Annotated in this window: 49 protein-coding genes and 3 pseudogenes (1 of these 52 running past the window's edge); 32 read left to right on the top strand and 20 right to left on the bottom strand. The window is 66.4% G+C overall.

Features of this window, described 5'->3' with window-relative positions; genetic code table 11:
• Window positions 1–312, top strand: the 3' portion of a protein-coding gene (locus tag IPM80_19560) for a RimK family protein (GenBank protein MBK8960548.1). 1,167 nt of this gene lie to the left of the window's left edge; the window shows 312 of its 1,479 coding nt (coding positions 1,168–1,479); the start codon falls outside the window, past its left edge; its stop codon occupies window positions 310–312.
• Window positions 309–1,538, top strand: a complete 1,230-nt coding sequence (locus IPM80_19555) for a glutamate--cysteine ligase (GenBank protein ID MBK8960547.1) — start codon at window positions 309–311, stop codon at window positions 1,536–1,538. Before IPM80_19560 ends, IPM80_19555 begins: the two co-directional genes overlap by 4 nt.
• A gap of 81 nt (window positions 1,539–1,619) precedes the next feature.
• Here the strand turns inward: IPM80_19555 and IPM80_19550 are convergent, their stop codons facing one another.
• From IPM80_19550 to IPM80_19540, 3 genes are all read right to left on the bottom strand, one after another.
• Window positions 1,620–2,075: a DUF3237 domain-containing protein gene (locus IPM80_19550; protein MBK8960546.1), complete on the bottom strand. Its 456-nt coding sequence runs from the start codon at window positions 2,073–2,075 to the stop codon at window positions 1,620–1,622.
• 116 nt (window positions 2,076–2,191) lie between these two features.
• Window positions 2,192–3,460: an acyl-CoA dehydrogenase family protein gene (locus tag IPM80_19545; GenBank protein MBK8960545.1), complete on the bottom strand. Its 1,269-nt coding sequence runs from the start codon at window positions 3,458–3,460 to the stop codon at window positions 2,192–2,194.
• Window positions 3,457–4,614: an acyl-CoA dehydrogenase family protein gene (locus IPM80_19540; protein MBK8960544.1), complete on the bottom strand. Its 1,158-nt coding sequence runs from the start codon at window positions 4,612–4,614 to the stop codon at window positions 3,457–3,459. The genes IPM80_19545 and IPM80_19540 overlap by 4 nt, the downstream gene beginning before the upstream one ends.
• Window positions 4,615–4,902: 288 nt before the next feature.
• On the opposite strand from IPM80_19540, the gene IPM80_19535 reads away from it, so the two are divergent.
• A complete protein-coding gene (locus tag IPM80_19535) occupies window positions 4,903–6,228 on the top strand; it encodes a hypothetical protein (protein MBK8960543.1) in 1,326 nt (441 codons plus the stop codon).
• Between the two features lie 93 nt (window positions 6,229–6,321).
• On the opposite strand, the gene IPM80_19530 is transcribed toward IPM80_19535, so the two are convergent.
• From IPM80_19530 to IPM80_19520, 3 genes are all read right to left on the bottom strand, one after another.
• Window positions 6,322–6,711: a nuclear transport factor 2 family protein gene (locus IPM80_19530; protein ID MBK8960542.1), complete on the bottom strand. Its 390-nt coding sequence runs from the start codon at window positions 6,709–6,711 to the stop codon at window positions 6,322–6,324.
• 74 nt (window positions 6,712–6,785) lie between these two features.
• Window positions 6,786–10,079: a PAS domain S-box protein gene (locus IPM80_19525; GenBank protein ID MBK8960541.1), complete on the bottom strand. Its 3,294-nt coding sequence runs from the start codon at window positions 10,077–10,079 to the stop codon at window positions 6,786–6,788.
• A 96-nt stretch (window positions 10,080–10,175) separates the two neighbouring features.
• Window positions 10,176–11,909 (bottom strand): amidohydrolase family protein, encoded by a 1,734-nt coding sequence (locus tag IPM80_19520; GenBank protein ID MBK8960540.1) that lies wholly within the window; start codon window positions 11,907–11,909, stop codon window positions 10,176–10,178.
• Between the two features lie 196 nt (window positions 11,910–12,105).
• Here IPM80_19520 and IPM80_19515 point away from each other — a divergent pair, with 196 nt between their 5' ends.
• Window positions 12,106–12,777 carry a CoA pyrophosphatase gene (locus IPM80_19515; protein MBK8960539.1) on the top strand — a complete coding sequence of 224 codons (672 nt, stop codon included), beginning with the start codon at window positions 12,106–12,108 and terminating at the stop codon, window positions 12,775–12,777.
• Window positions 12,778–12,854: 77 nt separating this feature from the next.
• The gene (locus IPM80_19510; GenBank protein ID MBK8960538.1) at window positions 12,855–13,793 is read left to right on the top strand and encodes an LLM class flavin-dependent oxidoreductase; all 939 of its coding nucleotides are present in this window, start codon (window positions 12,855–12,857) and stop codon (window positions 13,791–13,793) included.
• Between the two features lie 56 nt (window positions 13,794–13,849).
• Here IPM80_19510 and IPM80_19505 read toward each other — a convergent pair whose 3' ends face one another.
• Window positions 13,850–14,731, bottom strand: a complete 882-nt coding sequence (locus IPM80_19505; GenBank protein ID MBK8960537.1) for an NAD(P)-dependent oxidoreductase — start codon at window positions 14,729–14,731, stop codon at window positions 13,850–13,852.
• A gap of 114 nt (window positions 14,732–14,845) precedes the next feature.
• On the opposite strand from IPM80_19505, the gene IPM80_19500 reads away from it, so the two are divergent.
• Window positions 14,846–15,709: an SDR family oxidoreductase gene (locus IPM80_19500; protein MBK8960536.1), complete on the top strand. Its 864-nt coding sequence runs from the start codon at window positions 14,846–14,848 to the stop codon at window positions 15,707–15,709.
• 66 nt (window positions 15,710–15,775) lie between these two features.
• Here IPM80_19500 and IPM80_19495 read toward each other — a convergent pair whose 3' ends face one another.
• Window positions 15,776–16,570 (bottom strand): enoyl-CoA hydratase/isomerase family protein, encoded by a 795-nt coding sequence (locus IPM80_19495; protein ID MBK8960535.1) that lies wholly within the window; start codon window positions 16,568–16,570, stop codon window positions 15,776–15,778.
• A 183-nt stretch (window positions 16,571–16,753) separates the two neighbouring features.
• Here IPM80_19495 and IPM80_19490 point away from each other — a divergent pair, with 183 nt between their 5' ends.
• From IPM80_19490 to IPM80_19480, 3 genes are read left to right on the top strand one after another with little or no spacing between them, the layout of a single operon-like run.
• Window positions 16,754–17,359, top strand: coding sequence for a sigma-70 family RNA polymerase sigma factor (locus tag IPM80_19490; protein MBK8960534.1), 606 nt, complete (start codon window positions 16,754–16,756; stop codon window positions 17,357–17,359).
• A complete protein-coding gene (locus IPM80_19485) occupies window positions 17,340–17,954 on the top strand; it encodes a hypothetical protein (protein ID MBK8960533.1) in 615 nt (204 codons plus the stop codon). Before IPM80_19490 ends, IPM80_19485 begins: the two co-directional genes overlap by 20 nt.
• Before the next feature lie 27 nt (window positions 17,955–17,981).
• Window positions 17,982–18,947 (top strand): hypothetical protein, encoded by a 966-nt coding sequence (locus IPM80_19480; protein MBK8960532.1) that lies wholly within the window; start codon window positions 17,982–17,984, stop codon window positions 18,945–18,947.
• Between the two features lie 13 nt (window positions 18,948–18,960).
• Here IPM80_19480 and IPM80_19475 read toward each other — a convergent pair whose 3' ends face one another.
• The 3 genes from IPM80_19475 to IPM80_19465 all read right to left on the bottom strand — a co-directional run bounded on the left by IPM80_19475 (window position 18,961) and on the right by IPM80_19465 (window position 22,418).
• The gene (locus IPM80_19475) at window positions 18,961–20,643 is read right to left on the bottom strand and encodes a ShlB/FhaC/HecB family hemolysin secretion/activation protein (protein ID MBK8960531.1); all 1,683 of its coding nucleotides are present in this window, start codon (window positions 20,641–20,643) and stop codon (window positions 18,961–18,963) included.
• 85 nt (window positions 20,644–20,728) lie between these two features.
• Window positions 20,729–21,373, bottom strand: a complete 645-nt coding sequence (locus tag IPM80_19470; protein ID MBK8960530.1) for a hypothetical protein — start codon at window positions 21,371–21,373, stop codon at window positions 20,729–20,731.
• 124 nt (window positions 21,374–21,497) lie between these two features.
• On the bottom strand, window positions 21,498–22,418 hold the full coding sequence (locus IPM80_19465; GenBank protein MBK8960529.1) for an AraC family transcriptional regulator: 921 nt from the start codon (window positions 22,416–22,418) through the stop codon (window positions 21,498–21,500).
• 332 nt (window positions 22,419–22,750) lie between these two features.
• Here IPM80_19465 and IPM80_19460 point away from each other — a divergent pair, with 332 nt between their 5' ends.
• Window positions 22,751–23,386: a hypothetical protein gene (locus IPM80_19460; GenBank protein ID MBK8960528.1), complete on the top strand. Its 636-nt coding sequence runs from the start codon at window positions 22,751–22,753 to the stop codon at window positions 23,384–23,386.
• Between the two features lie 5 nt (window positions 23,387–23,391).
• On the opposite strand, the gene IPM80_19455 is transcribed toward IPM80_19460, so the two are convergent.
• Entirely contained in the window at window positions 23,392–25,191 is a 1,800-nt protein-coding gene (locus IPM80_19455) for a helix-turn-helix domain-containing protein (GenBank protein ID MBK8960527.1), read from the bottom strand.
• A gap of 170 nt (window positions 25,192–25,361) precedes the next feature.
• Here IPM80_19455 and IPM80_19450 point away from each other — a divergent pair, with 170 nt between their 5' ends.
• The 12 genes and pseudogenes from IPM80_19450 to IPM80_19395 all read left to right on the top strand — a co-directional run bounded on the left by IPM80_19450 (window position 25,362) and on the right by IPM80_19395 (window position 41,247).
• Entirely contained in the window at window positions 25,362–27,290 is a 1,929-nt protein-coding gene (locus IPM80_19450) for a hydantoinase/oxoprolinase family protein (protein MBK8960526.1), read from the top strand.
• Entirely contained in the window at window positions 27,287–27,673 is a 387-nt protein-coding gene (locus tag IPM80_19445; protein MBK8960525.1) for an acetophenone carboxylase, read from the top strand. Before IPM80_19450 ends, IPM80_19445 begins: the two co-directional genes overlap by 4 nt.
• A complete protein-coding gene (locus IPM80_19440) occupies window positions 27,670–29,808 on the top strand; it encodes a hydantoinase/oxoprolinase family protein (protein MBK8960524.1) in 2,139 nt (712 codons plus the stop codon). Before IPM80_19445 ends, IPM80_19440 begins: the two co-directional genes overlap by 4 nt.
• Complete coding sequence (locus tag IPM80_19435; protein MBK8960523.1) at window positions 29,805–31,856, top strand: hydantoinase B/oxoprolinase family protein; 2,052 nt, start codon at window positions 29,805–29,807, stop codon at window positions 31,854–31,856. Before IPM80_19440 ends, IPM80_19435 begins: the two co-directional genes overlap by 4 nt.
• Entirely contained in the window at window positions 31,853–32,578 is a 726-nt protein-coding gene (locus IPM80_19430; GenBank protein MBK8960522.1) for a hypothetical protein, read from the top strand. The genes IPM80_19435 and IPM80_19430 overlap by 4 nt, the downstream gene beginning before the upstream one ends.
• Window positions 32,575–33,894: a phenylacetate--CoA ligase family protein gene (locus tag IPM80_19425; protein MBK8960521.1), complete on the top strand. Its 1,320-nt coding sequence runs from the start codon at window positions 32,575–32,577 to the stop codon at window positions 33,892–33,894. The genes IPM80_19430 and IPM80_19425 overlap by 4 nt, the downstream gene beginning before the upstream one ends.
• Window positions 33,895–34,121: 227 nt before the next feature.
• Complete coding sequence (locus IPM80_19420) at window positions 34,122–36,902, top strand: DEAD/DEAH box helicase family protein (protein MBK8960520.1); 2,781 nt, start codon at window positions 34,122–34,124, stop codon at window positions 36,900–36,902.
• Entirely contained in the window at window positions 36,902–37,639 is a 738-nt protein-coding gene (locus IPM80_19415; protein MBK8960519.1) for a restriction endonuclease subunit S, read from the top strand. The genes IPM80_19420 and IPM80_19415 overlap by 1 nt, the downstream gene beginning before the upstream one ends.
• Window positions 37,636–37,977, top strand: a pseudogene (locus IPM80_19410) (endonuclease domain-containing protein). The gene IPM80_19415 and the pseudogene IPM80_19410 overlap by 4 nt, the downstream one beginning before the upstream one ends.
• A 1,017-nt stretch (window positions 37,978–38,994) precedes the next feature.
• Window positions 38,995–39,519, top strand: a complete 525-nt coding sequence (locus tag IPM80_19405; protein ID MBK8960518.1) for an AAA family ATPase — start codon at window positions 38,995–38,997, stop codon at window positions 39,517–39,519.
• Complete coding sequence (locus IPM80_19400; GenBank protein MBK8960517.1) at window positions 39,516–39,734, top strand: hypothetical protein; 219 nt, start codon at window positions 39,516–39,518, stop codon at window positions 39,732–39,734. The genes IPM80_19405 and IPM80_19400 overlap by 4 nt, the downstream gene beginning before the upstream one ends.
• A 52-nt stretch (window positions 39,735–39,786) precedes the next feature.
• Window positions 39,787–41,247, top strand: a complete 1,461-nt coding sequence (locus IPM80_19395) for an SAM-dependent DNA methyltransferase (protein MBK8960516.1) — start codon at window positions 39,787–39,789, stop codon at window positions 41,245–41,247.
• A gap of 21 nt (window positions 41,248–41,268) precedes the next feature.
• Here the strand turns inward: IPM80_19395 and IPM80_19390 are convergent, their stop codons facing one another.
• The 3 genes from IPM80_19390 to IPM80_19380 are packed head-to-tail and all read right to left on the bottom strand — an operon-like array spanning window position 41,269 to window position 43,623.
• Window positions 41,269–41,475, bottom strand: coding sequence for a hypothetical protein (locus tag IPM80_19390; GenBank protein MBK8960515.1), 207 nt, complete (start codon window positions 41,473–41,475; stop codon window positions 41,269–41,271).
• A complete protein-coding gene (locus IPM80_19385) occupies window positions 41,466–42,938 on the bottom strand; it encodes a radical SAM protein (protein ID MBK8960514.1) in 1,473 nt (490 codons plus the stop codon). Before IPM80_19385 ends, IPM80_19390 begins: the two co-directional genes overlap by 10 nt.
• The gene (locus tag IPM80_19380) at window positions 42,925–43,623 is read right to left on the bottom strand and encodes a prolipoprotein diacylglyceryl transferase (GenBank protein ID MBK8960513.1); all 699 of its coding nucleotides are present in this window, start codon (window positions 43,621–43,623) and stop codon (window positions 42,925–42,927) included. The genes IPM80_19385 and IPM80_19380 overlap by 14 nt, the downstream gene beginning before the upstream one ends.
• Window positions 43,624–43,801: 178 nt before the next feature.
• Between IPM80_19380 and IPM80_19375 the strand changes: the two genes are divergently transcribed.
• From IPM80_19375 to IPM80_19365, 3 genes are all read left to right on the top strand, one after another.
• Complete coding sequence (locus IPM80_19375; GenBank protein MBK8960512.1) at window positions 43,802–44,611, top strand: enoyl-CoA hydratase/isomerase family protein; 810 nt, start codon at window positions 43,802–43,804, stop codon at window positions 44,609–44,611.
• Window positions 44,612–44,747: 136 nt separating this feature from the next.
• Entirely contained in the window at window positions 44,748–46,460 is a 1,713-nt protein-coding gene (locus IPM80_19370; protein ID MBK8960511.1) for a PQQ-dependent dehydrogenase, methanol/ethanol family, read from the top strand.
• 2 nt (window positions 46,461–46,462) lie between these two features.
• On the top strand, window positions 46,463–47,338 hold the full coding sequence (locus tag IPM80_19365) for a transporter substrate-binding domain-containing protein (GenBank protein MBK8960510.1): 876 nt from the start codon (window positions 46,463–46,465) through the stop codon (window positions 47,336–47,338).
• A 390-nt stretch (window positions 47,339–47,728) separates the two neighbouring features.
• On the opposite strand, the pseudogene IPM80_19360 reads toward IPM80_19365, so the two are convergent.
• A pseudogene (locus tag IPM80_19360) lies at window positions 47,729–49,124 on the bottom strand (divalent metal cation transporter).
• A 10-nt stretch (window positions 49,125–49,134) separates the two neighbouring features.
• A complete protein-coding gene (gene rsgA, locus IPM80_19355; protein MBK8960509.1) occupies window positions 49,135–50,133 on the bottom strand; it encodes a ribosome small subunit-dependent GTPase A in 999 nt (332 codons plus the stop codon).
• Between rsgA and IPM80_19350 the strand changes: the two genes are divergently transcribed.
• On the top strand, window positions 50,132–50,386 hold the full coding sequence (locus tag IPM80_19350; GenBank protein MBK8960508.1) for a hypothetical protein: 255 nt from the start codon (window positions 50,132–50,134) through the stop codon (window positions 50,384–50,386). The two genes, rsgA and IPM80_19350, sit on opposite strands and share 2 nt — an antisense overlap.
• A gap of 24 nt (window positions 50,387–50,410) precedes the next feature.
• On the opposite strand, the gene IPM80_19345 is transcribed toward IPM80_19350, so the two are convergent.
• The 3 genes from IPM80_19345 to IPM80_19335 form a co-directional block, all read right to left on the bottom strand.
• Window positions 50,411–50,818, bottom strand: coding sequence for a GFA family protein (locus IPM80_19345; protein MBK8960507.1), 408 nt, complete (start codon window positions 50,816–50,818; stop codon window positions 50,411–50,413).
• Window positions 50,819–50,933: 115 nt separating this feature from the next.
• The gene (locus IPM80_19340; protein ID MBK8960506.1) at window positions 50,934–51,383 is read right to left on the bottom strand and encodes a hypothetical protein; all 450 of its coding nucleotides are present in this window, start codon (window positions 51,381–51,383) and stop codon (window positions 50,934–50,936) included.
• A complete protein-coding gene (locus tag IPM80_19335; protein ID MBK8960505.1) occupies window positions 51,384–52,340 on the bottom strand; it encodes an alpha/beta hydrolase in 957 nt (318 codons plus the stop codon).
• A gap of 170 nt (window positions 52,341–52,510) precedes the next feature.
• On the opposite strand from IPM80_19335, the gene IPM80_19330 reads away from it, so the two are divergent.
• The 6 genes and pseudogenes from IPM80_19330 to IPM80_19305 form a co-directional block, all read left to right on the top strand.
• Complete coding sequence (locus IPM80_19330) at window positions 52,511–53,308, top strand: enoyl-CoA hydratase/isomerase family protein (protein MBK8960504.1); 798 nt, start codon at window positions 52,511–52,513, stop codon at window positions 53,306–53,308.
• 3 nt (window positions 53,309–53,311) lie between these two features.
• Window positions 53,312–54,448 carry a nitronate monooxygenase gene (locus tag IPM80_19325; GenBank protein MBK8960503.1) on the top strand — a complete coding sequence of 379 codons (1,137 nt, stop codon included), beginning with the start codon at window positions 53,312–53,314 and terminating at the stop codon, window positions 54,446–54,448.
• Between the two features lie 91 nt (window positions 54,449–54,539).
• A pseudogene (locus IPM80_19320) lies at window positions 54,540–55,507 on the top strand (zinc-binding dehydrogenase).
• Window positions 55,508–55,625: 118 nt separating this feature from the next.
• Entirely contained in the window at window positions 55,626–56,051 is a 426-nt protein-coding gene (locus IPM80_19315) for a hypothetical protein (protein MBK8960502.1), read from the top strand.
• 89 nt (window positions 56,052–56,140) lie between these two features.
• Window positions 56,141–57,160: a PilZ domain-containing protein gene (locus IPM80_19310; GenBank protein MBK8960501.1), complete on the top strand. Its 1,020-nt coding sequence runs from the start codon at window positions 56,141–56,143 to the stop codon at window positions 57,158–57,160.
• A 95-nt stretch (window positions 57,161–57,255) separates the two neighbouring features.
• Window positions 57,256–57,443, top strand: a 188-nt coding sequence (locus IPM80_19305; protein ID MBK8960500.1) for a 5,10-methylene tetrahydromethanopterin reductase, incomplete at its 3' end; no start/stop codon positions are given.

The raw sequence follows: 57,443 nt of genomic DNA, 5'->3' as shown, positions 1-57,443 counted from the left end.
CAGGTGATCCAGCGCGACGCCAGTGGCAAGACCGCCGCCGAGGGCGCGGTCGATACCCTCTCCGTCGCCGAAGCGCCGGCCGACATCGTGCGTGCCGCGGTGCGCGCCGCCAATCTCATCGGCGACGGCTTCTATGGCGTCGACTTGAAACGCATCGGCCGTCGCGCGGTGGTGATCGAAGTCAACGACAATCCCAATGTCGATGCCGGCAACGAAGACAAGATCCTGAAAGATGCCCTGTACCGCGAAATCATGGGGCTCATGCTCCGCCGCATCATCGCGCGCAAGCGCCTGGAGTTCGACATCGCATGAGCAAGCGCGCCCCCCTGCATGCCTTCGCCGCTTACGGCATCGAGATTGAATACGCCATCGTCGACCGCGACACGCTGGACGTGCGCGCGATCGCCGACAGGCTGCTTGCCGACGTGGCGGGCGCCGAGGTCAACGAGTTCGCCGACGGGCCCATCGGCTGGTCGAATGAATTGTCGCTGCACGTCATCGAATTGAAGACCAACGGGCCGGCCGCCAGTCTCGATGGCCTCGACGATTTGTTCAGCGCGGAAGTGGCGCGCATCGAGCGCCTGCTGGCAAAGCACGACGCGCGCATCCTGCCGGGGCCCATGCATCCGTGGATGGACCCCTTGACCGAGCAACGCCTGTGGCCCCACGAGCAGAACGAGATCTACGCCGCCTACGACCGCATCTTCAATTGCCGCGGTCATGGCTGGGCGAACCTGCAGAGCATGCACATCAACCTGCCGTTCGCCGACGATGCCGAGTTCGTGCGCCTGCACGATGCCATCCGCATCGCCCTGCCGCTGTTGCCGGCGCTGGCGGCAGCCTCGCCCTACGTGGACGGCAAGGCCAGCGGCCTGCTCGACACGCGCCTCGAAACCTATCGGCTGAACCAGAAGCGCGTGCCGGAGATTACCGGCCGTGTGGTCCCGGAGTGCGTGGCCAGCATCGATGAATACCATGAGCGCATCCTGGCGCCGATGTTCCGCGCCATCGCGCCGCTCGACACCGACAAGGTGCTGGACGGCGAATGGCTCAATTCACGCGGCGCGATTGCGCGCTTCGAACGCGGCGCCATCGAGATCCGCATACTCGATGCGCAGGAAAGCCCACGTGCCGACCTCGCCGTGGCGCGCGCGGTGGTGGCGCTGGTCAAGGCCCTGTACGAGGAGCGCTTCAGTTCACGCGACGCGCAGGCGGTGGTGTCGACCGAGGCGCTGGCGAGCCTGTTCGAGCGCAGCCTCAGGGACGGTGAACAGGTCGTGATCGAGGATGCTTCGGTACTTGCCGCGCTTGGTCTCGGCGCGCAGGCCTGCACCATGGGTGAGGCGTGGCACACCCTGTGTACGCGCAACGGTGTGCTGGAAGGGCCGGGCGGTGAACACGTCGCTGCCCTGTTGCGCCGCGCGCCGCTGGCGCGGCGCCTGCTGGCGGTAGGCGGGCAGACGCCGACGCGGGAGCAGTTGCGCGGCTTATACCGCGACCTGAGCGGCGCACTGGAGGCGAACCGCTTGTTCGCGTAACGCCGCCACATGTGGGTCAGACTTCAGTCTGACACTGCCGTCGCGCCTCGAATATCCGACTGAAGTCGGACCCACAAACGATCAGTCGTTGACCACCTGGAACACCCGGTAATCGACGCGGCCGGCGCCGATCTTGCCCTGTGCCACGCAGATCATGTTGTTGACCCACGAATAGCGCGGATCGCCGGTCTGCATGCGCGGCGCGGTGACGAAATAGCTTTCGCCGAACTCGGTGCTGCCGTTGCCGGCCAGCGCGGCTTGCACCTTGGGTGTCAATTCCAGCTTGCCGATGTATTCGAGGTAGATGAAGGCGCCGTCGTGGGTTTCGAGCGTCGCGCGCACGTCGAGGTGGCCGAAGTCCTCGGTCATGGTCAGCCAGTCGGCGCAGCCGGCTTTGCGGATCACGCCTTTCAGCCGCGGCCCTTCGAATTCGCCGCCGTCCACTTCCACGATCAGGCGATTGCCGTACATGCCGGGTCCGACCGGCAAGGCATTCGTGAGCTTGGCGTAGTAGGTCATCAAGGGCACGAGTTTCATGGTTGCGCTCCGTGTTGCAGGTGGGAACGACAATGCGGGGTCGGCCCGCGCACTGTCAAGAACGCCGGGCACACCTCGCCGCGCGGGCGAGATGTGCTGTGCCAGCGCGGTGACCCTTACTCCACCACGCCCTTGGGCGCGCGCTGCTTCATGAAGCCGAACATGTAGCCCGCCACGCGGCGCATCTGGATCTCTTCCGCGCCTTCGGTGATGCGATAGCGGCGATGATGACGGTAGATGTGTTCGAACGGCTTGTGCCGTGAATAACCCATGCCGCCATGGACCTGCATGGCGCGGTCGGCCGCTTCGCAGCACAGGCGGTTAGACCAGAAATTGCACATCGATACCTTGTCCGACACCGAGAAGGCGCCGTACTTGTCCATCATCCACGCGGTCTTGTGGATGAGCGCGCGCACCATCTCGCACTGGGTCTGCAGTTCCACCAGCGGAAACTGGATGCCCTGGTTCGATGCCAGCGGCTTGCCGAAGGGTTTGCGTTCGAGCGCGTAGGCCACCGCTTCGTTGACGCAGAACTGCGCGGCGCCGAGGCTGGAGGCCGCCTGGCGGATGCGATTCTCGTTGAAGAAGTGCTGCACTATCTGCAGGCCACGGCCTTCCTTGCCGAGGATCGCCGAATCCGGCACTTCGACATCGGTCATGCTGATATGGCCATGGTCGGTCGGCATGTTGAAGGTCCACAGCATCTGTTCGACCTTGAAGCCCTTCGCATCGGTCGGCACCAGGAAGGCGGTGATGCCGTCACCGTCGCCGGCCTTGCCGGCGGTACGCGCGAAGATCATGTCGCAGGGCGCGGTGTGGATGCCGGTGTTCCAGGTCTTTTCGCCGTTGATGCGCCAGCCATTGGCGGTGCGCACGGCGGTGGTTTCCATGTGGGTGGCATCCGAGCCGTGCTTGGGCTCGGTGATGCCGAAGGCGATGAAGCCGGTGCCGTTGGCCAACGGTTCCACCCATTGGCGCTTCTGTTCTTCGCTGCCGTAGTGGAGCATCAGCAACAGGCCGATGTTGTTGGCGACGATGGCGTGCTCGTTCTGCAGATCGCAGTGCAGGCCAAGGCCCTTGGCCGCCAGGTGTTCGCGGATCACCGCCATGCCGAGATTGGTGCCGTCGCGGCCGCCGAATTCCTTGGGGAAGGCATAGCGGTAGTGACCGGCGGCGTCGGCGCGGCGTCGTGCTTCGGCCAGCAGCGCTTCCCAGTCGTGGCGCGGAATGCCGCCGTTGTCCCAATCGGTGCGGGAATGTTCGCGGCGATGATCGAAGAAGCGGATGTTGTCGTCTTCGGCCTCGAGCGGTTTGATCTCCTGCTCGATGAACTGGTCCAGTTCCGCGAGATACGCTTGCAGTTCTTCCGGTAGTTCGAAATTCACGCCACTTCCCTCAACAGTTCACGCGCGATGATGACGCGCTGGATTTCACTGGTGCCTTCGTAAATCGTGGTCACGCGTGCGTCGCGCGCCAGGCGCTCGAGCGGCATCGCCTCGGTGTAGCCGACGCCGCCCATCAATTGCAGCGCCGTGTAGCAGGCCTTGTTGGCGCACTCGGTCGCGAACAGCTTGGCCATCGACGCGGCCTTGGCATAGGGCAGGCCGCTCTCTTTCTGGAAGGCGGCGTTCATGAGCAGCAGGCGCGCCGCTTCGAGTTCGGTGTAGGTGTCGGCCAGCATCCACTGCACGCCCTGGAAATCGCCGATGCGCTTGCCGAACTGTTCATGCTCGGTGACGTACTTGCGCGCGATGTCGATGGCGGCGTTGCCGATGCCGAGCGCCAGCGAACCGATGCCGATGCGGCCGCCGGTCAGTTCGCCGACCGCGATGCGAAAGCCGTCATTCTCGCGACCCAGCATGGCGCTGGCCGGCACACGCACGTCTTCGAAGATGACCGGGTTGGTGCTCGAACCGCGCTGGCCCATCTTGTGTTCATGCGGACCGATGGAGAGGCCCGGCGTGCCGGCTTCGACCAGGAAGCAGGAAATGCCCTTGCCCGGTGCGGCGTCGGCATCGGTCACCGCCCACACCACGAACACGCCGGCGTACTCGGCGTTCGAGATCCACATCTTGGTGCCGTTCAACACGTAGTCGGCGCCGTCGCGACGCGCGCGGGTCTTCATGGCCGACGGATCGGAGCCGGCGCCGGCCTCGGACAGGCAGAAGCCGGCGGCCGGGTATTCACCATTGCAGATGCGTTCGATGTAGCGCTGCTTCTGCGCGTCGTTGCCGATGGCCTGGATGACTTCGGCCACCATGTTGTTGACCGACATCGCCACCGCCGTCGAGGCGCAGGCGCTGGCCACTTCGGTGACCGCGACGCTGAACGCCACCACGCCCACGCCGCTGCCGCCGTGGGCCGGGTCGACGTTGAGGCCCATGAAGCCGAGTTCGGCGAGCTTCTTCAGGTTGGCGAGATAGGCGCCGCGAAATTCCGGCCGTTCGACCTCGGCCGCGACCGGCGCCAGTTCGCTCGCGGCGAAGCGCCGCGCGGTGTCTTGGATGAGCGCTTGTTCTTCGGTGAGAGCGAGATGCATGCGGCTTCCGGGTCGGGTGGGGGAGCCGGAATAGTGCCGTAGCAGCCCGCAAAAGGCTACTTGGCAGCGTCCGCCACGCGCTATCAGTGGCACGCAAGTGCGGGCCGCGCGCGGCGGGTGGCAAAGGACTGCCGGGCGATGACGTCCCCGGTGCGCGTCTCCCAATTGAGAGTGGCGCAGGGTATGGCGCGTTTCCTACAGTTTCCTCCGAGTCTTGATTCGCGTCGCAGCGTCGCGCCGGGCGGGGCGATGCCGGTCGTGGTGTTCTGTCAGGCAAAGGAGAGTGACATGAGTGTTTCGAGTCGCAGCAGGCTGCTGGTCATCTTGTTGGCATCAGTGCAATTGGGCGGGTGCGCCAGTGTCATGAGTCCACGCGTGACTCCAGTCACTCCTGTCGCGTCCAGTGACGTGGATGCGGCCAAGGGGCGGTTGCAGCAAGTCATCACGGAACTCGACAAAGGTATCGAAGAACACATGAAGTTCGAGTTCTGGTCTGGCGCGGGACTGTTGGGCATCGGGCTGGGCGCAACCACGCTCGGCGCATTCAGTGGCTCTCGAGATGCCATCTTGGGGACCGCCGCGCTGGGTGCGGCGGTAACGGCCGGCCGTACCTATATTCCGATACAGGAGCGCAAGGCGATCTATGAGCAAGGCATCGCGGCGCTGCAGTGCGGCCGTATCGCCGTCGACAGGACGCCGCCAGCCGATGTCGATGGCGCTCCCGAGATTGTGACGTTTCTGAATTCAAGCGACACCGAACTCGAGAAAGCGTCCATGGCGCTGCAGGCCCAGTACTCCATCCCGGCCGCCACTGTTGTCGCCGCCAGCGCGCGCGACACGCTCGCCAGCCGGCAGGAGTTGCGGCAGGCGCTGTCTCGTGTCACGCGGCTGCTTGATTTCGATGACGCAGCGAAAGTGCGAATGCTGGACAGCGTGACGGTCGGCGTGGTCCAGACCGTGAACCTGCAGCTACTGGCGCACGGGCCCAAATTGGATGCGGCGATGGATACGGTCAAAACCACATTTGGCGCCCGCGAAAAAGAACTGGCTGAGGCTGGCAAGAAGCTTCGTGAAGCGGCCAATGCCGTGGCCAAGGATATCAATGCGGTCAAGGCAACGGCGGCTCCGGCCGTCGAGTCCGCCAACGCCCAAGTGGCGGCGGCCGAGACCAACCGTCAAGCGCTGAGCCAGCAAGTTGAATCCAGCGCTGCCCTGGCCCGCCACGGTGCCCCTTTCGGTGTCCGCGGCAGGATGTCGGCGCGTGTCGACAGCTTGGAAGCAAAACTCAAGGATAACGGAGACGCGGCGCTGGCCGCGAGCGAGCAAGCCGAACTTGTTTCGCTCAAGGACAATCTCGCCATGATGGATACCACCCACAAGCTTCTCGCGATGGAAGCCGACAGGGCCCAGGTGGCATTCACCAATGCCGCCGATCAAGAGGCGCAGATAAAGAAAGACGCGAAGGTTGTCGAGGAGGCTGCCAAGACGGTGCAAGGCGAGGCTGATGAAACTGAACCGGTCGCAAATGCCGCGCTCGATATCGCCGCGGCGCTTGAAATCCTGACGAAGTCAGCCGTGCCTGCGAAATGCTTCGAAGCGCTGATCGGTTCATGACACCGGATGAATTTCGCAAGCGTGCGCGGCCGGCTTCCCCAGCCGGCCGTGCTGGCCGCGTCAGGCATGCCCGAGCGGCGTGCCTGACGCCGGCTACTTGCTGATGGCGTCCAGCAAGGGCTTGAAGGTGGCCAGATCCCAGTAATCGCACCAGCGTACGATGAGGCCTTCGCGCAGCACGAACACGCCGGCCACCGGCAGCACCACGCGCAGGTTGCGCCGCTCCCACACTTCGGTGCGGGCGTTCATGACCGTGTCGCCTTCCGCCACCTGGTGGTGGATTTCCATGGAGGTCAGGGTGGAGTGGGTGCCATCGACGAAGGGCTGCAGGAATTCCTGCACGGTGCGTGCGCCGCGCATCGGTTCCCACGGCATGTTCTGGTAGAACACGTCGTTGCTGAGATGAAGCGCGGCGAGCGCCATGTCGCCGCCCTGCAGGCTGTGGCAGAAGCGGCGGACGGTTTCGGAATTGCTGGCGGTCATGTCGGTGGCTGCGTTGCGAGGGACACGCCCGCAGTCTTACCAAGTGCGCGTGCATCGTCAATCGCCGCCGGGCTTCATGGGGCGTGTTTGTCGAGTTCGTCGCGTACGCGCTTGGCAAGGGTTTCGGGGCGGAAAGGTTTGATCATCACCTCCGGCAGTGGCGTGCCGCCGCGTTCCGAATGGCCGGACATGAACAGCACGCGCACGCCGGGACGCGCGGCCGCCAGCTTGGCGGCCAGCTCCGGGCCTTTCATGCGCGGCATCACGACGTCGGTGAGCAGCAGATCGATGACGCCGGCGTGGCGCGCCGCGAGGTCCAGCGCTTCCACGCCGTCAGCGGCTTCGATCACGCGGTAGCCTTGATGTTCGAGCAGTTCGCGGGTCAGCTTGCGCACCGCCGCTTCGTCTTCGACCAGCAGCACGGTCTCGTCACCCTGGCGCGGCGCCGGCGCGGGCAGCGTGGTGCTCGGTATCTCCCATGACGGCGCCTGTGTTGCGCAGGGCAGCAGCAGGCTGAACACGCTGCCCTGGCCGGGGCTGCTGCTGACTTCCAGGTGGCCGGCCGACTGCGCGACGAAGCCATACACCATCGCCAGGCCGAGGCCGGTGCCCTTGTCGACGGCCTTGGTGGTGAAGAAGGGTTCGAAGATCCGCGCCTGGGTTTCGGCATCCATGCCGATGCCGGTATCGCTGACCCGCACCAGTGCGTAGGGGCCGGGCGTGGCGAGACCGAGGCGCGCGCAGGCATCGACGTCGAGATGCACCGCGCTGAGTTCGATGCCGAGGCGCCCACCGTCGGGCATCGCGTCACGTGCGTTGATGGCGAGATTGGTGAGCGCCTGCTCGAGGTAGACCGGGTCGACTTCGACCGCGCCGACCTCGGCATCGACGCTGATTTCGAGCTCGACGTCCTCGCTCAGCAGCGGACGGATCAATTGCCGCCATTCGCCGAGCAGTTCCTGCAGGCGCACGCGCGCCGGATGCAGGGTCTGCTTGCGGCTGAAGGCCAGCAGCTGGCGGATCAGGTTGGCCGCGCGCTCTCCGCACTTCAGCATTTCTTCCAGCGGACGCAGGTTGACGTCGTCGGCGGCGAGGCGGCCGTGCACCACCGTGCCGTAGCCGAGGATCACCGTCAGCAGGTTGTTGAAGTCGTGGGCCACGCCACCGGCCAGGCGTCCGATGGCATCCATTTTCTGCGCGTGGCGCAGCTGGTCTTCGAGCCGACGCAACTCGGTGATGTCGCGTGAGATGCTGACCACGCCCACGTCATGGTGGGCGGCGTCGCGAAAGCCATGGCTGGTCGACAGGTAATGCCGCGTGGCACTGCCCAGGGTCACGACTTCTTCGAACATCTCGCCGTTCAGCAGCTGCGGCGCGGGCAGGGCGCGACGGCTGGTGACCGTGGCCTGCTTGTCCGGCGCGAGTTCGGCATCGGTATGGCCGATGATCTCCTCCGCCGGATGGCCGAGCCGCCACGCGCCGGCGGCGTTGATCAACAGGTAGCGGCCGTCCTTGTCCTTGACACTGATGGCGTCGGCGCTGCCTTCGACGATGGCCTGGAGCAGAGCGTGGTTTTCCTGCAGTGCCCGCTCAGCCTTGACCTGTTCGCTGATGTCGCGCGTGACCGCCACGCCGCGGGTCTGGCCTTCGATTTTGAAGCGTCGGATGCGCACTTCGGTGGGGATCTCGCTGCCGTCCTTGCGTCGGTGACGGGTGCGGAAGGCCACCACCTCGCCGGCGTCCAGGCGTCGACCGATGGAGAACAGGTGCAGCGCAGTGATGCTCGGATCGTAGAAATACGGAAACTGGCCGAGAAAGTCCTCGCGGCTGTAGCCGAGCGAATCGCACAGTTGCTGGTTGACTTCGACCACGCGGCCCACCTCGTCGTGCACCGTGATCGAATCGGTGGTGTGGTTCATGTAGGCCTGGAAGCGCGCCTCGCTGCGGCGCAGTTCCTCCTCCATGCGCCGCAGCGGCGTGTTGTCCTGCAGCGTACCGAACCAGCGTCGCGCCTGGCCGGGGCCGCGTGGAATGTCGCGACCGATGCTGCGCAGGTGCAGGGTTTCGCCATCGAGATTGATCAGACGATATTCGACGTCGTAGGGCGTGCCCAGGTGAATGGTGTCGTTCATGGCCTGCGCCACCCGTTCACGATCGTCGGGATGTACATGCGACAGCCAGCGCGCGTTGCACTCATCGAGGTTCTGCGGCCCGTCGAAGGGTGGCACGCCGAGGATGTGGCAGGTCTGCTCCGATAGCGTGACGAGGCCGGCATCGAGATCGCGTTCCCAGTAGCCGATGCGCGCCAGTCGCTGCGCATCGGCGAGTCGGCTTTCGCTGAGCTTGAGGGCGTGATGGGCGACCAGGGCGCCGAGCGCATCGGCGATGCGTAACGCCAGTTGCTCGAACAGCCGCACTTCGGACGCCGACCATACGCGCGCAAAACGGCTCTGGTGCAGCTCGAGGATGCACGGACCACCGATGTTCGGGTCGATGCGTACCGCCAGCAGTGACTGCAACTGCTGGCTCGCGCGCACGCTGGGCGCGATGGCCAGTGCCGCTTGCGGGCCGAAGCGCAACGCGCCGGGCGCCGCCATCACCTTGCGCAGCATGTCTTCGACGAGTTCGTCGGCGATGCGCGGCTCGGCGATGGACGGCGTGCCGTCGCGTTGCCGTACCAGTCGCTGCATCCAGCGCGTTGGCTCGAGTTCGCGCCGTGCCAACAGACGCGCGCGGTCGCAATCGAAGATCTCGAGCAGCACGTCCAGCAGCTCGCTCATCACCTGCTGGAGGTCACCGGCGCCGCGCTGCACGACGGTGTTGACCCGTTCCATGCATTCGAGAAAGTGCAGGCGTTGCTGGCGCTCGATGTCGGCCGCGTGCGCGGCGGGACTGAGCGTGGCCGGCGCCGGCGTGGTCGGCGATTGCATATTGGCGCGTCCGAACAGGCGCGCCGGTACTTCGCTCATCACCCCGCACAGACGCCGTGCCTGGCCTTCCTCGACGACCACCGTCACGCTGTCGCCTATCCACACCTCGCGGCCATCGAGGGCAATCATGCGGTATTCGAAGTAATGACTGCGCCGCTCGCTGACCGCGCGCTGGCAAAACTCGACGGTCCGCGTGCGGTCGTCGGGGTGGATGTGGTCGGCCCAGAAATTGGGCGCCAGCCACGCGGTGCGGGGATAGCCGAGCAGGTGCTCGGCCTGCGGGCTCACGTAGATGAAGTTGCCGAGATCGAGGTCGGCTTCCCACACCACGTTTTGAATGCTGGCGAGCAGACGCTCGGCACGCGAGCTGCGATCGTCGTCGGTCCTCGTCGGGTGACCAGACGTGACCGCCGTGCTGGCCTCCTTTCCATTGCGCATCGCGCTAATCTATCGCCGCGACGGGGCACAGGGAAGGGGCGGGAGAAGCGCCACGGAACGCGCCTGCCGCGCGTCCCGCAACGCCTGGAAGTCACCTCAGCGGCTGCGCACCAGGCGCCCGGGACGCGCGCCGGTGTCGGCGCCGGCCCGCAGCACCGCCTGGCCTTTGACATAGGTCGCGACGTAGCCGGTGACGCTCTGATCGAGGCGCGCCTGCGCGGCCGGCAGGTCGTACACCATGCGCGGGCGACCGCTGCCGAGGCGCGCGAGATCGATGAGGTTGATATCGGCGCGCAGCCCGGGCGCCAGCCGTCCGCGATCCTTCATGCCGTACACGGCGGCGTTGTCGCTGGTCATCTTCTTGACCACGAACTCCAGCGCCATGTGCTTCGGATCGCTTGCGTCGTGATCACGCACCCAGTGGGAGAGCATGTAGGAATGCACGCCGTAGTCCGCGATGAAGCGCACGTGCGCGCCGGCATCCGACAGGCCGAGCACGCTGCGCGGATGGCGCACCATGGTCTGCACCGCGTCGGTGTTGCCGTCGGCGTAGCCGGTCAGCGCATACATGAGGAAGGACTGGCCGTTGTCGGCGAGCAAGAGGTCATAGGCCACTTCCCACGGCGAGCGACCTTCGCGCGCCGCGATCTTCGCCACGCTGTTGTTCGGATCCGGCGTGTAGTTGATGGGGCTGCCGGCGGGATAGGTGAAGTCCCACAGCACCGGGTTCTTGTACAACAGCGAAAAGCCCTGGTCATTCGGATCCTGTTCGGCCAGGAGCCGCGCCCGGAACGCCGGATCGCGCAGCTTCGCGTAGCGCGCATCGAAAGGCAGGTCGGCGATCTCCTGGTAGCTCGGCATGAACTTCCACGGATGCTCGCCTTCGAAACAGAACAGGATCGAGATCGGCCGGCCCGCCACCTGCGGGATGAGCGTGAGGCCGGCCTTGGCGGCATCGTCACAGGCGTCGAGCTGACGGCGCCACTGGGTCGAATCGCCGAGCTGTTGCACCAGCAGGAACATCACCGCCGCGCCCGAGCCTTCCGCCACCCGCCGCAGCATCGCCATCTCGCGATCGAGGCCATCGCTGTCTTCACCGGCGACGCCGGCCAGCACGATTTCGACCAGGCCGCGGCCGCTGCCCTTGACCGCGCGCGCCAGCGCGATGAGTTCGTCGTCGGCCGCGTAGGTGCCGGGCACGGGGCGGCCGTCGAGCGCGATGTGCACGGGCGTGCGCGAGCTCGAGAATCCGAAGGCGCCGGCGTCCATCGCTTCGCGCGTCAAGCGCGCCATGTGTTCGATGTCGGCGGCGGTGGCGTTCTCGTTGTCGGCGCCGCGCTTGTCCATCACGTAGGCGCGCAAGGCGCCGTGACTGAGCTGGGTGGCGATGTCGATGGTGCGCGGCGTCGCGTCCAGCACGTTCATGTATTCGGGGAACGATTCCCAGGCCCACGGCAGACCGGCGCGCAGCGATACGCCGGGAATGTCTTCCACGCCTTCCATCAGTTCGATGAGGAAGTCGTGCCTGTCCGGCTTGGCGGGCGCGAAGCCGACGCCGCAGTTGCCCATCATGAGTGTCGTCACGCCGTGACTGACCGATTGCGTGAGCACCGGGTCCCAGGTGGCCTGGCCGTCGTAATGGGTGTGGATGTCGACCCAGCCCGGCGTCACCAACAGGCCGTCGGCGTTGACGGTCTCGGCGGCGCTGCCGAGATTGCGACCAACGGCGGCGATCATGCCGTCCTTGATGGCAACGTCGGCGGTATGCGCGGCCGCGCCGCTGCCATCGACCACCGTGCCACCTTGAATGAGGGTATCGAAACTTGCCATGCCTGCGTCTCCCCGGACGGCAACATGCACCGCCCACAGCCTGCGATTGGTGTACTCGAACGTGAGGTTCGACCGGACCCGCGGCGCTGACCGGGTGCGTTGTGGCGACGACGGGCGAAGGGACTGTGGCCCAAGGCCGGGGCCTTTTCAATCCTGACTGATGGGGTAGGTACTGACCTTGGCGCGCGCGCTCAGTATGCTGTGCGCCATGCCCCAGTGTGACGACAGCCTGCGCATCCGCATCGCGCGCCATCTCGCCGCGTTCGACGTGGTGCCGGGCGTCGGCGCCGCCAAGGCCGCGGCCGTGGCGCTGGCGGTGGTCGACGAAGGTTGGGGCGCGGACCTGTCGGGCATGCCCAGCCACGCCGACTGGCAGTCGCGCGCGGCGCTGATCCTGACCCGCCGTTCGTCGAAGCTGCGCAACCACGCCGGCCAGTGGGCGCTGCCGGGCGGCCGCGTCGATGACGGCGAGAGTCCCGAGGACACCGCCTTGCGCGAAATGCGCGAGGAGGTGGGCCTGGCCCTCGATCACTCGGCGGTGATCGGTCGGCTCGATGATTTCGTCACGCGCTCGGGCTTCGCCATGACGCCGGTCGTGATCTGGGCCGGGCCGCAGCGCCACCTGTCGCCCAATCCCGATGAAGTCGATTCCATCCATCGCATCCCGGTCGCCGAATTCCTGCGTGACGACGCGCCCATGCTCGAACACCTGCCCGAAGCGGAGGCGCCGGTGTTGCGCATGCCGGTCGGCGATTCGTGGATAGCGGCGCCGACCGCCGCCATCCTCTACCAGTTTCGCGAAGTGTGCCTGTGTGGCCGCGCGACACGCGTGGCCCATTACGAACAGCCGACTTTCGCCTGGCGCTGAGCGCGCATGACCTCGCGCGTCATTGAGCACGCGACCGGTGTGCGCTTGACTGGCGGCGTCTTCATCGGGAAATCACCATGAAAACCGGCTTGCTGTTGCCGAGTTGGAGCTACGGCGTGGCCGGTGCCACGCTCACCTCGCGCGCCCTGCTGGATTTTGCCGCCGAAGCCGTGAGCGCGGGCTTCGACTCGCTGTGGGTGAGCGATCATTTCCTGAACGAGCCCTATGTCGATTTCGCGGCCGTCGACGTTACCTTTCCCGACCAGTATCGCGGTGTCAAAGTCGGGCAGTGGGAATGCTGGTCCTTGATGGCGGCGCTGGCCGCGCGCCTGCCCGGCGTGACGCTGGGCACGCTGGTCAGCAATACCGCGTTTCGTAATCCCGCGCTGCTGGCGCGCATCATCGACACGGTCGACGATTTGAGCGGCGGCCACGTGATCGCCGGCTTGGGCGCCGGTGATTTCGTCACCGAGCATCGCGCCTTCGGTTACGACTTCGAGCGGCCGGTTGCGCGTTTCGAAGAAGCGCTGGCCATCATTCGGCCGCTGCTGCGCGGCGAGACCCTGACCCATCAAGGCGAGTTCTATCGCACCGAGGCAGCGCAGCTCTTACCCAAGAGCGCGCGCGTCGGCGGGCCGCCCATAATGATCGGCCTGCTACGCGGCGGGCCGCGCATGCTGCGCCTGGTCGCGCAGTACGCCGACATCTGGAATTGCATGCTGCCGTTCAGCGACAGCCGCGTCGGCAGTTACCTCGAGGCCTGGGCGCGGGTCAGTGCGGCCTTGGAGAAGCATCAGCGAGATCCCGCGACGCTGGCGCGCAATGTCACGGTCGGCGTATGCCTGGCCGGAGAGTACCCATTGCCCGGGGCGCTGCCGCTGCGCGGCTCGACGCAGGCCTTGGTCGACGCCTGCGGTTTGTTCAAGGAACAGGGTGTCGAGACTCTGAGCATGGTGGTCGAGCCATGCACGAGTGCTTCCCTCGAATTGCTGGCGCCTGTGCTCGAAGCCCTGTAGCTGCGAATTCATTCGCACACGGGTGGCGCCTCACGCATGTCCGAATAAATTCGGACCTACAATGGCTCGCGCTTGTACAGCCACATCAAACCGCTCTGGCCCTTGTCGGCGTCGCCCTGCGCGATGAGTTGACGATACAACTGCTGCACCAGCGCGGTGACCGGCATCGGCGACAAGGTCTCGCGACCGAGGTCGCAGGCGATGTCGACGTCCTTGACCATGATGGTGGCGTTGACTTCGTTCACGTAGTCGGCGGCCGCCATGCGGCGCGCGTGATGCTGCAGCACCGCCGAATCGGCCCAGCCGCCGGCCAGCGCGTCGGGCAGGCGCGCGGCGGCCACGCCGAAATTGGCGGCGTAGTTCAAGGCTTCGGCCGCCACCGCGATGTTGCCGCCGATCATCATCTGGTTGGCAATCTTGGTTGCTTGTCCCGCGCCGTGGCCGCCCATCAAGGTCACGCGCTGGCTGTAGTGCGCAAGCAGCGGACGCACGCGCTCGAGCACTTCGTCGTCGCCGCCGGCCATCACCACCAGGCGTCCTTGTTCGGCGCCGCTCACGCCGCCGCTGACCGGCGCGTCCAGCCACTGCATGCCGCAGCGCGCGTGCAATTGCGCGGCGAAGCGCCGCGTGGCGAGCGGGTGGATGGTGGAATGATCGAGCAGCACGGTGTCGGCGCGCGCCGCGCCGGCGATGCCCTGCTCACCGAATACCACTTCCTCGACCGCGGCGGTGTCGGTCACGCACAGCACGACGCAGTCGCATGCGGCGGCGAGCGCGGCCGGCGATGGCATCACGCTCGCGCCCTTGTCACGCCACGGCGCGAGCTTGTCGACATGCCGACCCCAGATGCGCAAGTCGTGGCCCGCCGTCATGAGGCGGGTGGCGATGGCGCCGCCCAAGGCACCGAGTCCGATGAAGCCCAAGCGCATGCCTGCCATATCCCAACCTCGCGTTGTATGCTCGCCCATTCATTCGATTGTCCCGGGCGCCTCCCGTGCATGCAAGGCGAGCGGCGCGCATCGTTCATCCAATCATTGCAAGGGGAGCCCAGCATGAGACTCGAAGGCAAGACAGCCGTCATCACCGGCGGTGCAAGTGGCATGGGGCGCGCGACCGTATTGCGCTTCCTGGCCGAAGGCGCGAATGTCGTGATCGCCGACTACAACGCGCAGACCGGCGCCGAGACCATGGCGCTGGCCGAAGCCCAGGGCCACGGCCAGCGCGCGCGTTTCATCAAGACCGACGTCGCCAAGGAAGCCGACATCGAAGCCATGCTGAAATGCGCGCTCGATAATTTCGGACGACTCGACATCCTGTTCAACAACGCCGGCGTCGGCGGCGCCATTGGCCCCATCACCGAGATCACGGTGGAGGCTTTCGATTACACCTTCGACGTACTCGCCAAGAGCGTGTTTCTCGGCATGAAGCATGGCGCGCGCATTTTCCAGAAGCAGGGCGATGGCGGTTGCATCATCAACACGGCGTCGATCGCCGGCCTGTCGGGCGATGCCGGCCCCATCATCTACGCCGCCGCCAAGGCCGCCGTGATCAGCCTCACCAAGGGCGCGGCGGTGGAACTCGCGCAGGACAAGATCCGCGTCAACGCGATCCTGCCCGGCCTCATCTTCACGCCGCTCGCGCATGGCGGCAAGGCCGAGAAGTTCGAGCACATCTTCACCGGCGGCCAGCCGTGGCCGGAGATGGGTGTCGGCGATCACATCGCCGGCGCGGCGCTGTTCCTCGCCACCGACGACGCGCGTTTCGTGACCGGCGAATCGCTGGTGGTCGACGGCGGACTCACCGCCGCCGGCCCGGAGCTGTCCAAGCGCTTCAAACAGAACTCGGGACGCGGCGCCGGCGTGGTCGGCATCACCAAGGGCTCGACCGGCGAAGCGCCGGAGGTGCGCAAGCTGTAAGCGGCACGGACGCCAGAATGGCGTGGCCGCCGCCGGCCCCCGGCAACGGCCACCGTCACGGCAGGTTTACTGGCCGGTGAAGCGGGTCTTGCGCTTTTCGACGAAGGCGCGCACCCCTTCGCGGAAGTCGGCGCGCGTCGCGCAGTCGGCGAAGGTCTCGGCTTCCAACTGCAGCTGCGCTTCGAATTCGTTTTCGAGCGATCGGTAGAGCAGGCGCTTGGTGTTGCCGTAGACGTGGGTCGGGCCGTTGGCCAGGCGCTCGGCGAGCTTGGCGGTCTCGGCGGCGAGTTCGGCGGCCGGCACGACGAAGTTGATCATGCCCATGTCGGCGGCGGCCTGGGCGCCGAAGCGTTCGCCGAGCAGGGCGATTTCCATGGCCTTCTTGATGCCGACCGCGCGCGGCAGGTGAAAGCTCGCCGAGCCGTCCGGGCTGGTGCCGATGTGGCAGTAGGCCAGCGTGAAGAAGGCATTGTCGGCGGCGATCACCAGGTCGGCCGCCAGCGCCATGCTGACGCCGGCGCCGGCCGCGGCGCCCGCCACGCTGGCGATGATCGGTTTGTTCATGCGCCGCATGGTGTACATGATCGGGTGCAGGTCGTGGATGCGGTTCATGAACTCGGCGCGCAGCTTGTCGGTCGGCTGGTCTATCTTGGTTGCCATGTTCTTGACGTCGCCGCCGGCCATGAAGTTGTCGCCGGCGCCCTGCATCACCACGCAGCGGATGGCCGGGTCGTACTCGACCGCCTGCAGCGCGTCGCGCAGCAAGGCGCGCAGTTCGAGGCTCAGCGCATTGCGCGCCTCCGGGCGGTTGAAGGTCAGGGTGGCGATGGAGTCTTTGATGTCAACGAGCAAGTCCGGCACGGTGGTGTCCTCGATTCACGGAAGGGGGACATGTATGCGAAATCCGCCCGTGCGTCAAAGATTGTGTGCGCGCGACGCCGGCAGCGCGCCGCGGCGCGGTGCGTGGCAAGCTGCCGGCGGCGGGAACTTTGCCGCGCCGCCGATGCAATGACTGTCAACACCCCGCCACAAATCGCCGTGTCCATGTCCCTCACTGATGCCGAACTGCTACAGCGCATGCAACGCGGCGACGGCGAGGCCTTCAGCGCGCTCTACCAGCGTCACCAGCAGCGCGTGTACCGCTACGCCAGCATCTACAACGGCAGCGAAGGCGTGGCCGCCGACATCACCCAGGAGGTGTTCATGCACCTCATCGACAACCACAGTTTCGATCCCGCCCAGGGCGAACTGCGTGCCTACCTGCTCGGCATGGCGCGCAACCTGCTGCGCCGGCACTGGCGCGATGCGCAGCGCTTCGAGACCCTGCCCGACGAGGACGACGGGCCGCTGGGCGAGACGCTGGTCGAGCACCTGGAGCCGTCGCTGCTGGTCAGCCGCGCGCAGCAGCACGGCGGCTTGCGTGCCGCCATCGCGGCGCTGCCGTCCTATTACCGCGAAGTGATGATCCTGTGCGAGCTCGAAGAATTGGATTACCAGGAGGCCGCCCGCATTCTCGACGTGCCGATAGGCACGGTGCGCTCGCGGCTCAACCGGGCGCGCAAAGCCCTGTGCGTGGCCCTGGCTTCGAAGACGCCGACCAGCGTCGGCGTCCGTGATGGAGGTGAGAGTTATGAACTGCGCGCAGTTTGAATGGCGGGTGGTGGACATCGCGGCGGGCCGCATCGATGCCGGCGCCGAGGTGCGTGCCCACCTGGCGCGTTGCGAACGGTGTCGCGCGCGCCTGAATGCCGAGCGTCGCCTGACCGCCGGTCTGCGTGACCTCGGTGCGGCGCTGGACAAGGTGTCGGCGCCGGCCACGGTCGAGCAGGCCTTGTTGGCGCATCTGCGTGCGCGGCACGCGCCCGCGCCCGCGAGCCTGGCGCCGCGCCGCGCGCCGCGCCCGTGGCGACGCTGGCAGTTGCGCATCACGCGCAGCGCGGTGGCGGCATCGGTGCTGGTGTTGCTCGGCATGGTGCTGGTCAACGCTGTCCACGACGGTACGCAGCAGGCCGCCGCGCCGCTGGCCTACGCCCCGCACCCGGAGATCGCCACGCCGTTCTACCCGGTGTACATGAGCGGCGCGGCGGTGGCCGGCGCGCGCGGCGTGGTGCGCGTGCGGGTGCCACGCGCCACGCTGGCGGTGTTCGGCTTGCCCTACAACCCGCGACGTGCGACCGATCCGATCAGTGCCGACCTGGTGGTCGACAACGGCGGCATGGTCACCGCGCTGCGCTTCGTGCAGTAGCGCGGCCCAGTCCAGGAGCAGACAACGATGAACACTTCATTCCCCTCCACATTGCTGGCCTTGGCCATGGTCACCTCGGCCCACGCCCAGGACGTCATGACCATCGACGTCGACAGCATGGACGCGATGTCGGTCGGCGCCGAGAGGATCGCCGAGCCGGCCATGATGATGGCGGCGCCGCCGCCCCTGCCGCTGGCCGGCGGCGACACCATGAGCTTCATGCAGTTCGAAATGACCGGCCCGGCCGAAGTGGTGGCCGGCAAACCCTATGCGGCCAAGCTCACGGTCGAAGTGTTGCAGCCGCTGGTCGACGGCAACACCATCACCGTCGAACATCATTCACGCGTGTATCGCGATGCCGAAGGGCGCACGCGGCGTGACGACGAACTCGGCATCGGAGGGGTGGTGCAGCACAGCGTGCTGATTGCCGATCCGGTGGCGGGCACCAGTTTCACGCTCGATCCCGAGCGTCGCGTCGCGCAGCGTCTGCCGCAGGCCGCGCCGCGCGGTGCGCAGGTCGCGTTCGCGCAGGACGTGCGGGTGGCCGCCAACGGCGCGGACAGCAGCAGCTTCGACGTCAACCTGCCGTCGCCGCTTGCCCGTGACAAGTCCGTGCCGCTGGACGCCGCGCTGCATCCCGCCGCCGCCGCGAATTTCTCCGCCGACACGCCCATCAAGCTGCCGTTTCCCGGCGACCCCCACAGCGTGGGGCTCGGCGAGAAGACCATCGAGGGCCTGCGCGTCACCGGCACCCGCACCACCGTCACGATTCCCGCTGCCGCCATCGGCAATCGCGCGCCGATCGAAATCGTCACCGAGCAGTGGTTCAGTCCCGAGCTCAACGTGGTGATGTTGAGCGAGCATCGCGATCCGCGCCTCGGGCAGACACGCTACCGCCTGCACGACATCGCGCGCGGCGCGCCGGACGCGGCCTTGTTTCGCGTACCGGACGGCTACACCGTCAGCGATGCGCGCGCGCCGTCCCTGCGTTGAGGCACGGCGCGTCTCAGAAATGCTGGTGCGCGCTCACCAGGAAATGAAAGCCGGCGTCCTGCATATCGTCGCCGCTGTCGGCGACATGGCGGCGCAGTCCACCCCACATGATCTCGGCGCGCGTGTCGCTGGCGATGTCCCAGCGCAGACCCGGGCCCGCGGCCAGCAGCGTGGTCGGCTTGTCGAGCGCATCGAGACTGTCCTGGCCGTGATTCCAGGCGCGCCCGGCGTCGATGAACATCACCAGCGAGAGCTGGCCGTCGTTGCCGCGTCGCGCCAGGCCCGGCACCGCCAGGCGTAGCAGCGGCAGCCGGTATTCCAGGCTGCTCGACCAACCCTCGTCGCGCACGAAGCGCGAGCGACGGTAGCCGCGCACGGAGTTGAACCCTCCCAACGAGAATTTTTCCAGTGGCAACAGGCCGTCATTGCTGAGCTGGGCTTCGGCGCGCGCGTAGAGCGAGCCGGCGCGCGGGCCGAGGCTGTGCAGCCATTGCAGCGACAGGTAGGCGCTGTGGAACTGCGAATCGGGCGAGTCGTCGCCATGCACGGTGGCGCCCAGCGCGCCGATGCCGGCCGACCATACCGCGCGTGCGCTCAAGGAGTCGCGCGCGAAGCTTTGTCGCCAGGTCATACCCAGGCGCGCGACGCGCACATCGGCCTTGCCGTTCTCGACGCCCGGGCTGAACGAGAACGGCTGACCGAGCAGCGTCGATTCGCTGTGCTTGCCAACCAGGTTGAATCCGAGCTGCAGGCGGCGCCCGCTGGCGCGCCACAGCGTGTGGCTGAGGCCAAGATCCAGCGCGCTGCTGCGGGTCTCGGCGCCGAACACTTCGAACTGCTCTTCGACCAGTTGCGAAACCGCACGGAAATAGCGCAGCGACAGCTCCGGCCCGTGCGCCGACCACGGCAGGTTGACGCGGAAATCGACATCGTTGAGGCCACTGGCGAGGCCCAGCGTGAAGTCCACGTCGTCGCCGTGGCCGAAGATGTTGTGGGCATTGCCTTCGATCGCGCCGCGCGTGCCGCCGACCGCCGGCGCGCGATCGTTGGCCACGCGCAGCCCGGCGGCATAACGCGCGCCTTCCTTGACCTCGACCGTCAGCACCGCCGCGCCGGGGCGCGTGCCGGGCGAGAGTTCGGCGCCGATGTCGGCGATGCCCGGCTCCTGCATCAACAGGCGCAGGTTGGCATTGAGCAGGGCGACATTGAGCGGCGTGGTGAGCCCCACCTGCAGGCGTTGCGCGATGTAGGCCGGGTCGAGCCCGCGCGCACCGTTGACCACGATCTTTTCGAGAAAGCCTTCCACCACTTCGACGCGCAGCACGCCGTTGTCGAGATCCTGATCGGGCAGGCGCGCCCGCGAGGTGGAATAGCCGGCCTGCAGGTAGACATCGGTGAGACGCTGCAGCAATGCCTGCAGATCGGCGTCGGCCAGGCGTTGGCCGATGAACGGCGCGGCGATGCTGTGCAGCTGCGCATCGGAAAACACCGTGTTGCCGGCGAACTGCAATTCCCGCAGTGACAATCGCGCTTGCGCGGCGGCGGGCGGCGTCGCTGCCTGCGCCGCGTGCGCGGCCGGCGCACAGGCCCAGGCCAACAGCGCCGCGCACAGCCAGGCGCGCCACGCCGACGGGGCAGGGGTGCTTGCGGCGAAACTCATCGGGACATCGATGTTGCTGGTGTCGGGCGTGGTCAAAACAAAACGCCCCACCCCGTAGCGGGGTGGGGCGTTCAGTATGCCCGTTTTCTCAATGCCTGCGCGGGCGCGCCGGCAGCGGGCGTCAGCGCAGATGGCCGTCCCGGATGACGTTGACCGCGGCGGTGTTGGTGGTGGTGGTGACGACCGTCGGCGCGGTGGCTGTCGCCAGCGGCTCGACCGAGGCATCGTTGTCGAGCGCCACGTCGGCGGCGCCCAGCTGCTCGGAGACGCTGACCGCGCCGCTCACCTCGGCGCCGACATTCAGCGCCGGATCGGGCGCCGCACCGAATTCCATGATGCGCGGATCGATGTCTTCACCGCCTCTTTGCACGGCTTCGGGCGGAATGTCCGCCACGTTCCAGCACATCATGCCGCAATCATCGACCGGCACCGGATCTTCGACGGCGAGCGGCTCGTCCACCACCTCGGGGGCGGGCTCATCGATCGCCACCGGTTCCTCTGCCGGTGCACCTTCATCAACCACGCCCGCGTCGGGTTCCGGCAGCGGGTCGTCCAGCACCACCGGCATATCGACAGGCGTTTCGTCACCGCCGGTACCGGGCTCGACCGCCACCACCGGTTCATCGACCGGCGCCGGTTCGACATCGGCGCCGGGCTGCAGCACCGGCACATCGGCTACGGTGACGTCCGCCACGGTCTCGTCGGCAAACGCCGGTGTCACGCCCATGGCCACGGCCAAGGCCGCGACCAGTGTGGCATGACGCAATCTGAAAACATCCTTTTTCATTTCTCTAAACCCTCTTGCATGGTTTTGCGAATCATCACCAGCGGCCGGCCTCGACATGCGATGGGTTGGATGAGGGCGCCAGACGGTGCTCGCGTTGAAAAGACTACTGAGCGTGGGGGCGCCCTGCCATCCCGCTATTGCTGAGTGTCGTGCGCTGGACACCCTTGCCGACGGGGGCGACGGCACGCGGCCGCGTGCCGCAGCTTTCCACCGGGAAGAAGATCTCGGCGACCAGGTCGCCGTCGCCACCGACGTCGCCGAGGCGGTGAAAGGCCGGCACGTCACGCATGCGTGCGCCGGATTGGGGATACCAATGCCAGCGCACCGCGGCGTGCGCGTCGTCGAGCGCGGCCAGCGTGCCGCGAAACTGGAACACCGCGTAATCGCCTGCCGCCACGCGCTTGCGCACCAGTTCGCCGTGCGGTGGCAGCGTGACATCGACGCAGGCGTCGTAACGGCGCCGCGCGCTGGGCGTGAGCTCCGGGCTGTCGCAGGGAATGCCGATGAGGCTGGCGGGCCTGGCGCCAGCCGCGTCGTTCAACAACGCGCGCAGCGCCGCCCACGCCGCCGGCGCGGCCTGGCCTTGCTCGCCGTAGCGGCGCAAGGCCAGCAGTTCCTGGGTCGGCAGCCGACGATATTCGACATCGCCGGGCTGGCACGGCAGGCAGCTCGCGCGGCGCGCGTGCATGCGCTGCGCGAGGTCACGCGGACTGTGACCGAACTGGCGACGAAACGCCCGCGCGAAAGCCGATGAACTGGAATAGCCGGCCAGCACGCTCGACACCGTGACCGAGGCGCCGTCCAGTAGCATGCGCAGCGCGGCGCGTTCCAGCGTGCGTCGCCTTACGTAGGCCGACACCGATTCGCCGAGGTAGCTCGACATCACGCGATGGAAATGAAAAGGCGAAATGCTCGCCAGGTTCGACAGGAATTCCACGTCGCTGCTTTCGCCGGGATGGGCGTCGATGTATTCCAGCACGTATTCGAGACGCGCCGCGCGACGCTGTCTTGCGCTTGCGTTCAAGCCTACCCCCAGGTTGCGATTTATTTTTGTCGGTCATCGCCGCGGCGAAGTCCCGTCAGCTATTCGCCGCGCAAGGGGAGAGAGTTCCCGTCAATTGCAAAAAACTGCGTCGCCATCGCGCGCGGCCAGCCGCGTGCGGCGGTGAAATGCGGCGTGGCCCGCAAATCATTCAGCACGATCGTGAAGAAGGGTGTATCAGCGGCGCGCGCCCGGTGTGGCGGTGACCATCTACCGACAATGCGCACAACGGGCACGCAAGGCGCCGCCAACGATGGCGAGGCAGCACGCGTCTCACAACCACCACCGTCCTGCAATACGGGAACACTCGCATCATGGGCAATACGCATTCCGAATCCACGGGTCTGACCACCACCGTACCGCGCCTGCTGTTGTTGCTGGTGCTGGTGCTCGGCACCGGCATCGTGCGCGCCACGCCCTTGCATTACAGCTTCGACCTCGGCGCCGCCGGGTCCGGCGATTTCACCATCAGGGCCGACGCCTCGGCGCCGCTCGTTGATCAAACCGAACTGGCCTCGTTCAACTGGCTGGTGAATGGCGTGGGCGCCTTCGATCTCGCCGACCTGTCGACCTTCAGCTTCAGCAACTGGAGTCCGTTGCTGGGCGCGTCGATCAACAGCTCGGGCTGGGTGTCGCTGGGCTTCGCCTTGAAGACTTCGACCTTGAGCGACACCGGCGTCGCCTGCGTGCTGTGTTTCAGCACCGCGCAGGTGGCCGCCCCCGGCACCACCGTGCAAGGCGCACTGGCCCGCACGCGCATCCGCGCCAGCGCATCGCCGTGCGGCACCAACCTGTGCACGAGCCAGACGCCGAGTCTCGCCCTCGTCGCCGAAGCGCTGGCCATTGGTCCGGCCGCGGTGCCGGAACCGAGCGCCATGTCATTGTTGGCGCTGGCGCTGTTGATGCCGGCCGCCACGCGTCGCGCACGGGGCGCGCGCGCCGCCGGCTGACGCCGTCAGCGCATGAGGCGAATCTTCAAGGCCAGTTCGATTTCGAGGCGCAAGTCGCCGCGACTCGGATCGCGGCCAAACGCCTCGCGCAATTGCTGCATGCGGTACTTGACGGTGTTCTGATGCACGCCGAGTTCGCGCGCCACCGCCGCCAGGTTGAAGTTGTGCGCGAGCAGCGCGGCCAAGGTCTCCAGCAGCGCGCCGCGCGCATCGCTGCGTAGCACCGGCGCCAGCACTTCGTCGACGAAATTGTCGTGCTCACGTGGCTGGTTGCCGCCGAGCAGCAGGCGATACACCCCCAGCTCCTCGAATTTCATGGTCGCGTTTTTCTGCGGCAGGCGTTCCAGCGCGCGTAGCGCCTGCTCGGCGCTCTTCAACGAGCGGCCGAGCTGCGCGGCGTCGTGTTCGGCACGGCCGATGCCGATGCGCAGGCGCACGCGCGCCGGCAGACCCTCGATCCCATCCACCGCCTGTTGCAGGCGTCGCACCTGGCCTCGTTCGGTGATGCGTTCGGCACCGGCTTCGTCGGTGATGACGACCAGGTGGTCGCGCCAATGCAGCAGCCGCACCCGTGAGCGCAGGCTGCCCAGGCTGCGTTCCAGCGCTTCGCGCAACACGCTGCCGTGACTCAAGGCCGGCGCCAGGTCGCCGGCCGGCGTGGCACGCAGTTCCAGGAGCAGCACCCTCCAGGGCGCGCGGCTCGTGATATCCAGCCGTGCCAGCAGGCGCGCCGCGTGTGCGCTGCTGATGCCGTCGTCGAACAGTTCCAGCAACGCAGCGTTGGCGACCTGGTTGGCGGTCGCGGCCAACGCGCGTTGATGCAGGAACTCCAGGGCCAGCAGGCTTGCGCCCTGTTCGGCCGCGCGCGTTTCCACGTCGTCAAGCGGCGCACCGTCCACCGCCAGCAGCAGGATGCCGGCGCGTTCACCGGCCAGCGCGATGGCGATGGCCGTCACCCGCCGCGGCGGCGCGGCGGGCAGGGTCAGGCTCACCGCGCGCCCGTCGCGCAGCGCGTGCTCGCCCAAAGCGTGGGCGACCTGCGCCGGGTCGAGCGGCCAGCCAAGAGAGGCGAGTGGGCGCCGCAGGTTGTCGAGCAACAGCAGCGGCCGGTTGAGCATGCCATGCAATACCGCGCACAGCGCTTCGACGCCGGCCGCGCGCTGCTGCGCCGCCAGCAGGCGTTCGTGGATCTCCTGCCCGCGCGCGAGGTGAGCGCGTTTGCGTGCCACGCCGCGTTGCAAGTCGACCAGTTCGAGCGTGGTGGCCAGCAGCGGCGCGAGCATGGCCAGCACCGCGGCGTCGTCCGGCGTGAAGTCGCCGTCGCGCTTGTTGATCGCATGGAAAATCCCGAGCGTGCGATCGTTCAAAACCAGCGGCACGGTGATGGTGTTGTGGGTATCGAACAGGCGCACGAAGCGTTGAATGAAGCGTGGGTCGTGTTGCGCATCGTTGGTCAGGCTCGGTTCGCGCGAGGCGAACACGCGCGCCGCATTGCCGCCATCCGCCACGCGCACGCGGTAGCGCGACACCACTTCCTCGGCCTGCACGCCGAAGGCCGGCGCTTTCAGCACCAGCTCCTCGCTTTCGGCGTCGTAGCGCATGAAGCCGCCGCCGCTGGCCTCGATGGCCGCGCACGCGTGCTCGATCACCGCGCCCAGCAGTTGCGCGTGGTCGCGGTGGGCGGCGAGCGCCGTGCCGATGGCGGCGAGCGCCGCCGCGCCGCGCTGGGGCGCCGGCGCCGCGGAGGCGGCGGCCGGGCGCGCGGCACCGCGCTTGGGCGCGGGCGAAGGACGGGCTCGGGCCATGGATGGGGTGTTCCTGTGAGATGAGGCCAGGAATTTAAGCACGCTTTTGTCCTTATCGGACATGGCGCGGCGCCCGGCATGTTCCTACCTTTGCGTCCAACAGCCCGGCGACCACGGATCGCGGGGCACGAGTCCGGCGCCGCACGGCGCCCCAAAGGGGAGACAGGCCTGTGTTGTGTATCGATGTCGATACTGGCGGCACCATGACCGATACCTTGGTGAGTGGCGGCGCCGCGCCGCTGCTGATCAAGGTCGAGTCGACGCCGCATGATGTCACCGTATCTTTCATGCAGAGCCTGGAAGCGGCCGCCGCCGCCGCCGGCTTTCGCGATCTCGGCAGCTTTCTCGACGAGGTGCGGCTGATCCGCTGGACCTCGACCCTGACCTCCAACGTGCTCGCGCAGCGCAAGGGCCCCAAGCTCGGGCTCATCGTCTCGCCGGGCTACGAGGACAGCCTCTACGCCGACGACCCGCAGGCCACCGCCGCGGTCATGCCGTCGCTGATCAAGCGCGAATACGTCAGCAGCCTGCCCGACAGCGCCGGCCGCGCCGAAATCGTCGCGACCTTGAAGTCGCTCATCGACCAGGGCATACGCCGCGTCAACGTGTCCCTGAAGGGCGCGTTCCCCGACGGCGCGCGCGAACAGGAAGTGATCCGCATCATCGGCGAGCAGTTTCCCGACCATTTCCTCGGCTCGGTGCCGGCCCTGGCCGGCAGCGAAATGCTGATGCGGCCCGATGACATGTCGCGCACCTACTACGCGCTCATCAATGCCTACGTGCACAACGCGCTGGCCAATTCGCTGTTCAAGGCCGAGGACCAGGTCAAGGTCGAGCACCACTGGAAGGGCGACATCCTGGTCGGACATCTGAACGGCGGCGTGGCGCGCATCGGCAAGACCAAGGCGGTCGACACCATCGAGTCCGGCCCCTTGTTCGGCACCCATGCCTCGGCCTGGGTCGCGTCGCGCGCCAAGCTCAAGAAAGTGTTGGCGATGGATATCGGTGGCACCACCGGCAAGGCCAGCGCGCTCAGCAACGGGCGCGTCGAGATGCGCCCCGACGGCAACATCTTCGGCATCCCGGTGCGCACCGCCATGCCCATCCTGCGCTCCAATGCGCTGGGCGGCGGCAGCGTGGCCAAGGTCGACGGCGGCGTGGTCACGCTCGGCCCGGAAAGCATGGGCGCGGCGCCGGGGCCGGCCTGCTACGGTCTCGGCGGTAACCAGGCGACCTTGACCGACGCGCTGGTGGTGCTCGGCGTGCTGTCACCGACCGCCTTTCTCAACGGTCGCCGCGTGCTGGATGTCGACAAGGCACGCGCCGCCATCAGCCGTCATGTCGCCGAACCGCTGGCCATCGACGTCGAGGCGGCGGCGGCGCGTGTACGCGCCACCGCCGTCGAGATGATGGCGACGCTGGCGCGCGATACCGGTGTCGAAGCGGGCTGGAAGAATCTCAAGGGCGTGGAACTGTTCGCCTACGGTGGCAATGGCCCGCTGTTCGGCACCGCGGTGGCCGACGCACTTGGCGTCGAGCGTGTGCACCTGTTCGCGCTCGGCACGGTGTTCAGCGCATTTGGCTCGGCCATCTCCGATGTGCTGCACGTCTACGAGTGCGCGACCGATGGCCGCGCCGCCAAGGTGCGCGAGGCCGGGCTCGAGCTGCTTGCCCAGGCGCGTCGCGATCTTGCCGGTGAAGGTTTCGACGCGGCCGCCGCGCGCTACGAGTGGACGCTGGAAAACGCCGCGCGCAAGCAGGTAAAGGCGCGTGCCAGCAGCGCGGCCGGCCTTGAAAAGCTCGCCGCGCGCCTGCCCGACGCCACGCTGCTCAGGCTCGACGCGCGCTTCGCCCTTGGCGAAGTGGCGCTGCCCGAGCATGTCGCGACGGCCGCGCCGCGCGCCGAGGCGCATCGCGCTTCGCCGCTCGCGGCGGCGCCCGGGCTGCCGGTCTACCAACACGCGAGCCTGCCCGGCCACCGCGTCGACGGGCCGTGCGTGGTGGACGGCGGCACCTTCACCTGGCTCATCGAGGCGGGTTGGACATTGGCTATCGACACGCACGGCGACGCCGTGGCGACGCGGGGGACACGCGCATGACGACGCTATTGCACATAGGCGACAACCTGGACCTCGCCATCGAAACCGAGCGCTGGATGTGCGGCAAGTGCGGCCACGACATCGGCTCGGCGCGCGACAACGTCAAGCGCGGCCTTCTGGTCGGCGAACGCGACCCGTCGGAGATCCATCGGCCACTGATCAAGGGCAATTACACCTTTTCGCCCAACCCCGAGTGGATACGTATTCTCGAATTTTATTGCCCGGGCTGCGGCACGCAGCTCGAGACCGAGTACCTGCCGCCCGGCCATCCGATCACCCATACCACGCAAATCGACCTCGACGCGCTGAAGGCGCGCCTTGCCGCCGGTGAAGTGGTGGTGGCGGATGGACACCTGCTGCCGGCAGAGGAGGTCAAGGCATGAGAAGCGTGGATATCGACGTCGGCGGCACGTTCACGGATCTCGTGCTGACTTTCGACGACAAACGCGTGATCGCGAAATCGCCGACCACGCCCTACGATCTTTCAGTGTGCTTCCTGAACGTGCTGGAAGACGGCGCCGACCAGCTCGAGATGGACGTCGAGCAGCTGCTGCCGCAGATCGAAGTGGTGCGCTACTCGACCACGGTCGCCATGAACCGCCTCATCGAGCGGCGCGGTCCGCGCCTGGGGCTCATGACCACCGAGGGTCATGAAGACGCCATCCTCATCGGCCGCGGCGCGCAGTGGTGCGACGGCCTGCGCATCGGCGAGCGGCGCAATCTCGCCGTGCAGCACAAGCCGGTGCCGCTGGTGTCGCCCGACCTCATCGCCGGCATCAAGGAGCGCGTCGATTCGAGCGGCAAGATCATGCGCGCACTCGACGAGGACGACGTGCGGGTGAAGCTGCGCCGTCTCATCGACAACGGCGCGCGCGCCATCGCCGTGTCGCTGCTGTGGTCCTTCGCCAACCCGGCCCATGAAAAGCGCGTGCGCGAAATCATCCGCGAGGAATACAAGGGCTACCACGTCGGCTACCTGCCGGTGGTGCTGTCCCACGAGGTGGTGGGCAAGGTCGGTGAATACGAACGCACCATGACCGCCATCCTCGACGCCTACCTGCAACGCTCGATCAAGCTCGAGATGGAGGCAACCTGGGACCAGCTGCGCGAGAAAGGCTACAAGGGCACCTTCCTTTTGACCCACAACACCGGCGGCAGCGCCGAGATGTTCAAGACCACCGCGTCACGCACCTACAACGGCGGGCCGATCTCAGGCCTCATGGGTTCCTATCACCTCGGGCGTGCGCTGGGTTACAAGAACGTGATTGCCTCCGACGTCGGCGGCACCAGTTTCGACGTCGGCATGGTGGTCGACGCCGGTGTGCGCTCCTACGAGTTCCGCCCGGTCATCGACCGCTGGATGGTCGGCATCACCATGCTGCAGACCACCACCATGGGCGCCGGCGGCGGCTCCATCGCGTCCATCAACGCGCTGTTGAATCGACTCGAGGTCGGACCGCGCAGCGCCGGCGCCATGCCGGGGCCGGTGTGCTATGACCTGGGCGGCGTCGAGCCGACCGTGACCGACGCCGACGTGGTGCTGGGTTATATCTCGCCGGACAATTATTTTTCGGGCCGCATGCCGCTGAACGCGAAGAAAGCGCGCGCCGCCATCGAAGAGAAGATTGCCCAGCCGCTCGGCATTTCCGTCGACGAGGCGGCGGCCATGATCCGCAACATCGTCGAGGAGAACATGGCGTCCGCCATCAAGCGCGAAGTGCATCTGCGCGGCTACCACCCCGAGGATTTCGCGATCTTCGCTTTCGGCGGCGGCGGGCCGACCCACGTCGCCGGCTACCGCGCCGACGTGCCGGTGGCGGTGATCTTCCCGCAGGCGCCGGTGTTCTGCGCGCTGGGCTCGTCGGTGATGGACATCATGCATGTCTACGAGGTGTCGAAGCGCATGGTGTTCATGGCGCCCATCACCGAACAGCTTTCGAGTGACTATGCCGGCTTCAACGAGGCGGTGCGGGGCTTGATGGAGCAGGCGCGCATCGACATCGCGGCCGAAGGCTTTGCGCTCGACAGCATCCTCTTCCAGGTCGAACTCGACATGCTCTACGGCGGCCAGGTGCACGTGAAGCGCGTGTCCTCACCCCATGTCGAGGTCGAGAACGCCGCGCAGATGCAGGACATCTACGACGCCTTCGAAGCGGAGTTCTCGGCGGCCTTCAGCCCGCACGTGGTGAACAAGCCGGGCGGCGTGTATCTCGACAACATCGTGCTGAAGGCGACGGTGCCGACCGAGAAGATGGCGATGCCGGAATACCCGCTGCAGGGGCCGGATGCCGGCAGCGCGCGCACCGGCCAGCGCGAGGCCTATTGGCCGGAGCTGCGCCGGCGCGTGATGACCACCGTCTACAAGTTCGAAGCCATGCAGCCCGGCCATCGTATCGAGGGGCCGTCGCTGGTCGAGGCGGAATTCACCACGCTGGTGGTGCCGCCTGGCCAGGTGTTCCACATCGACAGTCGCGGTCTTGGCATTCTTGAATACACCAAGGGAGGAGCGCAGGCATGAGCATCCCCACACTCGCGGAAAAACTGAAGGCGCTGAAAGTCACCGAGGCCAGCGCCTACGAGCGCGCCTGCGCCGACCAGGTCACGCGCGGCGCCTATGAAATCGCCGTGCAGCGCACCGCCGACATCCTCGACGAGGGATACGAGATCTTCATGCGCTCGTCGCGCAGCTCCATGGGCGTGGCCGGCGATTCCATCGTCGCCATGTTCAATGCCGCGGGCGACCTGGTGAACGCCTCGGCCGGTACCTACCTGCACGCCATCATTCCGCCGATCATCATCAAGTACATCCTGTCGCGCTACCAGGACAACCCCGGCATCTTCGACGGCGACATCTTCTATACCAACGATGCGCTGTATGGCGGCATCCACAACCCCGACCAGGTCGCCATCACGCCGGTGTTCTTCGACGGCAAGCTGGTGGCGTGGACGGCGGCGCTCTCGCACACCACCGAAACCGGCGCCAAGGAACCGGGCGGCATGCCGGTATCCGCCACTTCGCGTTTCGAGGAAGGCATGAACCTGCCGCCGATGAAGATCGGCCAGAACTTCCGCATCAACAACGACATCATCGAGTTGTTCCGCGCCTTCGGCATCCGCGCCGAGGCCAACGTGACGGTCGATTTGAAAGCGCGCGTGACCACCGCCGACCGCGTGCGCACGCGCATCGTCGAGATGTGCGCGCGCGAAGGCATCGATTTCGTGACCGGCCTGTTCCGTCGCATGCTGGACGAGGCCGAGGCCGGCTCGCGCAAGCGCCTCATGGGCTGGCCCGACGGTGTGTATCGCTGCGTGACCTTCTCCGACGCCGCCGGCAACCTGCGCGGTCTGATGCGCAACTGCTGCATGACCATGACCAAGAAGGGCGATGGCCTCCTGATCGATTTCACCGGCACCAGCCCGGAGAATCTTTCAAGCTACAACGCCCATCCGCAGGCGGTGATCGGGCATCTCGCCAACTACATCTACGAATACGTGTTTCATGACCTGCCGATCTCGAGCGCGACCTTCGCGCCCATCGATTTCCTGTTCCCGGAGGCGAGCTGCCTGTCGCCGACCGATCGCGCCGCGACCAGCAACTCGGTGATGATCTGCACCGGCGCCATGAGCGCGGTGGCCAACTGCATCTCGCGCGCGCGTTACCCGACCTACGAGTGGAAGCAGTCGACGGCCTCGATGGGCAACGGCGGCAACGCCACCGTGATCGCGGGCCTGTCGCAATGGCAGCAGCCGTTCGCCGACATGATTGCCTACCCCATCAACACCGAAGGGCAGGGCGCGCGTTCATGCTGTGACGGCATGGACGCCTACGGCTTTCCGTGGTGCGCTTTCGGCCGCGCGCCGGACGTCGAATCGATCGAGAACGAATTCCCCATGATCATTCCGTTCTCGCAGCATTGGCCGGATTCCGGCGGCCACGGCAAGTACCGCGGCGGCTGCGGCACCGCGCAGTTCTGGGCCGCGCACCACGTGCCGGCGCTGTACTTCATGGCCATCGCCGACAACAGCACCATCCAGACCCCGCAGCCGATCTTCGGCGGTTATTCACCGCCGACGGTGCCGGGCCTGTCCCTGCAGGGCACCAAGGTCAGTGAACTGCTGGGGGCGTTGGCCGACAAGAAGCTCGACTTCGAAAGCCTGGTCAACGGCAAGTTCGGCAAGCTCAAGACCGAACCCTTCGGGCGCAGCACGCGCGTCATCAACGGCGACGAGACCGTCACCATCGGCCTGTCGACCGGCGGCGCGGGCTTCGGCGACCCGATGGAGCGCGAGCCGGAGGGCGTGGAGCGCGATCTGAAGGCGGGCCTGGTGTCGAACTGGAGCGCGCGCCACATCTACCGCGTGGAATGGGATGCCAAGAAGCAGCGCGTCGATCTCGAAGCGACCGCCGCCCTGCGCCACGAAGCGCGCAAGGAGCGCATCGCGCGCGGCGTGCCTTTCGACCAGTTCGAGAAGGAATGGCTGACGCGCAAACCGCCGGCGGACATTCTCTCGCTGTACGGCACGTGGCCCGACGCGCAGCCGCTCGGCCCGGCGTTCCGGCCGTGAAGCCGCCGCGCAAACGGGTGCAGGCGATGGCGCAAGGCCGCGGACGCGGCGAGCGCGTGGTCGTGCCGCTCGCCTTCGAGGTGGCGGCGCGCATCTCGGCGCGGCCGCTGGATGAATTCCGCAACGACGCCACGCAGCTCGCCAACGGCCTCGGCGAATTGCAGCAGGCGGTGGCGGCCGATGGCGTGGTATGCGCGCTGGCATCACGCATGGAATGGGACTCGGCGGCCGGCGCCGGGCTCGACGTCGAGCGCATCACGGCGCAAGGCGCGGTCGGCGCGAGTCTCGAAGCCTGCCGTCGCCTGCGCGAAGTGCATGGCGACCAGCTGGTGCTGCTCGCCGGGTTGAGCGGCCCGGCCACGCTCGCGGCGCAGTTCGAGGTCGACCTGACCGCCGCCTGCGCTGCCTTCGCGGCTCTCACCAAGGCCTTCTGCGCCGCCGGCGCCGACGTCATCCTGCTCATGGAAGACGCTGGGTGCGAGTGCGGCGGCGAAGACTGGCAGGATGGCGTCAAGACCGCCGCCAACATCGCACGTTTTCATCAAGCCCTGTTGCTGGCATGGGATGGCGTGGGCGGCGTGGCCGCGCCGGTGCAGGTGGCACTGAGCGCGCCGGCGGCGAGCGGCGTCGGCATCGTCACCACCGAAGCCGTGGTGCCGGCCGAGGCCGACATCGCGATGTTGCGTCACTGGGTGACGACGGTCAGGGGCGCAGAGGCATGAATCATTCGCCGTATTGGAACGCCGGGGCCGAATGCGCGAGCGCGGCGCACACCGCGCGCCTGCACGACGACAAGCTGCGCCGGCAATTGAGCTATGTCGCGGCGAACTCGGTGTTCTACCAGCGCAAGTTCGCCGCGGCCGGTATCGACGTCGGCAAGATCAAGCACTGCGAAGAACTGGCGGCCCTGCCTTTCACCGAGAAGAGCGAACTGCGCGAGAGCCAGTTGGCGCTCGCGCCCTATGGCCATCACGTCGCCTGCGCGCCGGACGCGGTGCGACGCGTGTACTCCACCAGCGGCACCACCGGCCGACCGACCTATATCGGGCTCACCCGTCACGACGTCGAGGTGTGGCGCGAAGCGGCCACGCGCGCGTTCTGGACCAATGGCCTGCGTCCCGGTCAGCGCATTCCGCTGGTGGTGTCGCCGTTCGTGGTGGCGGCGTCCTATGCCGACGCCTTCGAACAGATCGGCACTTCCATGCCCATCGGCGTCAACATGACGGACCGGCTCATCGACGCCTTCCGCTTCGGCGGCGCCAGCGCGCTGTTGTGCACGGCTTCCTACCCGCTGCACTTCGCGCGGGCCTTGCAGGAGCGCGACATCGACCCGGCCACGCTGGGCCTGAAACTGATCCTGGCCGGCGGCGAGCCGGGCGCGTCGATTCCCGAAGTGCGGCGCCAGATCGAAACCCTGTTCAACGCACGCCTGATGGAATGCTCGGGCAATGGCGACTACTGCGCGATGGCGTGGGCCGAATGCGAAGAACGCCAGGGCATGCATTTCTGCGCGCAGGGCATCATCCATCCCGAGATCATCGATCCCGACAGCGGCGCGGTGCTGCCCATCGAAAAAGGCGTGCGTGGTGAACTGGTGTGTACTTCGCTGGAGCGCGAATGCATGCCGCTGGTGCGCTTCCGCACCCGCGATCACGTGGAAGTGACCCACACCGAATGCGCCTGCGGCCGCAGCGGCTTCGGCATCCGCATCATCGGCCGCACCGACGATCTGCTGATCGTGCGCGGCGTGAACGTCTACCCGGCGGCGGTGCGCGACGTCATCGCGAGTTTTGCGCCGGCCACCAATGGCGTCATCGAGATCCAGCTCCACGACGCGCCGCCCAAGGGCTGGGAGCCGCCGGTGCACATCAAGGCCGAGGTGCGCGCCGAGGCCGGCGATCTGCACGCCCTGGCGGCGGCCATCGAAGCGCGCCTGCGCGACAAGCTGATCTTCCGCGCCAGGCTCGAGCTGGTGCCGGAACACACGCTGCCGCGCTACGAATACAAGGCCAAGCTGGTGCGGGAGCTGTATCGCTGATTGCCGTCCATCCTGGCCTGAAGCCTGGCCCCGAGACCGGCGTCAGCGGCAAATCGAATTACGCAACGCGCCACAGTGCCTTTACACTGACAGCCGACGCCAAGGAGCAAAGCTCCCTGGCGTCGCCATCAGCGTTGTGACGAGCGGCCCGATACGGGTAGAGCCTCAGCGGCCGAGCGCCTCGCGATACCGTCCACCCAGCCGCCCTGGCGGAGGGAGTAGCACGCTTGACGCCGGAAGCCCGTGCCCGCGAACTCATCGACCACAAGCTGCAACAGGCCGGCTGGATAGTGCAGGACGTGAAGCAGCTCAACCTGGGCGCGGCCGTGGGCGTGGCGGTGCGCGAGTACCCGACCGACAGCGGCCCGGCCGATTACGTGCTGTTTGTCGACCGCCAGGCGGTGGGCGTCATCGAGGCGAAGAAGGACGCCGCCGGCGAGAACCTGACCGCCACCGAGGCGCAGACCGAGCGCTACGCCGCCGCGCACTTGAAATGGCGCAAGGACCATACGCCGCTGCGCTTCCTGTTCGAGGCCACCGGCCAGATCATTCGCTTTACCGATGGCGCCGACCCGGCGCCCCGCTCGCGCGAAGTCTTCCACTTCTTCAGACCCGAGACCCTCGCGAACTGGCTTGGCCAATCCGACACTCTGCGTCGTCGCCTTGCGGAGCGCATGCCGGCGTTGCCACGGAAGAATCTTCGCGAGTGCCAGGTCAGCGCGGTGCAGGGGCTGGAGAAGTCGCTGGCGCAGAACAAACCACGCGCGCTGATCCACATGGCCACCGGCGCCGGCAAAACCTTCACCGCCATTACGTCGGTCTATCGGCTGCTCAAGTTCGCCGGCGCGCGCCGCATCCTGTTCCTGGTCGATACCCGCAATCTCGGCAAGCAGGCGCATCAGGAGTTCATGGCCTATACGCCGCCGGACGATGCGCGCAAATTCACCGAGCTGTATAACGTGCAGCGCCTCGCATCGCCCAACATCGACCCGCACTCGCAGGTGTGCATCAGCACCATCCAGAGGATGTATTCGATCCTGTCTGGCGAGCCGATGGACGAGTCGGCCGAAGATCTGTCGCTGAATGAAATCCAGCAAACCCCCAAACAGGAAAAACTGGTGCGCTACAACCCGGCTGTGCCAGTGGAAACCTTTGACTTCATCATCATCGACGAATGCCATCGCAGCATCTACAACCTCTGGAAGCAGGTGCTGGACTACTTTGACGCCTTCCTGATCGGCCTGACCGCCACGCCCGACAAACGCACCTTCGGCTTCTTCAACGAGAACATCGTTGCCGAATACACCTATGAGCAATCGGTGGCCGATGGCGTGAACGTCGGCTACGACGTCTACGAGATTGAAACCGAGATCACGCGCAAAGGCGCCGAGCTGAAAGCGCGCGAATGGGTGGACCACCGTGACCGCCAAACGCGCAAGAAGCGCTGGAGCGAGACCGAGGAAGACACCGTCTACACCGGCAAGGAGCTCGACCGCTCGGTGGTCAACGTGAGCCAGATTCGGCAGGTGCTGCTGGCCATGAAGCGCGCCGTTGAAACCGAGATTTTCCCGACCCGCAAGGAAACCCCCAAGACGCTCATCTTCGCCAAGACCGACAGCCACGCCGACGACATCATCAACATCCTGCGCGAGGTCTACGGGCAGGGCAACGCCTTCTGCAAGAAGGTCACCTATCGCGCCGAGGAAGACGCCGACAGCATCCTCGCCAGCTTCCGCAACGACTACAACCCGCGCATCGCCGTGACCGTCGACATGATCGCCACCGGCACCGATGTGAAACCCCTGGAAGTGCTGCTGTTCATGCGCGATGTGCGCTCGCGCGGCTATTACGAGCAGATGAAGGGGCGCGGCGTGCGCAGCCTCGACGGCGACAGCCTGAAGCGCGTCAGCAACAGCGCCGACGGCGCCAAGACCCGCTTCGTACTGATCGATGCGGTGGGCGTGGAAAAATCCCTGAAGACCGAGAGCCGCCCGCTGGAGAAGAAGCCCGGGGTGGCTTTGAAGGACCTCTTGCAGGGCGTGGCCATGGGCAGTCGCGACGACGACACCGTGCTGTCGCTCGCCAACCGCCTGGTGCGGCTCAACAAGCAATTGGATGACAAGGCGCTGGCGCGCATCGAGAAAGCGAGCGGCGGCCTGCCGCTGGCGGCCCTTGGCAAGGCCTTGATCTCGGCGCTGAACCCCGACGCCATCGTGCAAACGGCGCTCGCCACGGCCAAGGCCCAGGGCATTACCCGCGACGAAGACAGCCTGCTGCCCGAGGAAATCGCAGCCGCCCGTGCCGAGCGCGTGGCCGCCGCCTGCCTTCCCTTCGACCAGCCGGCGCTGCGCGCGGAGATTGAAGACGCCCGCCGCGAGCGCGAACAACTCATCGACCACATCAACCTCGACCAGGTGACGTTCGCGGGCTACAGCGAACAGGCCGAGAGCCAGGCACGGGACGTGATTGAAAACTTTGCCAATTACCTCAAGACCCACAAAGACGAAATCGCCGCGCTCGCGTTCTTCTATCAGCAACCCTACCAGCGCCGGCACCTCACTTTCGACATGATTGAAGAACTGCATGAACACCTGGCCAAGCCGCCGCTGCTGCTGACCACCGAGCGGCTGTGGAGCGCCTATGCGCGCGTGCAGGCCAGCCAGGTGAAAGGCTCGACCAGCCGCCGCCAACTCACCGACCTCATCAGCCTGGTGCGCTTCGCCCTCGGCCTGGACGCCGATCTCAAACCCTTCGGCGAACATGTGGACAAGCGCTTCCAGGAATGGATCTTCCGCCACAACGCCCAACGCGCCACCGCCTTCACCCCTGAGCAGACCGAGTGGCTGCGCTTGATGAAAGATCACATCGCCAGTTCCTGCAGTATCAGCCGTGACGATTTCGACTATGCGGAGCTGGCGAACAAGGGTGGGTTGCAGAGGGTGTGGGGGGTGTTTGGGGAGGAATTGGATGGGTTGATGGGGGAGATGAATGAGGAGTTGGTGGCGTAATGGCCTTCACGATGACCGTCGATGAGCTAATTCAAGCAGATACCTCGGGACTGCTTGGAAAACACTCGTCATGGGAGCGCGTACCCCTTACAGCTATTGCGTCGATACTAAATGGCGCGCCATTCGATTCCTCGTTATTCAACGCATCAGAGGGGTTTCCACTTGTGCGGATTCGAGACGTTCTCGCTGGGGAGACGGGCACCTATTACGCGGGCGCTTATGAGGATGCATACGTCGTCAAGTGTGGAGAGTTCTTGGTGGGAATGGATGGCGATTTCAATTCTGGATTCTGGGGCGCAAGAACGGCGCTTTTGAATCAACGAGTCTGCAAGATTTCACCTGACGAGGAGTTCTACGACAGACGCCTTCTCGCGTTTGTACTACCTGGGTACTTGGCGGCTATTAACGCCAATACACCCTCCGTGACAGTGAAGCACCTATCTTCGAGGACGATTGGAGAGATTGGCCTGCCCTTGCCACCCCGTGCCGAACAAACCCGAATCGTCGCCAAACTCGAAGAACTACTCTCCGACCTCGATGCCGGCGTGGCCGAACTCAAGGCCGCCCAGAAGAAACTCACCCAATACCGCCAGTCCCTGCTGAAGTCCGCCGTGGAAGGCGCCCTCACCGCCGAATGGCGAGCCGCGAACCGTCTGAATACCCCTCTCCCCTCTCAGCCCTGTGCGAGGGGGGGGAGAGGGATTGAGAGGGCCCGAGAGAGGGTCGCCCCTGGCTGACAAACCGCGCCAAAGCCCTCCGCCGCGAGCAAACCCCCACGGAGCACGCCCTCTGGCAACACCTCCGCGCCAAGCGTTTCGCCGGCTACAAGTTTCGTCGCCAGCAACCCATCGGCCGCTACATCGTCGACTTCGTATGCCTGGCGCGCAAGCTCGTAGTCGAACTCGATGGCAGCCAGCACATGGAGCGCGCCGCCCATGATGAGCAGCGTGATGCGTGGCTGCGCTCGCAGGGCTTTCGCGTGCTGCGGTTTTGGAACAATGAATGGACGGGGCAGAGGGAGGCGGTGTTGGAGAGGATTTTGAGGGGATTGGAGGAGGAGCCTCCAAGACCCTCTGGGCCCTCTCCCCTAGCCCCTCTCCCCCAGGGGGAGAGGGGAACGAGGGGAGAGGGCCCCGGAGAGGGCCTAGGGGAGAGGGGAGAGGAGCTGTTGCGGCGGATTCTTGTCGAGCGTCGGCTTCGGTGGGAAGCGAAGCAGTTGGCCAGGTTCGAAGAGCAGGGCAAGGCGCCGCCGCCCGGTTGGCAGCAGAAGTATCCTGAGCCTGTGCAGCCGGATACCACCGGGTTGCCGGCATTGCCGGAGGGGTGGGTGTGGGCGAGTTTGGATCAGGTCGGTTGGCGAGACCGGACGTCGCACCTAGCCCGCAATGCGCCGCATTTATTCGGAGGCCCCTTTCCGTTTGCGCAGACGGATACATTCGTCATGCAGACACATTCATTCGCGACGTGATTCTTGCAGTAGGTGGTTATCGAAAAGCAGACTGTGCCTGCGGGCGATGTCATCAGATCGCGGCAAACATGGGAGGCCGCGATTCTTGCGATAGACGCTTGCATTCCCGACAGCGTCGTTGGATTCGGCGGCAACGGTGATGTTTCGGCGATTCGTTGAGCTTATCATGCGCATCTCGGAGCTCAGACGCTGGGAGAGGCTCCAATGAGGGCAAAAGAACATCAATCTCGAACACCTTGGCGAGGGTGCCGTTTGTCCCGGTTCCGCCTCGATTGAGCAGGACGAAATTGTTGCTCGATTGGATGGTATTTTCGATCAGTCGAGGAGCAACGAGCCATCGACCTAGCCCTCAAACAAACCACCGCCCAACGCCAAAACATCCTGCGCGCTGCCTTCGCCGGTGAACTCGTGCCACAAGACCCCAACGACGAACCGGCCAGCGTGCTGCTGGAGCGTATCCGCGCCGAGCGTGCCGCGCGGGCTGGGGATAAAAAGACCCGAGGCCGCCCGGCCCGGAAAGCCGGATGAGCAGAGCTACGTGCAGGGACATCGAACTGCCGGCTCATCCGGCGTCGCCGCGCACCGTTCTCGATGCCTCGGCCGCGTCACCACATCGGCGTAACCATGACGGAGCCGCGCAAAGTCATCATCATCGCCGGCCCCAACGGCGCCGGCAAAACGACTTTCGCGCGCGAGTTCCTGCCCAACGAGGCGGGGTGCCCGGTGTTCGTGAATGCCGATCTCATCGCTGCCGGCCTCGCGCCGTTCGCGCCGGACAGTGCGGCGCTGCAAGCGGGGCGCCTGATGCTACGGGAGCTCGAACGACACTTTGCGGCCGGCGAGAGCTTTGCCTTCGAGACCACGCTTGCGGGGCGCGGTTATGTTTCGCACATTGCTCTGTGGCAGGCGGCCGGTTATCGCGTCAAGCTGATCTTCCTGCGGCTCGACTCGGCGGAAGAGGCGATCGCGCGGGTCGCGCAGCGGGTGCGCCAGGGCGGGCACGACATTCCCGAGCCGACGATTCGTCGCCGCTTCGGTGCCGGCTTGCGCAACTTCGAGCGGCTCTATGCGCCCCTGGTGGATGCATGGGCGCTGTATGACAACGCGGGCGCTGCCCCGCGCCTGATCGATTGGAGTGAGAAACCATGAACGATGCACCGATAGAGTCGGCGCGCGACGCAGATCTCAGGCTGTCGCTGCCGGCCCTGCAGCGTGCGGCGCGGCGAGCGCGCGAGCTGGCGGCGCGTACCGGCACCGCCCTTGTCATCAGTCGCGGCGGCGTGACGGAGCTCGTCACTCCGCCGGCCGAGGCGCTACGCCCGGGCGTGCAGGAGCGGCCCGCCGGCTACGGAGACAAGGAATGACGCCGGTTTCTCACCTTGGCCATCGGCAAGCGATGCTCGGCACAACGACCCCATGAATACTTCTTCGCTAGTGCAGAAAGTCTGGAATTTCTGCCATACCCTGCGCGATGACGGCGTCGGCTACGGCGACTACCTGGAACAGCTCACTTACCTTTTGTTTCTCAAGCTCGCCCATGAATACGCACAGCCGCCCTACCAGCGCGATACCCATGTGCCCAAGGGCTACGACTGGCCGAGCCTGACCTCCAAGGTTGGTGAGCCCTTGGAGGCGCACTATCTCGCCACCCTGCACCGGCTCGGCCAGGAGAGCGGCATGCTGGGCGCGATCTTCTTCAAGGCGCAGAACAAGATTCAAGACCCGGCCAAGCTTTCACGCCTGGTGCAGATGATCGATGCCGAGAACTGGATCAGCCTGGATGCCGACACCAAGGGCGATCTCTACGAAGGCCTGCTGCAGAAGAACGCCGAAGACACCAAGAGCGGCGCGGGCCAGTACTTCACGCCGCGCGCACTGATTGAAGCGATGGTGGCCTGCGTGCGGCCAGCGCCGATGAAGACCATAGCCGACCCGGCCTGTGGAACCGGCGGCTTCTTCCTTGGCGCCTACCAATGGCTGACGCGCGACGGTGTGCGGCTCGACAAGCGCCAGAAGGAATTCCTGCGCGACCGGACCTTTCACGGCAACGAAATCGTGCCGAACACGCGCCGCATGTGCTTGATGAACCTGTTCCTGCACAACATCGGCGAGCTCGACGGCGAGCCCTCGGTGGCGCGCTCCGATGCCCTGATTGCCGAGCCGAAACAGAAAGTGGACTACGTGCTGGCCAATCCGCCTTTCGGCAAGAAGAGCAGCATGACCATCACCAACGAAGAAGGCGAGGAAGACCGCGACGCCTTGACCTACGAGCGCCAGGACTTTTGGGAAACCACCTCCAACAAGCAGCTCAATTTCTTGCAGCACATCGTCAGCATGCTGAAGGTGGACGGGCAGGCGGCGGTGGTGTTGCCGGACAACGTGCTGTTTGAAGGCGGCGCGGGCGAGAAGATTCGCCGCAAGCTGCTGGAAACCTGCGATGTGCACACCGTGCTGAGATTACCTACCGGCATCTTCTACGCCCAGGGAGTGAAGGCCAACGTGGTGTTTTTCGATGCACGTCCCAAGGACGGCAGCATTCACACCAAGGACGTGTGGTTCTACGACCTGCGCACCAACAAGCACTTCACTCTCAAGACGCGCACGCTGAAGGTTGACGACCTCAAGGATTTCATCACCTGTTACCACCCGGACAACCGCCACGAGCGCGTCGCCACCGAGCGCTTCCGGTGCTTCAGCTACGAAGAACTGATGGCCCGCGACAAGGCCAGCCTCGATATCTTCTGGCTGAAAGACGACAGCCTCGACAACCTCGACGACCTGCCGCCGCCGGACATCTTGCAGCAGGAGATCATCGACCATCTGGAAGCAGCACTTGCCTCGTTTCGCGACGTCGCAGCCGGCTTGCGCAGCCAGTGAGGCGCAGTGCGCGGTGAACGGCTACTTCCGCCGCGTAGCCCGCCAAATCAGCCAGCCAAACAAAAACGGCACGCCGCCCCACACCGCGATCATGCCGAGCACCATGCCGAAGTCCATCAATCGGTAACCGGCGCTGTCGGTCAGCATGTCGGCGACGGTCGATACCAGGAAGCCGGCGCTGCACAGGCCCGAGCCGGTCATGATCAAGATGCCGATGGTCATCGCCATGCCGCGCAGGAATCCGCCGCCGCGGGCGGTGGTTGGTGGTAGGGCATCAGGCGTCTCCCTTGGTGCGCATAGCAGGGCGCGGGTCGGCGCCGGCCGGCAGGTCGCGGTAGAAGAAGATTGTAGGTATCGAAGGGGATGATGCGCCCGTCCGTATGCACGATGTGTATGCACGAGCGCTTCACGCCGCCCACGCAGAAATTGAAGCGGTCCATGAACTGCACGATGGTGATGCGGAACACGTGTTCGTAGCGCAGCTCGGCCGGCGTCGGCAGTTCTGGCAGGCAGCACAACAGTTGCTGTAAGCGTTCGCCGGTGTTGAGTGCGCCGCCCGACAGCGACAGCACTTCGAACAGGCGCTGCTTCAATCGCGGGTCGCGTTCGAAGGCGATGCTGGCCGGCGCCGTGCCGACGAATTCCTGCTTGGGAATGAAGCGCGTGATGGGCGTAAGAGTGCGCCCGTTGCGCAGCGCATAACCGATGGCGATGTATTCCGGGTTGCACGGCAAGGGCAACAGGTCGTCCTCGCCGAACACGCCGGAGTCGGTGATGAGTTGGCGGCGGATGTCGGTGAGCAGGCTGCGGTGGCGCTGCTTGTCGAAGCGCGGGTTGCGGCCGGCGTCCTGCACCGGTTGAAACGTCACGCCGCGCACGCAGCGGTAACGCAGGGCCGTTTCGACGATGCGCCACAGCCCGCTGTCGTTGACGCCGCCCTTGACGGTCACCACCAGGGTGGTCGAGATGTCGTGCGCTTCGAGATGTTGCAGGGCCTGCAAACGCGTGGCGGCGAGATCCGCGCCGCGGATATCCTGCAAGGCCTGGTCGTCCAGCGCGTCGAACTGCAGGTAGACCTCGAAGCCCGGCTTGAACTCGGTCAAGGCCGCGACGAACTCGGGTTCGCGCGCCAGGCGCACGCCGTTGGTGTTCAGCATCAGGTGCTTGATGGGCTTGGCGCGCGCCATGCGCAGGATGGCGAGGATGTCGGGATGGATGCTCGGCTCGCCGCCCGAGATCTGCACGACGTCGGGCGTGCCCTCGGAAGCGACCAGCGCATCGAGCATGTATTCCACCTGCGCCAGCGTGCGGTGACTGCCGTGGCCGGGCGCCGAGTCGGCGAAGCATACCGGGCAGCGCAGGTTGCACTGCTCGGTGATTTCGACGATGCCGACGCAACTGTGCTGCTCGTGATCGGGACACAGGCCGCAATCCCAGGGGCAGCCGCGCTCGGTGAGGGTCTGGCGGCTATGGGGCCGCTCGCCGGCTTTCAGGTAGTCATGGGTGTGGCGGTAATAGGCCACGTCGGTGGCGATGAGGGTCTTGTGCGTGCCGTGCTCGGCGCAACGCTTGTGGTACCACACCGCGTCGTCCTCGATCAGGATCTTGGTCGGCACCAGTTGCAGGCACTGCTCGCACAGCGAGCTGGTCTGGCCGTAGAAGAGATGATTGTTGCTGCTACGTTCTGCCATCGCTTGCACCACGTGCCATGAATATTGCGTAGGCGCACAGCAGCGCCGCCAGCAGGTGAAAGAGATTGAAAGGCCCCAGCACGCGCGCATAGGGCTTGAGAAATTCCCAGGCAAAGCGCTGTGCGCCGTAGGCGCCGACCACGAGATAAAAGCCGTGGCTGAGCATCCACGCCGAACGCCGCGCGAAGCCCAGCAGCAGCGCCGCCAGCACCAGGGCCATGCTTGCCGACTCGTAGAGCTGCACCGGGTGACGTGCAATGCCGTCGCCGAAGTCGTGGCCCCATGGCAGCATGGTGGCGACGCCGTGGGTGTGATCGATGAGTCCGGCGCGGAAGCAGCCGATGCGGCCGACGGCGATGGCGGCGGCCAGCGGCGCGGCGAAGATGATGCCGGTCGAGCCACGGATGCCGTGGCGATACTTGTAGATTTCGACGGCGCTGATGGCGCCGACCAGTGCACCGAGGATGCTGCGGCCGGGCAAGGTCACGCCCGACAGGTGAAGGTTGAGGCTGCCGAAGGCGTAGGCGCCGAGCAGGCTGCCGCACGTCAGCGCGACGAAGTAGCCGCCGCCGACGCGCGCGCGCAGGCGCGCCAGGGTGGCACGCAGGCGCCAGTGCCACACCAGCACGCCGAGCGCGACGGCGGTGGCCCAGGCCAAGAGGTCGAAACGCAGATGTTCCTGCACGGTGTGATCCCCCCGGGCGGCATCATGGACGGGCATTGCGCGCGCGCCAAGTACCGCGCTTGTCGACTTGGGCGGCGCCACGCCCGCGCGCAATTTCTCAATCGCGCGGCCTGGGTTAGGATGGCCGTGCGCCACCGTCTGGTGAGTGGCCCACCCGACCCAAGACCAAGGATTTCCCATGCTCGAACGTTATTCGAAGTACAAGGCGCTGGACATCGACTCGCCGGCGCCGCGCGTGTTGCGCATCACTTTCAACAAGCCCGATACCTTGAACTCCCTGGACGAGCAGGGACATCGCGAGCTGACCTACATCTGGCGCGACATCGACGAAGACCCCGAGGTGAGCGTCGCCATCCTGACCGGCAAGGGCCGCGCGTTCTCGGCCGGCGGTGACTTCGGCATGATCGAGAAGATGCTCGACGATGCCAAGGTCCGCGCGCGCATCTGGAAGGAAGCGCGCGACCTCGTCTACAACGTCATCAACTGTTCCAAGCCGATAGTGTCCGCCATCAACGGCGCGGCGGTCGGCGCCGGCCTCGTCGCCGGCCTCCTGGCCGACATTTCCGTGGCCGGCAAATCGGCGCGCATCGTCGACGGTCACACCCGTCTCGGCGTGGCGGCCGGCGATTCGGCCGTCATCAACTGGCCGCTGCTGTGCGGCATGGCCAAGGCCAAGTACCATCTGCTGCTGTGCGAACCGATGAACGGCGAAGAGGCCGAGCGCATCGGCATGGTGTCGCTGTGCGTGGCCGACGAGGAGCTGCAGGACCGCGCGCTGGCGATCGCGGAAAAACTGCGCGACAGCGCGCCGATGGCGACGCGCTGGACCAAGTATGCGCTCAACAACTGGTATCGCATGGCCGGCCCCGCGTTCGACGCCTCGACGGCGCTGGAGATGCTGGGCTTCACCACCGAGGAAGCGCGCGAAGGCGTGAAGTCGCATCGCGAGAAACGCGCGCCGAAGTTCGATCTCGATTCGCCGTTGTAACAGGAATTCCTTTTGTGGGTCAGACTTCAGTCTGACATTGTAGTCATGACTCCGCGTGTCTGACCCACAGGGAAAGGCGAGACAGGATCGTCCGCAGCATCAAAACAAGATTTCTCGACACTAGGGGAGTTCGACAATGAACCACAAGCACAGCGCACTCGCGCTCGGCATTTCACTCGCGCTGCTGGCCGGCCCGACGCTGGCCGAAGACGCCAAACCCGCCGCCCGCCCGTTGACCGCCGTCACGCCCGAGCGCCTTGCCAAGGGCACCGCCGACGACAGCGGCTGGGTGATGTACGGCGGCAGCTACGACAATGGCCGTTACAGCCCGCTGGCCGATATCAACCGCGCCAACGTCAAGAACCTCGCGCCGGCCTGGATCTTCCAGACCGGCGTCGCCGGTCAGCTCGAGGCGGCGCCGATCGTCGCCGACGGCGTGCTGTACCTGACCGCCGCCTACAACAATCTGTACGCGCTGGATGCCAGGAGCGGCGAGACGCTGTGGCATTACGAACACCAGATGCCGAGCGACCTGCGCATCTGCTGTGGCCCGACCAATCGCGGCGTAGCGATCGCCGGCAACACCTTGTACATGGCGACGCTGGACGCGCGCTTGGTTGCCTTCAATCGTGCCGACGGCAAAGTGCTGTGGAACGTGGTGCTGGACGACTACAAGAACGGTCACAGCGCGACCGGTGCGCCGCTGGTGGTGAAAGATGTCGTAATGGTTGGCAGCGCCGGTGGTGAATACGGCGCGCGCGGTTTCATCGATGCCTACGATCAGAAGACCGGCAAGCGCGTGTGGCGCCGTTACACGGTGCCGAGCGCCGGCGAGAAGGGCGTCGAGACCTGGGCCGGCGATTCGTGGAAGACCGGCGGCGGCCCGCCGTGGAATACCGGCACCTACGATGCCAAGACCAATCTCGTACTGTGGCCGACCGGCAACCCTTCGCCCGACTGGAACGGCGACACCCGTCTCGGCGACAACCTCTACACCAATTCCCTGCTGGCGCTGGACCCGGCCAGCGGTGAACTGAAATGGCATTTCCAGTTCACGCCCCATGACGTGTGGGACTACGACGCCACCAACGGCGTGGTGGTAGGCGACATCGACATCGACGGCAAGAGCCAGCACGTGGTCATGCAGGCCAACCGCAATGGCTATGTCTACGTGCTCGACGCCGCCACCGGCAAGTTCATCAAGGGCAGTCAGTACACCGAGCGCCTCAACTGGTCCAAGGGCCTGGATGCCAACGGCCGTCCGACGGTCGATGAGAAATACGTGCCGATGGCGGGTGGCAATCCCAATTTCATCTGCCCCGGCAACGTCGGCGGCAACAACGGTTCCTATACCTACGCTTACAGCCAACAGAGCAAGACCCTTTACATTCCGGTGGTCGAGGCCTGCGGCAAGATGGAGAAGGAAGCCTCGGTGTTCGTGAATGGCACGCCTTACTGGGGCGGCGGTCCGGGCGTGACCGAGGGCGAGGACCAGTCCTCGTGGGGCACGGTGACGGCCATCGAGCCCAATACCGGCAAGATCAAGTGGCGCTACAAGGATGACTACCCGATGGTCGGCGGCGCGCTGGTGACGGGTGGCGGCCTGGTGTTCACCGGCAACCAGACCGGCTATGCGATGGCGTTGGACGAGGCGAGCGGCGAGCTGTTGTGGAAATTCCAGACCGGTTCGGCGGTGCGCGGTCAGCCCGTGACCTGGAAGATGGATGGTCGCCAGTATGTCGCGCTGCCGAGCGGCGGCGGCGGTATCGCGGTCTCGATCATCGGCCAGCCGACGCTGGACACTCCCGGCAGCGCGCTGGTGGTGTTCGCACTGCCGGCCAGCAAGTAGGCGTGTCGCGGCGGACGACGGCGACCGGCGTGATGGCCGGTCGCAATGGCTCTCGATGCACGCTGGCGGCGTTGGCGATGCTGGCCGCCGGCGCGGCCGCGGCGGCCGACATGGCGCCGCTCAAGGTCTGCCTGTTGTCACACAACGCGCCGTATTCGACGCGCGACGATGAACGTGGTTTCGATCTCGATACCGCTAAGGCGCTGGCGGCCCGGCTCGCGCGTCCGCTCGAACTGGTGTGGACGGACAACAACCCGCACATCGACGAGATCGACGACAGTGATTTCCCGCTGCGCAAGCTCGCCAAGGGCGCCTGCGATGTCATTCTGAGCATGCCGGGGCCGGCCGGCGACACGCTGCGCGACAGTCCCAAGCTGGCCCTGGGTGACAACTATTACGGCGCCGCCTTCGAACTCCTGAGCTGTGATGCCGGTGCGCCGAAGCGCCTGCGCGCCCTGCGTGGCAAGAGCGTCGCCATCCAGTCGCAGACCGTCGCGCATTTCGCGGCGCTGTCGGTGAAGGCCACGCCCAGCAATTACTTTTCCCTGGACGACGCGCTGGCGGGTCTGCGCAAGCACGAAACCGAGGCCGCCCTGCTGTGGGGGCCGACCACCGGCTGGCGTCTGCACAACGACAAGGACAAGACCTGCGGCTTCGTCGCCGGTTACGAGCCGCCGGCGGCGGTGCGCTGGAACCTGTCGTTCGCGACGCGCAAGGCCGATGAAGCCCTGCGTGGGCAAATCGACACGGCGCTGGCGGCGTTGACCAAGGGTGGCGAGTTGCGGGACATCGCCGCGCGCTACGGCGTGCCCATCCATGCGCCGTTCGACGAGACCTACAGCCTGCGCGCCTTGAACGATCTGCAGCAGGGGCGCTGAGCCGAATCTCGCGGGCAGTCATTCATTTCCATTCTTGAATGAATGTCAGGCTGAAGCCCGACCCACAAAGAGAGCGATTTGCCGGTGTGTGCAAAGAACTGACCCCAAAGTGGTCGGCTTTGCCTGCATGTCGGCTGAAGCCTGACCCTTCGGAAGAGCGAATTTGCACCTACAAGTGTGCGCTCAGGCTGAAGCCTGGCCCACAAAGAATGGACTTCCCGGTGTGGGTCAGGCTGATGCCTGAGCACACAAAGAAGTGGAATTTGCCCGGTGTGAGTCAGGCTGAAGCCTGACCCTCAAAGAGTACTGCTTCCCGATGTGGGTCAGGCTTCAGCCTGACATTGGCCCTAACGGTCCGGGCACCCTTTGAATGTGCGAATGAATTCGCACCTACAGGCTTTTCAGCCAACTCATCGCCAAGGCCACCACGCAGGCGCAGATGATCGCGATGCCCACTTGCTCGGCGCGCATGGCCAGGCGCGTCGAGCGCGCATCGCCCATCAATGCTCACGTCCTTCGCCAACAGGTGCAGCGCAATGGCATGCAGCGGCAACAGCACGGCGTTGATCACCTGGCTCGAATAGATCAGCGGGATCAGCGGCAGGCCGGGAATCGACACCACGCTCACCGCCGCCACCGTGAGGCCGATGAAGGCGGCATAGAACAGCTGGAAATGCCGTGAGTCGAGATCCAGCGAGGCCTGCGCGCCCATGCCTTCGGCGATCGAATAGGCAGTGGCGAGCGGCACGATGGCGGCGGCCAGCAGCGAGGCGCCGAGCAGGCCCACGCCGAACAAGAGCTTGGCAAAGGCGCCCGCCAGCGGCTCGAGCGCGGCCGCCGCATCGGCGGCGTTCTCGATATGCACGCCGGCGCGGTGCAGGGTGGCGGCGCAGGCCACCGCGATGGCGAGACCGATGACGCCGGTCAACACCGAGCCCACGATCACGTCCAGGCGTTCCCAGCGCAGGTTGGCCACGGTGATCTTCTTGTCGACCGCGTAGGACTGGATGAAGGCCAGTCCCCACGGCGCGAGCGTGGTGCCTAGCGTCGCCGCCACCGCCACCCACGCACCTTCGCTGCCGGGCGCGCTCGGCAGCAGCGAGTAGCGCGCCACGGCGGACCAGTCCGGCGCGGCCAGCACGCCATCGACGAGGTACAAGGCCAGCGTGGCCGAGATCACCAGCAGGATGCGCTCGATGCGATGAAAGGAGCCGAGCACCACCATCAGCGAGATCAACAGCCCCGCGAGCGGCGCGCTCACCCAGCTTGGAATGCCGATCAGCGAACCGGCGGCGGAGATGCCGGCGTACTCCGCGCAGATGGTGCCGAAGTTGGTGAGCAGCAGCGCGATGACGGCGGCATAGCCCCAACCGTGGCCGTAGCGATGGCGTATCGCGGCGACGAAGCCCTTGCCAGTGGCGGCGCCGATGCGCACCGCGATGAGATGGAACTGGATCAGCAGCAGCGTCGACAGCGGAATGACCCACAACAGGCGATAGCCATGATCGGTGCCGAGCACCGAGTAGGTGGTGATGCCTGCCGGGTCGTCATCCGACAGCCCGGCCAGCAGGCCCGGGCCCAATACCGCCAGGAACGAGGCCATCGCGCCCAAGCCGGCACGGCGCATGCGCTCGAAGCGCAGCGCGATGCCGCGTCGCGGATGGCTGACCGCGTGCGGCGGCGAGCCGGCCTTCTCGCGACGCGCGCGGGCCAGGTGCTGCGCCTTCTTGTGGATGGCGGCGAGACGGTGCGCCGATACGCCCGGCGCCTGGTGACGTCCACTCATGGCCGCGGACTCAGGCGCCGGTCTCGGCGTTCAGCTTCTGGAACAAGGCGAGGCGCTCGGCGGCGATGCCGCCCTTGGCCACCTGTTCACGCAGCGCACAGTCGGGCTCGTGCAGGTGGCGGCAATCGGAAAAGCGGCAGCGGCCGAGATACGGCGCGAACTCGCGAAAGCCGCGCGCGAGATCGGCCTGGGACAGATGATGGATGCCGACTTCCTGCATGCCCGGGCAGTCAATGAGGGTGGTGTGGGCGTCGATGCGGTACAGCCGTGAAAACGTCGTGGTGTGGCGACCGCTGCCCAGCGCGCTGGACAGTTCCCCGGTCACCGCGGCGGCGTCGGGCACCAGCGCATTGACCAGGCTCGACTTGCCCATGCCCGATTGACCACACAGCAGCGTGCGGCGTCCCGCCAGTCGTGCGCGCAGCACCGCCGGCGCGCTGGCCGCCATGCCGTCCCGCGGACGTGCGGAGAATTCGATGAGTTCGTGGCCGGCGCCGATCAGCAGCGTGAGTCGCGCGCGCGCCGCGTCGACGCCCGGCAGATCGGTCTTGTTGAGCGCCAGCAGGGTGGTGACCCCGGCGGCGTCGGCTATCAACAGGATGCGCGTCAGGAATTCTTCCGAGGCGCGCGGTTCGACGGCCGCCAGCACCAGCACCTGGTCGACGTTGGCGGCGATGCCCTTGCGCTTGAAGGCGTCGGAGCGCTCGAGGTAATTGCGACGCGGCACGAGCTGCTCGATGACCGCGCTGCCGGCGCCGGTGAGGCTCACGCTCACCTCGTCGCCGCACACCGCTATCTGCTTCTTGCCACGCGTCACGCAATCGAGGCGCTCGCCGCCGGCGGTTTCCACTTCGAAGCGTCGTCCGAACACCGCCACCACGGTGCCGTCGCGGGTTTGCGCATGGGTCGTCGGCCTGGCGATGTCGGGTTCCTCTACAGATCTACGGATGGCGCCTGGCGCGTTGGGGCGTATTGTAACGTTGGCGGGAAGTCGCGCGGAGGCGCCCATGAAACCTAGCGGTCTCGAGATTGAAAGTGCGCTCGACGAGGCGCAGCGCCTGCGCGAGCAGGGGCACGACGAGCATCACCTGGCCCGCACCACGCTCTACCTGCACGCGCGCGTGAAGCTGCTCGAAGACGTGCTGGCGCATGCCAAGCTCTACCTGCATTCGGGCGAAGGCGCGCTCGAGCATGCGCAGCTGGTACGCGCGGTGGAACGTGCCGACAGTGAGCTGGAAAGCCGCGACATCAAGCCGTGGTGAGCGCGGCCGGCGCGCGGCCGCGCCTCAAGGCTGGCCGTCCACGCCCGGTAGTTGCGACAGCTCGCCCAGCCAACCCTGCGCCGAGCGACACCACACCTGGCGGCCCGGCTTGAGCTGATCGCGCTGGCGCAGGGTGCCGACGCGCAGGCCATAGACCTTGGGGCCCGCGCCCGGCGCGGTGGCGTACAGGGCCGAGCCGCAATGCCCGCAGAAACCCTGCTCGCGCTGTCGCCCGCTCTCGGCAATCTTGACGTAGGTCTTGGGCGTGCCGCGCGTCAGTGTGAAAGCGTCCTCGCGGGTGAAGGCCACCACGCGAAACGCCGATCCGGACAGGATCTGGCAATCGGTGCAGTGGCAGACGATGACGCGCTCGGGATCGATCTCGGCGCGGTACTCGATGCTGCCGCAGTGGCAGCTGCCGTCGACTTGCATGGCCTTACTCCTCGGTTGGTGTGCCGACTTTCCATTGTAGGTGCGAATTCATTCGCACACTGGTGACCGGCGCAGACGCTTCGCCGCGCGTTTCGATGTGCGAATGAATTCGCACCTACAGATTCGTCGTCATCGGCCATTTCACCACTTCGCCGCTTTCATCGTACTCGGGAAACACCGTCACGCTCACCACCTTGGCGCGCGCGATGCCGAAGGTGAGATCGAGCACGCGGTCGGTGTAGTACTTCTCGTCGCGGCTTACCTCGACGTCGAGATCGAGGTGCGGGTATTTCATCAGCAGCAGCTTGCCGGACAGGCCCATGGGATTGAAACCGCGCACCAGCGTGTAGGGATGGTAGGAGGTGATATGGGACAGCCGGAAATCGTTGTCCGAGTCGAAGGACAGTTCCAGGCGCAGCATGCGGTAGGTCCATACCGACGACAGTTCGCCGTCCTCGTGCGCGTCTTCCGCTTCGCGGTCCGGCGCGCCCAGCGCCGCGGCGATCTCGTCCTGCGTGCTGCCGAGCAGCAGCTCATCGACGCCGCGATGCGGGTGGACGTCCATTCAGGGCTGGCCGGCGGCCACGATTTCGTCGCGCAGCCAGCTCGCCAGCAGCGTGCGCAGCGCGGCCACGAACGCCAGCGGCTGATCGAGCAGCAGGTGATGCTGGGCCTCGGGGATCTCGATGATGGGCGCCAGCGGGCCCATCAATTCCGACATGTAATCGGCGGTGTCGCGACTGACCAGCGCGCTGTGCTGGCCGAACATCAGCGCGGCGCGACAGCCCAGCGCCTGCAGGTGCTCGTGGAAGGGTTCGCCCCAGCGCCGCGCGGTCATGGTGTTGACGTCGAACTTCCAGGTCCAGCCGGCGGTGTCTTCGCGCAGTGAATGGCGCGCGATGAATTCCACCAGGTAGTCGTTGGCGCAGGGTTGCTGCGGCAGCAGGCGAAAACGTTCGAGGCCAAGCTCGAAACTCGGGTAGTGCCGTTCCAGGCTGCGCGCGCGCGAGGCGATGGCGGGCGGCGCGTCGCCTTCGGGACGACGGATGGGCGTGTCGACGATCACCGCGCCGCCCACCTCGTGGCCATAGGCGGCGCCGAAGCGCATGGTCATGTAGCCGCCGAAGGAATGTCCGACCACGAACGGTTTCTCACCGAGTTCGGCGGCGCCGAGCACCGCGCGCATCTCGTCGGCGCGCAGGCTGGCGTTGTACTCGGGGCGCTTGCCGCTGTCGCCCATGCCGGACAGGTCGAGCGCCGCGACGCGGAAATCGCGGGTGAAGAACGGCGCGATGAAGCGCCACCAGTTGGCGTGCGCGCCGCCGCCGTGCACCAGCAACAGGCCACGCTGGTTGGCGCGCGCGTTGTCGCCCGGCCACACCATGTAATGGATCGGGCAATCGGCGACCGTCACGTAATGCGAAGTGAAGGGCTGGGCCAGCGCCCAGTCGAACCACGGCGGCGTGGCGCGCGTCACGCCGAGGTGCGCGGCGTTGAAGTCGGGAAGGGGCGGATGACTCATGCGGTGTTACTTGATATCCAGTTTCTTGAGCTTGTACCACAGCAATCGCCCGTTGACGATTACAGCCCGGCGGCGTCCGCATCGACCGCGCTGCCCGCTGGAAAACCCTGCGCAAGCTCGCGAGGCGCGGTTAGACTAGGCCCTCACGTCCATCATCCGGGGAGCCTTCCATGTCCGTCGTCGAGTATTCCGTTCAAGGGCACATTGCCACCGTCACGCTCAATCGTCCCGAGGCGCGTAACGCCATCAATCCCGAGGTCGCGGCGCGCCTCGCCGACGCGTGGCGCGCGGTGCGCGACGACAACAACGTGCGGGTGGCGGTGCTGGCCGGCAAGGGCCCGGTATTCTGCGCCGGCGCCGACCTCGGCCAGCTGGTGCCGCTGATCGCCGGCAACCATCGGGCCGAGAACGAGTGGGACGAGCGCGTGCTCGCCGATCCGAACATCTTCGAAGCAGCGCTGCTGCGCGACTTCGACGTGGTCAAGCCGGTGATCGCGGCCATCCAGGGTCATGCCATCGCCGGTGGCATGGAGATCGTGCAGGGCACCGACATTCGCGTCGCGGTGCCAGCCGCGCGTTTCGGCGTGCAGGAAGTCAAATGGGCGATTTTCCCGGCCGGCGGTTCGACCGTGCGCCTGCCGCGCCAACTGCCCTATGCGCGCGCCATGGAGCTGTTGCTGACCGGCGATTTGATCAGCGCGGAAGAAGCCTTGAACTGCGGCTTCCTCAATTACGTGGTCGACGACCCGCTGGCCAAGGCCATGGAGATCGCCAACAAGATAGCCGCCAACGGCCCCATCGCCGTACAGGCCATCCGCCGCTCGGCGCGCGCCTGCCTGGGCGTGCCGGAGGCGCAGGCGCTCAAGATTGAAACCTGCATCTCGGCGCCGGTGTTCAAGACCGAGGACGCCAAGGAAGGGCCGGCCTCGTTCATGGAAAAGCGCCCGGCCGTGTACAAGGGCAAGTAAGCCATGAACTCACCCATCTGCGCGCTGCTCGGTATCGAGTTTCCCCTGCTCGCGTTCAGTCACTGCCGTGACGTGGTGGCGGCGGTGTCGCGCGCCGGTGGCATGGGCGTGTTCGGCGCCGGCGCCTTGCCGCCCGAGCGGCTCGAAGAGGAACTGGCGTGGATAGACGCCCACGTCGATGGCAAGCCCTACGGCGTCGATCTGTTGATCCCGGAGAAGATGCTCGGCAAGCACGACGAGGTGAACGCGCGGCAGATGGTCGCGGGTCTGCCGGCGAGCCATACCGCGTTCGCCGACGAAGTGCTGGCCAGGCACGGCATCGAGGCGGGCGCGTTCGACGAAGCGCGCGATCGCATGGTGCAGATCGGACGCAACCTGCGTCCGGCCGGCGCCGCCGATCTGCTCGACGTCGCGTTCAAGCATCCCATCAAGCTCATCGCCAACGCGCTCGGCGTACCGCCGCCCCTGATGCTGGAGCTCGGCAAACGCCACGGCGTGCCGGTGGCGGCGCTGGTCGGCGCGCGCGAGCACGCGGTCAAGCAGGTCGAAGCGGGGGTCGACATCCTGGTGGTGGCCGGCGGCGAGGCCGGTGGTCATTGCGGCGATGTCTCGACCTTGGTGCTGGTGCCGGAAGTGGCGGAGGCGATCGCCGGTTTGCGGCCGGTGCCGATACTCGCGGCCGGTGGCATCGTCACCGGTCGCCAGATGGCGGCGTGCATGGCGATGGGCGCGGCCGGTGCGTGGACGGCGTCGGTGTGGTTGACGACCCACGAAGCCGAGACCAACCCGGTGGTCAAGGACAAGATGCTGAAGGCGACCTCGCGCGACACCGTGCGCTCCAGGAGCCGCACCGGCAAACCGTCGCGCCAATTGCGCTCGTCGTGGACGCAGGCCTGGGAAGCGCCCGGCGCGCCGTCGCCGCTGCCCATGCCCTTGCAGTCCCTGATCAGCGAACCGCCGCTGGCGCGCGTCGACAAGCTCGCGCAAGGCGGTCATGCCGGCGCGCAGGAACTCGCCACCTACTGGGTGGGACAGGGCGTCGGCCTCATGAACGAAGCCAAATCGGTGCGCGCGGTGATGCAGGAGTTCCAGGAGGATTTTCTGGCCGCCTACGAACGCCTGGGTGGGTTTCTCGGATAGCCGAGCGCTTGTGGGTCAGACTTCAGTTGTGGGTCAGACTTCAGTTCGCCCCCCCCCCGCGGCATAATCGCGGGGCCCGCGCCAGGTCTTCATCACCGCAGTCGGCGGCCCGGATGTACTCAAGGTCCGCGAAGCGCCCGACCCCACGCCGACCGACACCCAGCTTCGCATTCGCGTGCGCGCCAGCGGCGTCAACTTTGCCGACATCCTCGCACGCCAGGGTTTGTATCCCGATGCGCCGACACTGCCGTGCGTGGTCGGCTACGAGGTGGCGGGTGTGGTCGATGCGGTCGGGCCCCAGGCGGACGCCGCGTGGCTGGGTCGCGAGGTACTGGCGCTGACGCGTTTCAATGGTTACGCCGATACGCTGGTGGTGCCGGCCGCGCAGGTGCGGCGGCGGTGCCGGTCAATTACCTGACGGCCTGGCAGCTGATGGTGGTGATGGGCGCCTTGAGCGCCGACGAGACGGTGTTGATACACAATGCCGGCGGCGGCGTCGGGCTCGCGGCCATCGATATCGGGCGGCATATCGGCGCGCATCTCATCGGTACCGCCAGCGGCGGCAAGCACGCCTTTCTGCGCGAGCGTGGGCTCGATGTCGCCATCGACTACAACCGCGAAGACTGGCGGCGTGAAGTGACGCGTGTGACCGACGGCCGTGGCGTCGAGCTCGTTCTCGATCCGCTGGGCGGCGGCCATTGGAAGAAGAGCTACGCGGCCCTGCGTCATACCGGCCGCCTCGCGATGTTCGGCGCATCGACACTCACCGAATCGAAGTTGCCGGGCGTCGCGCGCCTGCTGGCGATGGCAGCGAGCCTGCCGTGGTTCAACCCGATACCACTCATGAACGCCAATCGCGCGGTGTTCGGCGTGAACCTCGGCCACCTGTGGCACGAGGTCGACAAGATTGCGCGCTGGATGACCGTCCTGCTGGCCGGCGTCGATGCCGGCTGGGTACGGCCGCATGTCGATCGCAGCTTCCCGCTGGAGCAGGCCGGTGCCGCCCACGCCTACCTGGAAGCGCGACGCAACACCGGTAAAGTGGTGCTCACGCCCTGACGGCAGGCGCGCCGTCAACGTCGCGAAGCGCGCCCGCATGCGACCGGCATGAAAGCCGTCGCCTGGTGTATGGTAGCGCCCCGCCGGCCTGTCGCCGGGTGACGAACGAGGCTGAACGATGGAATTGACCCTGCGACAAAAGCGCCGCGCACTGGTCCGATGGCTGGCGGTCGCGCCAAGCGCCATCCTGGTGTGGTACGTCATGTTGGCACTCGGCCTCGCCATCCATTCCCAGGCGCTGCGTTTCTGCCCGCCCGATGCGCTGCTGGCGAGTTATTGCTCCGCCTCGTGGTTCCCTGCCCTGGAGCGCGCCATCATCGTCGGCTGTGCCGCATTGACCGGCCTGGTCATCGTGGTGGTATCGGCGTTCATTGCCCCCGCGCGGCGTACGCGCGCGGCGGCCATCGTGTTCGCGCTGGGCGCGGTGGTGGCGGCCAGCATGGCGCTCGAGACGCGCGCCTATGGCGAATTCGCGGCGGCGCTGGGCGGCGGATTGCTGGGTGTATTGATCGCCTCGCGTCTTGCCCAAAGCGTCGAGCTCTAGGCCCGCGCGCCGGTCAAGGCCGCTCCGCGCCGGCCGCTACAGCGTCGGACAGGGCGCAAGTCGCGCCGATGTGCCCACAGGAGCGGTCCATGCAAGCCAGCGCGGCGATATCAGCCAAGGAGTCCGATAGCGCCATCGCGGCCTTGAGCCAGGAAGAGCTGGCGGCTTGCGCGCAGATCCTGGCCCTGGGTATCGCTCAGCACCGCATGAAGTTTGGCGTCATTCCGCTGGAGGCGCCGCCTGCCACCGACAGCGCCGGGGCCGCGCGGCTGCGCGACGCGGTGCGTTCCAGTTTCGACGAGGCGCTGCGGCTGGTGCGTCAGAAGCAGACCGCGCAGGCGCAACAGGCGCAACGCGCCGCGCGTGATGCCGCGCAGGCCGAAGACGAAGCGCAGGCCGCCATCCGCGAGCAGCGTCGGCAGCTGCGCATCAGCGTCAGCGCGGCGGTGGAGCTGGGGCTCGTCGACAGCGGGGACACCTGCAAGGCCACGCTGCGCAATATTTCCTGGGGCGGCGCCTCGGTGCGCTGCCAGGACATGGTCCTGCATGCTGGCCAGCGCGTGCGCCTGCATCTGCCGATCGGCAAGAACGACCGCATCGCGACCATCGCCACGGTGTTGCGCACCACCACCGTCAACGGCGCCAGCGAGTACGGTCTGCGTTTCGACAGCATGACTTCCGCCGACGAGGAGCGGCTCGAGAAAGTGCTCGACATCCTGGTCGCCAACCCGAGTCCCGACGCGCGTCGCAGCGAGGCGCGCCTGGTGCAGCGTCTCGAAATCGAATACGGCGACAGCGGTGAATTCTGTGCGGTGCTGGAAGACATCTCGCCGAGCGGCGTGATGTTGACCGTGCCCGACCCGCTGGAAATCGATCAGTCCCTGCTGGTGACGCTGAGCGGCGCCGATACCCATCACAGTCTCAGCCTGCGCGCGCGCGTGGTGCACCAGACCCTGGTGTCGGAATGCGGTATCGACATGTACCGCGTGGGGCTGCGTTTCGAGCATCCCGGCGACGAGTTGCGCGCGCGCGTGGCGGCGGTGCTGCAGCACCTGGCGGTGCTGCGTCCGGCGGCCAACCCCGACGAGTTCCTGGCCGAAGCCGGCTGACATCCGTGCCGCCGTCGGGCGGCTCGATCGCGAGCGTGGCCAAGCCGTGGCCGACGCGTTAGCCTTGCACGCCCCCCGCCCTGGAACATGCTGTCATGGCCAAACGCATCCACATGAATGCCTTCACCCAGTGCTGCATCGGCCATCACTCCATCGGCCAATGGAAACATCCGCTGGATCGTCCGCTGGACGGCTATCGCGACATCCACTACTGGATGGACCTCGCGCGCATTCTCGAGGAAGGTTTCTTCGATACCCTGTTCCTGGCCGACGTGCATGGCAC

It is taken from the genome of Pseudomonadota bacterium (assembly GCA_016719885.1).
Lineage (GTDB): Bacteria > Pseudomonadota > Gammaproteobacteria.
This window is presented reverse-complemented; position numbering and strand designations above follow the sequence as displayed.

Bases quoted from the DNA above. Each gene is read 5' to 3' on its own strand.
- IPM80_19425 (MBK8960521.1), top strand. From the start codon at position 32,575: ATGAATCATTCGCCGTATTGGAACGCCGGGGCCGAATGCGCGAGCGCG.
- IPM80_19505 (MBK8960537.1), bottom strand. From the start codon at position 14,731: ATGGCAGGCATGCGCTTGGGCTTCATCGGACTCGGTGCCTTGGGCGGC.
- IPM80_19500 (MBK8960536.1), top strand. From the start codon at position 14,846: ATGAGACTCGAAGGCAAGACAGCCGTCATCACCGGCGGTGCAAGTGGC.
- IPM80_19520 (MBK8960540.1), bottom strand. From the start codon at position 11,909: ATGGCAAGTTTCGATACCCTCATTCAAGGTGGCACGGTGGTCGATGGC.
- IPM80_19345 (MBK8960507.1), bottom strand. From the start codon at position 50,818: ATGCAAGTCGACGGCAGCTGCCACTGCGGCAGCATCGAGTACCGCGCC.
- IPM80_19315 (MBK8960502.1), top strand. From the start codon at position 55,626: ATGGAATTGACCCTGCGACAAAAGCGCCGCGCACTGGTCCGATGGCTG.
- IPM80_19385 (MBK8960514.1), bottom strand. From the start codon at position 42,938: ATGGCAGAACGTAGCAGCAACAATCATCTCTTCTACGGCCAGACCAGC.
- IPM80_19515 (MBK8960539.1), top strand. From the start codon at position 12,106: ATGCTGTGCGCCATGCCCCAGTGTGACGACAGCCTGCGCATCCGCATC.
- IPM80_19550 (MBK8960546.1), bottom strand. From the start codon at position 2,075: ATGAAACTCGTGCCCTTGATGACCTACTACGCCAAGCTCACGAATGCC.
- IPM80_19530 (MBK8960542.1), bottom strand. From the start codon at position 6,711: ATGACCGCCAGCAATTCCGAAACCGTCCGCCGCTTCTGCCACAGCCTG.
- IPM80_19395 (MBK8960516.1), top strand. From the start codon at position 39,787: ATGAATACTTCTTCGCTAGTGCAGAAAGTCTGGAATTTCTGCCATACC.
- IPM80_19340 (MBK8960506.1), bottom strand. From the start codon at position 51,383: ATGGACGTCCACCCGCATCGCGGCGTCGATGAGCTGCTGCTCGGCAGC.
- IPM80_19455 (MBK8960527.1), bottom strand. From the start codon at position 25,191: ATGGCCCGAGCCCGTCCTTCGCCCGCGCCCAAGCGCGGTGCCGCGCGC.
- IPM80_19445 (MBK8960525.1), top strand. From the start codon at position 27,287: ATGACGACGCTATTGCACATAGGCGACAACCTGGACCTCGCCATCGAA.
- IPM80_19325 (MBK8960503.1), top strand. From the start codon at position 53,312: ATGAACTCACCCATCTGCGCGCTGCTCGGTATCGAGTTTCCCCTGCTC.
- IPM80_19535 (MBK8960543.1), top strand. From the start codon at position 4,903: ATGAGTGTTTCGAGTCGCAGCAGGCTGCTGGTCATCTTGTTGGCATCA.
- IPM80_19480 (MBK8960532.1), top strand. From the start codon at position 17,982: ATGAACACTTCATTCCCCTCCACATTGCTGGCCTTGGCCATGGTCACC.
- IPM80_19510 (MBK8960538.1), top strand. From the start codon at position 12,855: ATGAAAACCGGCTTGCTGTTGCCGAGTTGGAGCTACGGCGTGGCCGGT.
- IPM80_19390 (MBK8960515.1), bottom strand. From the start codon at position 41,475: ATGGCGATGACCATCGGCATCTTGATCATGACCGGCTCGGGCCTGTGC.
- IPM80_19435 (MBK8960523.1), top strand. From the start codon at position 29,805: ATGAGCATCCCCACACTCGCGGAAAAACTGAAGGCGCTGAAAGTCACC.
- IPM80_19555 (MBK8960547.1), top strand. From the start codon at position 309: ATGAGCAAGCGCGCCCCCCTGCATGCCTTCGCCGCTTACGGCATCGAG.
- IPM80_19335 (MBK8960505.1), bottom strand. From the start codon at position 52,340: ATGAGTCATCCGCCCCTTCCCGACTTCAACGCCGCGCACCTCGGCGTG.
- IPM80_19350 (MBK8960508.1), top strand. From the start codon at position 50,132: ATGAAACCTAGCGGTCTCGAGATTGAAAGTGCGCTCGACGAGGCGCAG.
- IPM80_19415 (MBK8960519.1), top strand. From the start codon at position 36,902: ATGGCCTTCACGATGACCGTCGATGAGCTAATTCAAGCAGATACCTCG.
- IPM80_19490 (MBK8960534.1), top strand. From the start codon at position 16,754: ATGTCCCTCACTGATGCCGAACTGCTACAGCGCATGCAACGCGGCGAC.
- IPM80_19440 (MBK8960524.1), top strand. From the start codon at position 27,670: ATGAGAAGCGTGGATATCGACGTCGGCGGCACGTTCACGGATCTCGTG.
- IPM80_19310 (MBK8960501.1), top strand. From the start codon at position 56,141: ATGCAAGCCAGCGCGGCGATATCAGCCAAGGAGTCCGATAGCGCCATC.
- IPM80_19375 (MBK8960512.1), top strand. From the start codon at position 43,802: ATGCTCGAACGTTATTCGAAGTACAAGGCGCTGGACATCGACTCGCCG.
- IPM80_19405 (MBK8960518.1), top strand. From the start codon at position 38,995: ATGACGGAGCCGCGCAAAGTCATCATCATCGCCGGCCCCAACGGCGCC.
- IPM80_19370 (MBK8960511.1), top strand. From the start codon at position 44,748: ATGAACCACAAGCACAGCGCACTCGCGCTCGGCATTTCACTCGCGCTG.
- IPM80_19525 (MBK8960541.1), bottom strand. From the start codon at position 10,079: ATGCGCAATGGAAAGGAGGCCAGCACGGCGGTCACGTCTGGTCACCCG.
- IPM80_19485 (MBK8960533.1), top strand. From the start codon at position 17,340: ATGAACTGCGCGCAGTTTGAATGGCGGGTGGTGGACATCGCGGCGGGC.
- IPM80_19460 (MBK8960528.1), top strand. From the start codon at position 22,751: ATGGGCAATACGCATTCCGAATCCACGGGTCTGACCACCACCGTACCG.
- IPM80_19400 (MBK8960517.1), top strand. From the start codon at position 39,516: ATGAACGATGCACCGATAGAGTCGGCGCGCGACGCAGATCTCAGGCTG.
- IPM80_19540 (MBK8960544.1), bottom strand. From the start codon at position 4,614: ATGCATCTCGCTCTCACCGAAGAACAAGCGCTCATCCAAGACACCGCG.
- IPM80_19330 (MBK8960504.1), top strand. From the start codon at position 52,511: ATGTCCGTCGTCGAGTATTCCGTTCAAGGGCACATTGCCACCGTCACG.
- rsgA (MBK8960509.1), bottom strand. From the start codon at position 50,133: ATGGGCGCCTCCGCGCGACTTCCCGCCAACGTTACAATACGCCCCAAC.